Source organism: Halovenus halobia (assembly GCF_051414135.1).
Lineage (GTDB): Archaea > Halobacteriota > Halobacteria > Halobacteriales > Haloarculaceae > Halovenus > Halovenus halobia.
The window spans coordinates 1,217,159-1,271,403 of the sequence record NZ_JBLKOA010000001.1 but is presented as its reverse complement, the minus strand read 5'-3'; the positions used below and the strand labels follow the sequence as shown (position 1 = coordinate 1,271,403).

The 54,245-nt window shown below is 60.5% G+C and carries 62 protein-coding genes (2 of these 62 running past the window's edge); 37 read left to right on the top strand and 25 right to left on the bottom strand.

Going from position 1 to position 54,245, the window contains the following annotated elements; all coding sequences use genetic code 11:
* Positions 1–451, top strand: the 3' portion of a protein-coding gene (locus ACMGFM_RS06775; protein ID WP_436901682.1) for an AAA family ATPase. 500 nt of this gene lie to the left of the window's left edge; 451 of the gene's 951 nt are visible here — the last part of the coding sequence; its start codon lies beyond the left edge, outside the window; it ends in the stop codon at positions 449–451.
* On the opposite strand, the gene ACMGFM_RS06770 is transcribed toward ACMGFM_RS06775, so the two are convergent.
* The 3 genes from ACMGFM_RS06770 to ACMGFM_RS06760 are packed head-to-tail and all read right to left on the bottom strand — an operon-like array spanning position 452 to position 3,751.
* On the bottom strand, positions 452–967 hold the full coding sequence (locus ACMGFM_RS06770) for a DUF7519 family protein (RefSeq protein WP_436901681.1): 516 nt from the start codon (positions 965–967) through the stop codon (positions 452–454).
* On the bottom strand, positions 964–2,874 hold the full coding sequence (locus ACMGFM_RS06765) for a DUF7269 family protein (RefSeq protein ID WP_436901680.1): 1,911 nt from the start codon (positions 2,872–2,874) through the stop codon (positions 964–966). Before ACMGFM_RS06765 ends, ACMGFM_RS06770 begins: the two co-directional genes overlap by 4 nt.
* Entirely contained in the window at positions 2,867–3,751 is an 885-nt protein-coding gene (locus ACMGFM_RS06760) for a DUF4129 domain-containing protein (RefSeq protein WP_436901679.1), read from the bottom strand. The genes ACMGFM_RS06765 and ACMGFM_RS06760 overlap by 8 nt, the downstream gene beginning before the upstream one ends.
* 108 nt (positions 3,752–3,859) lie before the next feature.
* Between ACMGFM_RS06760 and ACMGFM_RS06755 the strand changes: the two genes are divergently transcribed.
* On the top strand, positions 3,860–5,758 hold the full coding sequence (locus ACMGFM_RS06755; protein WP_436901678.1) for a helicase HerA domain-containing protein: 1,899 nt from the start codon (positions 3,860–3,862) through the stop codon (positions 5,756–5,758).
* Between the two features lie 71 nt (positions 5,759–5,829).
* On the top strand, positions 5,830–7,662 hold the full coding sequence (locus ACMGFM_RS06750; protein ID WP_436901677.1) for an acyl-CoA dehydrogenase family protein: 1,833 nt from the start codon (positions 5,830–5,832) through the stop codon (positions 7,660–7,662).
* Between the two features lie 369 nt (positions 7,663–8,031).
* Here the strand turns inward: ACMGFM_RS06750 and lipP1 are convergent, their stop codons facing one another.
* Positions 8,032–8,970, bottom strand: coding sequence for a LipP1 family hormone-sensitive lipase (lipP1, locus tag ACMGFM_RS06745; RefSeq protein WP_436901676.1), 939 nt, complete (start codon positions 8,968–8,970; stop codon positions 8,032–8,034).
* Positions 8,971–9,123: 153 nt separating this feature from the next.
* On the bottom strand, positions 9,124–10,116 hold the full coding sequence (locus tag ACMGFM_RS06740) for a glutathione S-transferase family protein (protein ID WP_436901675.1): 993 nt from the start codon (positions 10,114–10,116) through the stop codon (positions 9,124–9,126).
* A 162-nt stretch (positions 10,117–10,278) separates the two neighbouring features.
* Here ACMGFM_RS06740 and ACMGFM_RS06735 point away from each other — a divergent pair, with 162 nt between their 5' ends.
* Positions 10,279–10,809, top strand: coding sequence for a 50S ribosomal protein L16 (locus tag ACMGFM_RS06735; RefSeq protein ID WP_436901674.1), 531 nt, complete (start codon positions 10,279–10,281; stop codon positions 10,807–10,809).
* A 76-nt stretch (positions 10,810–10,885) separates the two neighbouring features.
* Positions 10,886–11,659 (top strand): SDR family NAD(P)-dependent oxidoreductase, encoded by a 774-nt coding sequence (locus ACMGFM_RS06730; RefSeq protein ID WP_436901673.1) that lies wholly within the window; start codon positions 10,886–10,888, stop codon positions 11,657–11,659.
* Between the two features lie 20 nt (positions 11,660–11,679).
* On the opposite strand, the gene ACMGFM_RS06725 is transcribed toward ACMGFM_RS06730, so the two are convergent.
* From ACMGFM_RS06725 to ACMGFM_RS06700, 6 genes are all read right to left on the bottom strand, one after another.
* Positions 11,680–12,432, bottom strand: coding sequence for a proteasome assembly chaperone family protein (locus ACMGFM_RS06725; RefSeq protein WP_436901672.1), 753 nt, complete (start codon positions 12,430–12,432; stop codon positions 11,680–11,682).
* 4 nt (positions 12,433–12,436) lie between these two features.
* On the bottom strand, positions 12,437–12,619 hold the full coding sequence (locus ACMGFM_RS06720) for an RNA-protein complex protein Nop10 (protein WP_436901671.1): 183 nt from the start codon (positions 12,617–12,619) through the stop codon (positions 12,437–12,439).
* Positions 12,620–12,623: 4 nt separating this feature from the next.
* Positions 12,624–13,478, bottom strand: a complete 855-nt coding sequence (locus tag ACMGFM_RS06715; protein WP_436901670.1) for a translation initiation factor IF-2 subunit alpha — start codon at positions 13,476–13,478, stop codon at positions 12,624–12,626.
* Positions 13,475–13,648: a 30S ribosomal protein S27e gene (locus ACMGFM_RS06710; RefSeq protein ID WP_436901669.1), complete on the bottom strand. Its 174-nt coding sequence runs from the start codon at positions 13,646–13,648 to the stop codon at positions 13,475–13,477. The genes ACMGFM_RS06715 and ACMGFM_RS06710 overlap by 4 nt, the downstream gene beginning before the upstream one ends.
* 2 nt (positions 13,649–13,650) lie before the next feature.
* On the bottom strand, positions 13,651–13,932 hold the full coding sequence (locus tag ACMGFM_RS06705; protein ID WP_436901668.1) for a 50S ribosomal protein L44e: 282 nt from the start codon (positions 13,930–13,932) through the stop codon (positions 13,651–13,653).
* 62 nt (positions 13,933–13,994) lie between these two features.
* Entirely contained in the window at positions 13,995–14,420 is a 426-nt protein-coding gene (locus tag ACMGFM_RS06700) for a universal stress protein (RefSeq protein ID WP_436901667.1), read from the bottom strand.
* Positions 14,421–14,527: 107 nt separating this feature from the next.
* Here ACMGFM_RS06700 and ACMGFM_RS06695 point away from each other — a divergent pair, with 107 nt between their 5' ends.
* Complete coding sequence (locus ACMGFM_RS06695; RefSeq protein WP_436901666.1) at positions 14,528–15,772, top strand: hypothetical protein; 1,245 nt, start codon at positions 14,528–14,530, stop codon at positions 15,770–15,772.
* A gap of 17 nt (positions 15,773–15,789) precedes the next feature.
* Here ACMGFM_RS06695 and ACMGFM_RS06690 read toward each other — a convergent pair whose 3' ends face one another.
* Positions 15,790–17,571: a PKD domain-containing protein gene (locus ACMGFM_RS06690; RefSeq protein ID WP_436901665.1), complete on the bottom strand. Its 1,782-nt coding sequence runs from the start codon at positions 17,569–17,571 to the stop codon at positions 15,790–15,792.
* A 137-nt stretch (positions 17,572–17,708) separates the two neighbouring features.
* On the opposite strand from ACMGFM_RS06690, the gene ACMGFM_RS06685 reads away from it, so the two are divergent.
* Both ACMGFM_RS06685 and ACMGFM_RS06680 read left to right on the top strand, forming a co-directional pair.
* Positions 17,709–19,241 carry a TrkH family potassium uptake protein gene (locus ACMGFM_RS06685; RefSeq protein ID WP_436901664.1) on the top strand — a complete coding sequence of 511 codons (1,533 nt, stop codon included), beginning with the start codon at positions 17,709–17,711 and terminating at the stop codon, positions 19,239–19,241.
* Between the two features lie 46 nt (positions 19,242–19,287).
* Positions 19,288–20,922 carry a potassium channel family protein gene (locus ACMGFM_RS06680; protein ID WP_436901663.1) on the top strand — a complete coding sequence of 545 codons (1,635 nt, stop codon included), beginning with the start codon at positions 19,288–19,290 and terminating at the stop codon, positions 20,920–20,922.
* Here ACMGFM_RS06680 and ACMGFM_RS06675 read toward each other — a convergent pair whose 3' ends face one another.
* On the bottom strand, positions 20,923–22,437 hold the full coding sequence (locus tag ACMGFM_RS06675; RefSeq protein ID WP_436901662.1) for a TrkH family potassium uptake protein: 1,515 nt from the start codon (positions 22,435–22,437) through the stop codon (positions 20,923–20,925). It abuts the gene before it with no gap.
* 12 nt (positions 22,438–22,449) lie between these two features.
* On the bottom strand, positions 22,450–23,787 hold the full coding sequence (trkA, locus tag ACMGFM_RS06670; RefSeq protein WP_436901661.1) for a Trk system potassium transporter TrkA: 1,338 nt from the start codon (positions 23,785–23,787) through the stop codon (positions 22,450–22,452).
* Positions 23,788–24,033: 246 nt separating this feature from the next.
* On the opposite strand from trkA, the gene ACMGFM_RS06665 reads away from it, so the two are divergent.
* The 7 genes from ACMGFM_RS06665 (at position 24,034) to ACMGFM_RS06635 (ending at position 31,374) form a co-directional block, all read left to right on the top strand.
* Positions 24,034–24,909: a bacteriorhodopsin gene (locus ACMGFM_RS06665; RefSeq protein WP_436901660.1), complete on the top strand. Its 876-nt coding sequence runs from the start codon at positions 24,034–24,036 to the stop codon at positions 24,907–24,909.
* Between the two features lie 109 nt (positions 24,910–25,018).
* Positions 25,019–27,007 carry a bacterio-opsin activator domain-containing protein gene (locus ACMGFM_RS06660; protein ID WP_436901659.1) on the top strand — a complete coding sequence of 663 codons (1,989 nt, stop codon included), beginning with the start codon at positions 25,019–25,021 and terminating at the stop codon, positions 27,005–27,007.
* Positions 27,008–27,172: 165 nt separating this feature from the next.
* Positions 27,173–27,964 (top strand): lycopene cyclase domain-containing protein, encoded by a 792-nt coding sequence (locus ACMGFM_RS06655; RefSeq protein WP_436901658.1) that lies wholly within the window; start codon positions 27,173–27,175, stop codon positions 27,962–27,964.
* Positions 27,961–28,998: a Brp/Blh family beta-carotene 15,15'-dioxygenase gene (locus ACMGFM_RS06650; protein WP_436901657.1), complete on the top strand. Its 1,038-nt coding sequence runs from the start codon at positions 27,961–27,963 to the stop codon at positions 28,996–28,998. Before ACMGFM_RS06655 ends, ACMGFM_RS06650 begins: the two co-directional genes overlap by 4 nt.
* A gap of 415 nt (positions 28,999–29,413) precedes the next feature.
* On the top strand, positions 29,414–29,830 hold the full coding sequence (ribH, locus tag ACMGFM_RS06645; protein WP_436901656.1) for a 6,7-dimethyl-8-ribityllumazine synthase: 417 nt from the start codon (positions 29,414–29,416) through the stop codon (positions 29,828–29,830).
* The gene (locus ACMGFM_RS06640) at positions 29,823–30,980 is read left to right on the top strand and encodes a pyridoxal phosphate-dependent aminotransferase (protein WP_436901655.1); all 1,158 of its coding nucleotides are present in this window, start codon (positions 29,823–29,825) and stop codon (positions 30,978–30,980) included. The genes ribH and ACMGFM_RS06640 overlap by 8 nt, the downstream gene beginning before the upstream one ends.
* 43 nt (positions 30,981–31,023) lie before the next feature.
* Complete coding sequence (locus ACMGFM_RS06635; protein WP_436901654.1) at positions 31,024–31,374, top strand: DUF7113 family protein; 351 nt, start codon at positions 31,024–31,026, stop codon at positions 31,372–31,374.
* On the opposite strand, the gene ACMGFM_RS06630 is transcribed toward ACMGFM_RS06635, so the two are convergent.
* From ACMGFM_RS06630 to ACMGFM_RS06615, 4 genes are read right to left on the bottom strand one after another with little or no spacing between them, the layout of a single operon-like run.
* Positions 31,375–31,605: a hypothetical protein gene (locus tag ACMGFM_RS06630; protein WP_436901653.1), complete on the bottom strand. Its 231-nt coding sequence runs from the start codon at positions 31,603–31,605 to the stop codon at positions 31,375–31,377.
* Between the two features lie 40 nt (positions 31,606–31,645).
* Positions 31,646–32,161, bottom strand: a complete 516-nt coding sequence (locus ACMGFM_RS06625; protein ID WP_436901652.1) for a DUF1097 domain-containing protein — start codon at positions 32,159–32,161, stop codon at positions 31,646–31,648.
* 49 nt (positions 32,162–32,210) lie between these two features.
* Positions 32,211–33,470: a DNA double-strand break repair nuclease NurA gene (locus ACMGFM_RS06620; protein ID WP_436901651.1), complete on the bottom strand. Its 1,260-nt coding sequence runs from the start codon at positions 33,468–33,470 to the stop codon at positions 32,211–32,213.
* Positions 33,471–33,503: 33 nt separating this feature from the next.
* Complete coding sequence (locus ACMGFM_RS06615) at positions 33,504–34,121, bottom strand: DUF7547 family protein (protein ID WP_436901650.1); 618 nt, start codon at positions 34,119–34,121, stop codon at positions 33,504–33,506.
* A gap of 138 nt (positions 34,122–34,259) precedes the next feature.
* Between ACMGFM_RS06615 and ACMGFM_RS06610 the strand changes: the two genes are divergently transcribed.
* Positions 34,260–34,421, top strand: coding sequence for a hypothetical protein (locus ACMGFM_RS06610; RefSeq protein WP_436901649.1), 162 nt, complete (start codon positions 34,260–34,262; stop codon positions 34,419–34,421).
* Between the two features lie 103 nt (positions 34,422–34,524).
* Here ACMGFM_RS06610 and dpsA read toward each other — a convergent pair whose 3' ends face one another.
* Positions 34,525–35,073 carry a DNA starvation/stationary phase protection protein DpsA gene (dpsA, locus tag ACMGFM_RS06605; RefSeq protein ID WP_436901648.1) on the bottom strand — a complete coding sequence of 183 codons (549 nt, stop codon included), beginning with the start codon at positions 35,071–35,073 and terminating at the stop codon, positions 34,525–34,527.
* A gap of 406 nt (positions 35,074–35,479) precedes the next feature.
* Here dpsA and ACMGFM_RS06600 point away from each other — a divergent pair, with 406 nt between their 5' ends.
* From ACMGFM_RS06600 to ACMGFM_RS06590, 3 genes are all read left to right on the top strand, one after another.
* Entirely contained in the window at positions 35,480–35,737 is a 258-nt protein-coding gene (locus ACMGFM_RS06600) for a DUF8108 domain-containing protein (protein WP_436901647.1), read from the top strand.
* A gap of 59 nt (positions 35,738–35,796) precedes the next feature.
* Positions 35,797–36,237 carry a DUF8108 domain-containing protein gene (locus ACMGFM_RS06595; protein ID WP_436901646.1) on the top strand — a complete coding sequence of 147 codons (441 nt, stop codon included), beginning with the start codon at positions 35,797–35,799 and terminating at the stop codon, positions 36,235–36,237.
* A gap of 350 nt (positions 36,238–36,587) precedes the next feature.
* Positions 36,588–37,412 carry a hypothetical protein gene (locus ACMGFM_RS06590; RefSeq protein WP_436901645.1) on the top strand — a complete coding sequence of 275 codons (825 nt, stop codon included), beginning with the start codon at positions 36,588–36,590 and terminating at the stop codon, positions 37,410–37,412.
* A 102-nt stretch (positions 37,413–37,514) separates the two neighbouring features.
* On the opposite strand, the gene ACMGFM_RS06585 is transcribed toward ACMGFM_RS06590, so the two are convergent.
* Entirely contained in the window at positions 37,515–37,988 is a 474-nt protein-coding gene (locus ACMGFM_RS06585; protein WP_436901644.1) for a DUF8108 domain-containing protein, read from the bottom strand.
* A 237-nt stretch (positions 37,989–38,225) separates the two neighbouring features.
* Here ACMGFM_RS06585 and ACMGFM_RS06580 point away from each other — a divergent pair, with 237 nt between their 5' ends.
* The 3 genes from ACMGFM_RS06580 (at position 38,226) to ACMGFM_RS06570 (ending at position 40,811) form a co-directional block, all read left to right on the top strand.
* On the top strand, positions 38,226–38,549 hold the full coding sequence (locus ACMGFM_RS06580; RefSeq protein WP_436901643.1) for a thiamine-binding protein: 324 nt from the start codon (positions 38,226–38,228) through the stop codon (positions 38,547–38,549).
* 76 nt (positions 38,550–38,625) lie between these two features.
* The gene (locus tag ACMGFM_RS06575; RefSeq protein WP_436901743.1) at positions 38,626–39,516 is read left to right on the top strand and encodes a DMT family transporter; all 891 of its coding nucleotides are present in this window, start codon (positions 38,626–38,628) and stop codon (positions 39,514–39,516) included.
* A 53-nt stretch (positions 39,517–39,569) separates the two neighbouring features.
* Positions 39,570–40,811 (top strand): methyl-accepting chemotaxis protein, encoded by a 1,242-nt coding sequence (locus ACMGFM_RS06570; RefSeq protein WP_436901642.1) that lies wholly within the window; start codon positions 39,570–39,572, stop codon positions 40,809–40,811.
* On the opposite strand, the gene ACMGFM_RS06565 is transcribed toward ACMGFM_RS06570, so the two are convergent.
* Positions 40,808–41,050 (bottom strand): glutathione S-transferase N-terminal domain-containing protein, encoded by a 243-nt coding sequence (locus tag ACMGFM_RS06565; protein ID WP_436901641.1) that lies wholly within the window; start codon positions 41,048–41,050, stop codon positions 40,808–40,810. The two genes, ACMGFM_RS06570 and ACMGFM_RS06565, sit on opposite strands and share 4 nt — an antisense overlap.
* Positions 41,051–41,158: 108 nt before the next feature.
* On the opposite strand from ACMGFM_RS06565, the gene ACMGFM_RS06560 reads away from it, so the two are divergent.
* Together ACMGFM_RS06560 and ACMGFM_RS06555 are read left to right on the top strand one after the other, a co-directional pair.
* Positions 41,159–41,296: a hypothetical protein gene (locus tag ACMGFM_RS06560; RefSeq protein ID WP_436901640.1), complete on the top strand. Its 138-nt coding sequence runs from the start codon at positions 41,159–41,161 to the stop codon at positions 41,294–41,296.
* 38 nt (positions 41,297–41,334) lie between these two features.
* Positions 41,335–41,505, top strand: coding sequence for a hypothetical protein (locus ACMGFM_RS06555; protein ID WP_299274690.1), 171 nt, complete (start codon positions 41,335–41,337; stop codon positions 41,503–41,505).
* Here ACMGFM_RS06555 and ACMGFM_RS06550 read toward each other — a convergent pair whose 3' ends face one another.
* On the bottom strand, positions 41,506–41,787 hold the full coding sequence (locus tag ACMGFM_RS06550) for a DUF7111 family protein (protein WP_436901639.1): 282 nt from the start codon (positions 41,785–41,787) through the stop codon (positions 41,506–41,508).
* A 96-nt stretch (positions 41,788–41,883) separates the two neighbouring features.
* Between ACMGFM_RS06550 and ACMGFM_RS06545 the strand changes: the two genes are divergently transcribed.
* The 5 genes from ACMGFM_RS06545 to ACMGFM_RS06525 all read left to right on the top strand — a co-directional run bounded on the left by ACMGFM_RS06545 (position 41,884) and on the right by ACMGFM_RS06525 (position 44,755).
* Complete coding sequence (locus ACMGFM_RS06545) at positions 41,884–42,477, top strand: DUF8528 domain-containing protein (RefSeq protein ID WP_436901638.1); 594 nt, start codon at positions 41,884–41,886, stop codon at positions 42,475–42,477.
* Between the two features lies 1 nt (position 42,478).
* Positions 42,479–42,757 carry a PadR family transcriptional regulator gene (locus tag ACMGFM_RS06540; protein WP_436901637.1) on the top strand — a complete coding sequence of 93 codons (279 nt, stop codon included), beginning with the start codon at positions 42,479–42,481 and terminating at the stop codon, positions 42,755–42,757.
* A gap of 87 nt (positions 42,758–42,844) precedes the next feature.
* Positions 42,845–43,288 (top strand): DUF5793 family protein, encoded by a 444-nt coding sequence (locus ACMGFM_RS06535; RefSeq protein ID WP_436901636.1) that lies wholly within the window; start codon positions 42,845–42,847, stop codon positions 43,286–43,288.
* A gap of 53 nt (positions 43,289–43,341) precedes the next feature.
* A complete protein-coding gene (locus tag ACMGFM_RS06530; protein WP_436901635.1) occupies positions 43,342–43,950 on the top strand; it encodes an undecaprenyl diphosphate synthase family protein in 609 nt (202 codons plus the stop codon).
* 307 nt (positions 43,951–44,257) lie between these two features.
* Positions 44,258–44,755 (top strand): pyridoxamine 5'-phosphate oxidase family protein, encoded by a 498-nt coding sequence (locus tag ACMGFM_RS06525; RefSeq protein ID WP_436901634.1) that lies wholly within the window; start codon positions 44,258–44,260, stop codon positions 44,753–44,755.
* Here ACMGFM_RS06525 and uppS read toward each other — a convergent pair.
* Positions 44,752–45,654: a polyprenyl diphosphate synthase gene (gene uppS, locus ACMGFM_RS06520; protein ID WP_436901633.1), complete on the bottom strand. Its 903-nt coding sequence runs from the start codon at positions 45,652–45,654 to the stop codon at positions 44,752–44,754. The two genes, ACMGFM_RS06525 and uppS, sit on opposite strands and share 4 nt — an antisense overlap.
* A 94-nt stretch (positions 45,655–45,748) precedes the next feature.
* Here uppS and ACMGFM_RS06515 point away from each other — a divergent pair, with 94 nt between their 5' ends.
* From ACMGFM_RS06515 to ACMGFM_RS06485, 7 genes are all read left to right on the top strand, one after another.
* Positions 45,749–45,943: a cold-shock protein gene (locus ACMGFM_RS06515; RefSeq protein ID WP_299280441.1), complete on the top strand. Its 195-nt coding sequence runs from the start codon at positions 45,749–45,751 to the stop codon at positions 45,941–45,943.
* 137 nt (positions 45,944–46,080) lie between these two features.
* Entirely contained in the window at positions 46,081–46,518 is a 438-nt protein-coding gene (locus tag ACMGFM_RS06510) for a DUF5778 family protein (protein WP_436901632.1), read from the top strand.
* A 57-nt stretch (positions 46,519–46,575) separates the two neighbouring features.
* Positions 46,576–47,211, top strand: coding sequence for a precorrin-2 dehydrogenase/sirohydrochlorin ferrochelatase family protein (locus ACMGFM_RS06505; RefSeq protein WP_436901631.1), 636 nt, complete (start codon positions 46,576–46,578; stop codon positions 47,209–47,211).
* Positions 47,208–48,578, top strand: coding sequence for a glutamyl-tRNA reductase (gene hemA / locus ACMGFM_RS06500; protein WP_436901630.1), 1,371 nt, complete (start codon positions 47,208–47,210; stop codon positions 48,576–48,578). Before ACMGFM_RS06505 ends, hemA begins: the two co-directional genes overlap by 4 nt.
* Before the next feature lie 38 nt (positions 48,579–48,616).
* Positions 48,617–48,895, top strand: coding sequence for a 4a-hydroxytetrahydrobiopterin dehydratase (locus ACMGFM_RS06495; protein WP_436901629.1), 279 nt, complete (start codon positions 48,617–48,619; stop codon positions 48,893–48,895).
* A gap of 68 nt (positions 48,896–48,963) precedes the next feature.
* Positions 48,964–49,716 carry an ABC transporter ATP-binding protein gene (locus tag ACMGFM_RS06490; protein ID WP_436901628.1) on the top strand — a complete coding sequence of 251 codons (753 nt, stop codon included), beginning with the start codon at positions 48,964–48,966 and terminating at the stop codon, positions 49,714–49,716.
* Positions 49,717–52,089, top strand: coding sequence for a CPBP family intramembrane glutamic endopeptidase (locus tag ACMGFM_RS06485; protein ID WP_436901627.1), 2,373 nt, complete (start codon positions 49,717–49,719; stop codon positions 52,087–52,089).
* Positions 52,090–52,095: 6 nt separating this feature from the next.
* Here ACMGFM_RS06485 and ACMGFM_RS06480 read toward each other — a convergent pair whose 3' ends face one another.
* Positions 52,096–52,776 (bottom strand): glycerophosphodiester phosphodiesterase, encoded by a 681-nt coding sequence (locus tag ACMGFM_RS06480; protein WP_436901626.1) that lies wholly within the window; start codon positions 52,774–52,776, stop codon positions 52,096–52,098.
* Positions 52,777–52,912: 136 nt separating this feature from the next.
* Between ACMGFM_RS06480 and ACMGFM_RS06475 the strand changes: the two genes are divergently transcribed.
* The gene (locus ACMGFM_RS06475) at positions 52,913–53,641 is read left to right on the top strand and encodes a type 1 periplasmic-binding domain-containing protein (RefSeq protein ID WP_436901625.1); all 729 of its coding nucleotides are present in this window, start codon (positions 52,913–52,915) and stop codon (positions 53,639–53,641) included.
* Here the strand turns inward: ACMGFM_RS06475 and larC are convergent.
* Positions 53,638–54,245 carry the 3' end of a nickel pincer cofactor biosynthesis protein LarC gene (gene larC / locus ACMGFM_RS06470; RefSeq protein WP_436901624.1) on the bottom strand. 697 nt of this gene lie beyond the right edge of the window, so 608 of the gene's 1,305 nt are visible here — the last part of the coding sequence; its start codon lies beyond the right edge, outside the window; it ends in the stop codon at positions 53,638–53,640. The genes ACMGFM_RS06475 and larC overlap by 4 nt on opposite strands.

Below are 54,245 nucleotides of genomic sequence, written 5' to 3'. Positions count from 1 at the left end.
CTTCATGGTGAAGACGAGTCTGGGCTATCCGGAGTACGACGGCGAACTCGAACTGCTCAAGCGCCGCGACGGCCGAGACGCCCGGAGTCCAACTGTCGAGACAGTCCTCTCGGCAGACTCGGTGCTCGCCCTGCAGGCTGCGCCCGAAGAGATCCGCGTCGACGAAGACCTGATGCGATACATTCTCGACATCACGCGGGCGACACGCTCGGATTATCGCGTCTCGATTGGTGTCTCGCCGCGAGGGACACAACGACTGTTCGAGGCCGCCCGAGCGCGAGCGATTCTCGAGGGACGAGAATTCGTCACGCCAGATATGATCAAACGGATTGCTGAGCCAGTTCTGGCACACCGGCTGGTGTTGACCGCCGAGGCAGAGGTCGACAACACCAACAAGGGGACAATCGTCTCCGAGGTTCTCGAAAAAATTGCTGTGCCGACCGTCGACTAATCAGCGCTGGACGGGTTGTTCGCGCCGGAGTGCAACGAACAGCACGAAGACAGTAATCAACAACAGCACGACAGCCGAGAGTGGCTGGCCGCCTGCGCCGACGAGATAGACGAGATAACTGGCTGTCGCGGCACCGAAGCCAGCGAGCGAACTCGTCGCCAGCCGAAAGAATTCCAGACGCCGGGTGTCAGCCTCCCGACCGAGTTCTTCGCCAAGGTCAACGGCAGTTCCACCAAAGTCGTACGCCAACACGGCGGCCAGTACGGCACCGAGCAGAACGAGTGGGGGAGCACCACGCACGCCAGCCGCCACCGCAGCGACGAAGAGGCCGAGCGCGCCAACCGTGACGAGCGGGCGAATACCAGTGATTGCCGCCAAACCAAAGAAGAGGAGGCCACCAGCGGCAGCGACCAGCCCCAGCGAACTGTACAGTCCGCTCAAGAGGAGTCCGATAGCGCCGGCGGCGACTGCTGCGACGCTGCTCACAATCGTGGGTTTTCGGGTAATTCGGTTCATGGTCTTGCTCGGAGTTGTGCGTCGAGCGGTCGGTCGGGCTGCCAGTCGACGACCGGGATACCAGCCTCTCGGAGGTCAGTTAGACGCATTGTCCGCCGTAATCCGGCGAGTTTCTGGGCGGCGGTCGCTGTTCCTGTCGGGTCGGGGCTGATAACAGTAACTGGGAAGCCACGAGCGTCGAGGCGTCGCAACAGTCGGACAGTGTGGGCCTCGGCCAGCGGCGAGAACACAAGCAACTGCGTCCCGGGCGAGAGTCGCTGGCGAAGGGGACTGAGCCAGTCTGCGGGCACACTCGTCGACTCCGGTGGGACTGGCGACAGCGCGCCTGCGGTGCCGAACAGCCGCCGGCCACGTTCACGGTGTTCGGTGCCGGTGCCCGGCGCGAGCCAGCAGTCTGGGTCGCCCATCGCCGCAATCCCGACTTCGTTGCCGTCGTCGAGCAGTGCCTCGAAGAGTCGCCCGGCACCGCCAACCGACCGGTCGACCGCATGGGATGCGTCCGGTGTCGGTCCGACGTAGGCAGACTTGCGGGCGTCGACCAGCAGGAGGACTGACGCGGCCCGCTGCTGGCGGAAGTCGACCGTTGCCAGTTCGCCGGTGCGTGCCCGGTGGTTCCAGTCGATGCGACTCAGCGGGTCGCCGGCCTGATACTCTCTGATTGTCTGGAAGGTCAGCCCCGCGCCGCCGGTCTCAGTTTCGATCTGGCCGGGGAGCCCGGTCACGGCACCGCGAAGCGGCGCCGATTCCCGTGCCGACCCAGCAGCGGGTGTACAGTCGATAGTCGTCTCGTCAGTCAGATACACGTCCTGTTCGACAGAGCCGGGAAGATTGCGGACGAGCGCCAGCAGCGGCGCGAACTCGTGGTGACCTCGCGTCGCTGTCACCGTGTACTGCATTGTACTCGAATCACCGGGCCGCAACACAGTCCCCTGTCGCGGCGACCCATCAGCAACAGCCAGTGACGGAGGGACGCCATCGACCAATCGAAAGTCCATCAGTGCGCCCGACCCACTGTTCGTTACGCGGACGGTCACTGTCACCTCGTCGCCGGGTGCCGGCGTCTCGTCATCCACTGTCCGCTCGATAGCGAGCGCAATCCCGTCCGTGGCAGGGAGTCGAGCGTAGGCCACGTAGCCGATACCGATACCAGCACCGAGCAGGATGGCCGGCGAGCGCAGCAAGATACCGACACCAAGACAGACGACTGCGACGAGACCGATGCCAGTCCAGTGTTGGGTCAGCCGTCGCCGGCCGAGCGTGAGCCCGGTTTCTGGCTCGTATCCCTCCGGGTCAATAGTTGTCGAGTCGACGGTCGACCAGTCCGGCGAGTCTTCGTCTTCGAGAGAGTCGTGGTACCGAGAGATTCCAGCCGCGTCTTGGAGTTCGTCGACCGTCCGGTCGGTGAGTGATTCCCAGGACAGTCGCTCGACAACGTCGTCGAGTCGGCGTCGAAGTCGATTCGGTCTGCTCCGCTCGCCGGCCAGGTACTCGGCGACCTTCTGGTCGTCTGTCCAACTCCCGTCTTCGACTGCGGCTACAGCTTCGTCGTCCGAGTAGCTGCCGTATCGAGTCAGTACCGTCGCCGCAATGCGCTCGAAGCCGGACCGCAGCGCGGCCGGTGAGCGGCCGTACGCGGTGGCCTCGGGGAAGGTTTTGACGACATCGTCGATTCGTTCGCCGGGGACGACGGTTGGCCGTCTGAGTTCGACATCCGGCGTGGATGCACGCGTGACGAGTCGACCACGCTGGGACAGGAGAATTGACACCGCGTAGAGCAGGGCAATGACCCCGACGACGACAACGGTTGCGTCGCTGACGGGCAGGCCAAGCGTGTTCGGGGCGAACAGTTCGACCACCGCCGCACCGAACAGCACCAGTCCGACGACGTAGTACCAGCGGTTACTCATCTGTGTACCTCTGTTCGATTCGGCGGAGCGTGCGTTTGGCTTCGTCTTCTCGGTCGGCCGTCGCGTCCAAGCCGCCGTAACGGACTTCCTCGAAGAGGTCGGTCAATGCGGCGACATCGGTGGCCGCCATCCCACGGGCGGCGGCTGCGTTGGCGAACTCCCGAGGTGTCATCGAGTCGCCATGGTCGATATCGAGCTGGTCGGTCATCTCACGATAGGCTCGGTACACCTGGTTATCGATTGAGTCCGCCTCGGCTGTGGCCTCGATGCGGTCGGCGGCGCGGCCGGCAATTTCGCCGACCTGTGCGATTTCCTCGTCGCTATCTGGTTCCGTCGATGGCTCCTCGCTTGGGTTGGGTGTGTCCCGCGAGCGCAACAACAAAAAGCCACCGACGGCCAGCGCGCCGACCACGAACGCGAGTGCAAGTAACTGGGCTGGCTGGGTGGTGGTGTCCGAACTCGACCCGCCGTCGCCGAGGCCACCGAGACCGCCAGAGCCGAAGCCAAATCCGCCTGTGGAGCCGACGTTGCCGAGCAACTGAAGGACTATCCAGACGATGAGGATGACCAGCAGCCCAAGTGCAACGGCGACCGCGGTCCGTCGGCGGTAGAGGATCGCATAGATGAGCGCTCCGAGCACCGAGAGCAACAGTAGCGTCGCAAGAATCAGCGAAAACAGCGGTGCAGGGCCAGTCTCAGCCGGTTCCGGCGGGTCGAAGTCCACGTTCGGGAGTCCCGGTTGGGGACCGAATCCGCCACCGCCGCCCGAGCCGTCGCTCTGGGGCTGGGTTGTCGTCGACAGCGTCGCCGCCGCGACACCGAGGGCGAGAATCGCAACGACGGTGATCAGGAGGGCGTTGCGTGTCCCAGGGTCCATCACATGCTGCTCGGACCTCCCGGGATTTATCAGTTTATGCGCGTTTCTCGGGGCTGTCCGCCGTCTGTCTGACGGAGAGTTATGAATCGTCACCGCAGTATGCTCTGTATGAGCGAGACGGAACAGATCACAGTTGCCGAGCGAAGCCCTGGATTCGGCGGCGCGGGAGAGACGGGCACCGAGGTATCGTTACCCGTCGTCGAACTGCTGACCGGCCGCGGGTTCGTCACCGGCAAATCCGGCAGCGGCAAATCGAACTCCGCGAGCGTTGTCGCCGAGAAACTGCTCGACAACGGCTTCGGACTGTTGATTGTCGACATCGACGGCGAGTACTACGGCCTCAAAGAGGAGTACGAGATTCTCCACGCCGGGGCCGACGAAGAGTGCGACATCCAGATCAGCGCCGACCACGCCGAGAAGTTGGCGTCGCTGGCACTCGAACAGAACGTGCCCATTATTCTCGATATCTCCAGCTATCTCGACGAATCTGAGGCCGAGGCGGTGCTGACTGCCGTTGCCCGGAGCCTCTTCGCGAAGGCAAAAAAGCAGAAACAGCCGTTTCTCCTGCTGGTCGAAGAGGTTCACGAGTACATCCCCGAAAATGGCTCTGTCGGCGAATGTGGGCGGATGCTCATCAAAATCGGCAAGCGCGGGCGGAAACACGGTCTCGGAATCTGTGGCATCAGCCAGCGCCCGGCCGATGTCAAGAAAGACTTCATCACGCAGTGTGACTGGCTGCTGTGGCACCGGCTGACGTGGAACAACGACACCAAGGTCGTCGGGCGGATTCTCGACAACGATTACGCCGACGCAGTGGAGGACCTGGACGACGGCGAGGGCTTCCTGATGACCGACTGGGCGGAGACAATCCAGCGCGTCCAGTTTTTCCGCAAACAGACCTTCGACGCCGGCGCAACGCCGGGGCTGGAAGATTTCGAGCGCCCCGAACTGAAAAGTGTCAGCGACGACCTCGTCTCCGAACTGGAAGAGATCAGCGACGAGAAGCAGCAACGAGAGAACGAAATTCAGGAACTCCGCGAGGAACTGGACCGCAAGAACTCTCGCATCGCGGAACTCGAACGCGAACTGCAAGACGCCCGGGACCTGAGCCGGATGGCCGAGCAGTTCGTCGACTCGCTGGTCGAGGAAGTCAACGGCGCTCAGCCTGGCCGAACCGAGCGCGAGCGCCGGCGTGAAAACGGAAAGACAACTGCGCCTGACCTCGACAGCGGCCCAGAACTCAAGCCAGAGACAACCACGAACGGCGACGGAGCGTCAGCAGACGAGGGCGATGACGGTGGCTTCGGCGAGGCGTTCGCCGAGGGCAACGGTTTCGATGACGACGCCTTCGAGGGACTGGCCGAGTCTGCCGACGAGGACCCAATGGATGGCTTCGGCGAGAGCGACGACGAGGAGATGGAGCCAGAGGGCGAAAGCGAAGCGGACGATGGAACTGCCCGGGCCACTGACGGCGAGGTTGCCTCGGCAGACGGTGGTGCGGTCGCTGCCAACGGCGCAGCAAGTGAGTTCAGCGCTGACGCCGTGCTGGAGGCGCTCAACTCAGTCACGGAGATGGCCTCCGGACGCGACGGCGAGTCTCAGAATGCAGTCCGTCAGAGTACTGAATTCATCGACGCCGACGGGACAGAACAGACCACCGCGACGGAAAGTGAAGACGCAGAACTGGTCGTCCGCGAACTGAAAGCCGACATTGGTGGACTGGCGACGAAGACCCGGAAGATGCTCGAATTCTACCGCGAGACTGGCCCGGAAACGCCACTGAATGCCCACTTCTCGGCGGGCGGAGACGGGACCAGAACCGACGCCTACGCGCACAACCGCCGTCTTCGGACGAGAGGTCTGATCCAGCACGCGGGCCGTGGTCACTACGAGTATCGCGTCCCCGAACTACTCGAACAACGCCTCGCTGACCGTGGAATCGGTGTCGACGAGGACACGCTCGAAGAGTACGTCGCAGATATTGAAGACTCCGCCCTACAGGGCTGAGACAGGTTGTTTTTTACACTGCCGGACAGGGACGCGACAAAGTTTATCCGGGAGATGGGACAGTATATGATATGGGACACGGTCAGGATTACAGCCAGTACGAGGAGGGGAGACACCTGAACTACTGGGCGGTTGACGAGACAGCACAGCGAGAAATCGAACGAATCTACGACGACGAGGAGTTCGAGTGGGCCGAACCGAAACTCGACGAACTGGGGGAAGTCATCGGCCAAACCGTCGCCGACAACGCCGATTACATCGACAAGCACGGCCCGGAACTGCACACCTACGACAAACACGGCAACATCCAGAACTTCGTGCGATACCAGGCCGAACAGTTCGAGAACGAACGACTCGTCTACGAGTCGGGACTGATTGCCGACTGTTTCCAGGCACCACCGGACCGGGAAGAACCACTGCCGCTGACACACTTCCTCTCGATGTTTTACCTGCTCACCTACGCCGAGGGGACCGGTTTCGGCTGCCCGGTTGCAATGACAGCAGGGGCGGCACACGTTCTCGAACAGTTCGACGACGGGGACCTCTCAGAGTACTTCGAGGCGCTGACCAGCAGCGACCACGACGCCATGATCGAGGGGGCGATGTTTCTCACCGAGGAGCAGGGCGGCAGCGATGTCGGTGCCAACGAGACGACCGCCGAGTACGACGAGGAGGCGGGTTGCTGGCGGTTGACTGGCGAGAAGTGGTTCTGCTCGAACGTCGACGCCGAGGGAACGCTTGTCCTCGCCCGCACGCCTGACGCGCCCGACGGAACCGAGGGCCTGTCGATGTTTCTGGTGCCTCACGGGGACCCTGACGATGGTGTGATGACGAAGGGCAAGCGAGACTCCTTCGACGGACCGCCGCCTGCGGAAGCGGTCAACGACCAACTGTACCGACGGCTGAAGGACAAACTCGGGACGACTGCAGTCCCCACCGGAGAGGTCGAACTGGAGGGTGCGAAAGGCTTCCTCGTCGGCGAGGAGGAAAATGGCTTCAAGCAGATGACGGAGATGCTCAATCTCGAGCGCCTCTCGAACGCGACGGGTGCCTGTGGGATTATGGCCCGTGCACTGCTAGAGAGCAAGATTCACGCCGCCAACCGCGAAGCCTTCGGCGAGACGATCGACCAGTATCCGCTGATGCGCGCCGATTTGGTCGATATGACTGTCGACCACGAGGCTGCGACGGCGTTCACGTTCGAGGCGGCGCGGCTGTTCGGCGAGCGCGAGCAGGCACGGCGAGATGGCGAAGACGCTGAGGAGAGCTACCGGCTGATGCGGCTGTTGCTCCCGATTGCGAAGCTCCGAACCGCGCGAATGGCTATCGACACGGCCTCCTACGCGATGGAGGTTCAGGGCGGCAACGGCTACGTCGACGAGTTCGTGACCAACCGCCTGCTCCGTGACGCGCAGGTGTTGCCCATCTGGGAAGGCACCGAGAACATCCTCGCGCTGGACGTGTTGCGCGCGCTCGAACGCGAGAACGCACACGAACCGTTCATGCGGGTGATGCAGGAGCGCCTCGACGCAATCGAGCACCCGGCACTGACCGACCACGCCGAGATTGTCGAGTCGGAGTACCAGCAGTTGACACAGGCACTGGGCGAACTCGCGACGGCTGACGGCGACTACGCACAGTTGAGCGCCAAGCGGTTGTCGAACTACATCTTCGACGTGTTCACCGCGGCGCTGTTGCTCGAGGAAGCACAGGACGAGTTAGCGGACGGCAACGGACGGCTGGCGCTTGTTGCAGAACGCTTTATCGACCGTGAACTCGCAGACAAAGACGCGCGTGGTATCACGAGCGGGGACCGATTCCCGCTCGACGAATTCGAGTCGGTCGTGAACTTCGCGCCGGTCGACCCCGAATCGTTGCGACAGCAGGCAACAGCCGACGACTAACGCGGAATATACGGATTGAACCGCGCGAACATCGTCTCGAAGATATCGTGTCCTGACGGTTTAGCCGAGCTGCTGGTATCAGGAACCGTCGTTTGAAACTGCCGTCCCCCACAGTGCGGACACTCCGTCGCAAACGAGCCCAGTTGCTCGTCACAGTCGAGACAGGTGTACTGTCGGTCGCTGCCCCGGCTCAGCGGCGACCCCCCGGGGTTATCATTATTTGCCGCCTGATTCTCAACCTCACCCCTTCTGAGTGCATGCTCTGGTCGTGCGTTCATTGTATACTGTTACCTGCACGTGGCGTAGGACACACTTTAGTAAACGGACAATAATCGCGTTCCGACTGGTACTGCTGCTGGTAATCGGTGATTACTCGAAGGCCGCCGACAGTTGCTCGCCAATTCGGTCGATTGCTTCGACACCGTGGTCGAGATGTTCGTAGAGACTGACGAAGGCGTGAATCTGTGATTCGTAGTGCATATGCTCGACATCGACGCCATCCTCGGCGAGTCGGTCGGCGTATGCAATACCCTCGTCACGGATTGGGTCGAAGCCCGCGGTGATGACCGTCGCCGGCGGCAGACCGGAGAGGTCCCGCGCCCGCAACGGGAAGGCGTACTGGTTGCCGTGGTCGGCGTCGTCGACGTACTGGTCGAGATACCACGTCACGCTGTCGAGTTCGAGCAGATAGCCCGACTCGTTCTCGTCGTAGGAGTCGAACCACCGCACGAGCGGCGAGTTGACTGCCGGGTAGATCAACACCTGATGGTCCAGCTCGGGACCATCTCGGTCACGGGCAGCGAGCGTCACCGCAGCAGTCAGGTTCCCGCCCGCGCTGTCGCCGCCGACAGCAATTCGGTCCGGGTCGCCGCCGAGGTCCGCGGCGTACTCCGCGGCCCACTCTGTCGCGGCATAACAGTCCTCGAAGCCGGCCGGGAACGGGTCCTCCGGCGCGCGCCGATAATCGACCGAGACCACTACTGCGTCGGCACGGTTCGTGAGTCTCCGACAGAGGCCGTCGTAGCCCTCAAGTGAACCTCGGACCCAGCCCCCGCCGTGGAAGAAGACCAACACCGGATGTGGCCCCTGTGCCTCGGGTGCGTAGATCCGCAGTGGTATGGGACCGTCTGGCCCCTGAATCTCGGTGTCCATCACCTCGCCGACCGGTTCTGGGTCGGGGTCAACGAATAGCTCGTCAAGCATCTCCCTGCCTTCTGGGACCGACAGAGTGAATGTTGGTGGCGTGATTCCTGCTCCGAGTGTCTCCAGAAGCGCTTCGGTCTGTGGATTGAGTTCCTCCTCGCTCATACCTGTTGCCACGAAGGGCTGGCTCTTAATTCGGTCGGCGAAACTGCACCGGGAGCCAACTGGCTTGGCACGGACTCTACGGAGCGGTGCTGGGCGTTGTCTTCCCGTTCATCGAGCAAGACGCAAAACTGCGGGCGGCACTCGGCGAGTGACTCAGGCCAGGAGCGCTTCCGGCGGGTCGCCGGGCAGTTCGTCGCGGTTGTGCTCGGCCTCGAAATCGAGGTCGGGACCGGCAGCAATGATTCGCGTTGGCGTCACGTCGGGGTGGGTCGTGTAGTAATGTTCCTTGATATGGTCCATGTTGACCGTCTCAGCAACGCCATCAGCGTTGTACAGGTCACGCAGATACGGCCAGAGGTTGTCGTACTGCTGGATCTGCTTTTTGTTACACATGAAGTGCGTATGATAGACCTGGTCGAACCGAATCAGTGTCGTGAACATGCAGATGTCCGCTTCGGTGAGTCGGTCGCCGGCGAGATACCGCTGGTCAGCAAGCACCTCGTCCCAGTGGTCCAGTGCGTCGAACAGTTCCTCGACGGCCTCGTCGTAGGCCGACTGTGACGTGGCGAACCCTGTCCGATAGACACCGTTGTTGATTGGCTCGTAGATGTCCTCGATTATCTGGTCGACGTCTTCCTGATAGCCCTCGGGGTAGAGGTTGACATCCCGGGTTGCAACATCGTCGAACTCGGTGTCGAGCATCCGCAGGATCTCCTTCGATTCGTTGTTGACGATGGTCTCTTCCTGTTTGTCCCACAGCACCGGCACGGTGACGCGACCGGTCGTGTCGGGGTCCGCCGCCTGATAGACTTCTCGGAGGTAGTCGCTGCCGTTGATGGAGTCGGTCGTGCAGCCGTCCTTGTCGGGGGTGAACTGCCAGCCACCCTCGCCGCGGTAGGGGTCGACGTAGTCGATGCTGATGGCGTCTTCGAGACCTTTCAGTTTCCGAACGAGCATCGTCCGGTGGGCCCACGGACAGGCGTTGCAGACGTAGAGGTGATAGCGACCGGCCTCCGGCTGGAATCGGGCGTCTGGGTCGTCACGAACCCAGTCTCGAAACGAGGTCTCCGAACGCTCGAACTTCCCGTCATCGTTGGTCGATTCGTAGGCGTCTGTGCGCCACTCGCCGTCGACGAGCATATTCATACCAACAGATAGGGCCTCTCCGAACATAAGCAGGGTAGTGAGTGCACTGTCACCGATATGTTCAATTGTGGAACAGTTCGGGTGTGGGCCGCTGTGACCAGCGACAGGCCGACTCCGAAGGCTTTATCCTCGCTGTTGGCCACCTTCCCCTAAGAGCAAACTATGTCCGAGAAACCTGCCTCGATGTACCGGGACATCGACAAGCCCGCGTACACTCGACGGGAGTACATCACTGGTATTCCCGGCTCGAAGATTGCACAGCACCAGATGGGCGACCGAAACAAGGACCCCGACGATTACCCGGTCCAGATTTCGCTGGTCGTCGAGGAGACGGTCCAGATTCGCCACGGTTCGCTCGAAGCCTCACGGCTGTCGGCGAACCGCTACCTGATTCAGGAACTCGGCGAGCACAATTACAAGATGGTGCTCCGGAAGTTCCCACACCAGGTCCTCCGAGAGAACAAACAGGCGACCGGCGCGGGTGCGGACCGTGTCTCCGACGGAATGCGTCAGTCCTTCGGGAAAATCGTCAGCACGGCCGCCCGAATTCAGGCCGGCGAACGACTGTTCACCGCCTACTGCGATGTCGACCAAGCGGAGGTCGTCAAGGAAGCCTACCGACGTGCGTACAACAAGATCACGCCACCGTGTCGCATCAAGGTCGAGCGCGGCAAAGACCAGCTGATCGCGTAACGTCTCCGTTTTCTTCGGTTTTCCTTGCGTGAGTCCGTACGATAGTTATTAGTACTGTAGCTTGGTACGTCTACACATGTCACTCCTAGCTGGGAAGACAGCCGTCATTACGGGGGGCGCGAGTGGGAATGGACGCGCAATCGCGGAGTTGTTCGCCGAACACGGCGCGGCAGTCGTCGTCGCTGACATCCAATCCGAGCCACGGCAAGGGGGGACGCCGACCCACGAGATGATCACCGAGCAGGGTGGTGACGCCACCTTCGTGAACTGTGACGTGACCGAATACGACGACTGTGTCGCGGCAGTCGAGGCCGCTGAGGAGTTCGGTGGCATCGACGTGATGGTGAACAACGCCGGCATCGTTGGCCCGCAAGGCCCACTGGTCGAACTGGATTTCGAGGAGTACCAGCAGTTGATGGATATCAACCTCACAGGCGTCTTCCACGGGGCGAAGGCCGCCGCACTGAAGATGATCGAACACGGCAACGGCGGCAGTATCATCAATATGTCGAGTGTCGCCGGGATGAACGGCTACGGCGGGATCACGCCGTACTCGGCCGCAAAAGGTGGCACTCGGTTGTTCTCCTACGCACTGGCGAACGAACTCGGCCCCGATGGCATCAGAGTGAATGCGGTCCACCCCGGCGTCATCGAGACAGCGATGACTGTCGAGGACCAGCCAGTTGTCGGCACTGAAGAGGGCGAGCAACTGAAACAGATGATCCCGCTACGTCGGTTCGGCGACCCGGAAGATGTCGCTGGCGTCTGTGCCTTCCTCGCCAGTGACCTGTCGTCGTACGTCAGTGCCGAATCGATCGTCGTCGACGGCGGCAACCTGAATAGTTCCTGACTCTCTCGAAGACCTCTGTTTCAGCCGATGTACCGCAGGTCTTCGTCCGACGGCGTTGGCGTTCCCTGCTCCATCTCCTGAATCTTGCGTACGACTTCCTCCATCTCGTCGGCGCGGTCCTCCAGCGAACTGTAATCGATCTCGAAGCCAAGAATCTCCTGCAGAACTTCGAGCACTGCCTGTGCGCTTTTCGGGTCGACCAGATAACCGCTGGTCTCGCCCATCAGACAGGCCGCCGGGAGGCCCCGACGCTCGCCCAGACCCAACAGGAGGCCGCTGACGCCGACGATGCCGCCGGCGGGTTCGTCGCCGCGGAACTCCACGCCGACGTCTTCGAGTTCCTCGCGCTGGTCGTCGTCGTTGATCGCACCGATGACATCGTACTCCTCGATGAGTTCGCCTGTCGGCACACCACCAAGGGCGAACGCCCGCTGTGTGTCGAACTCGTCGGCAATGTCCAGCACTTCGTCTGTCAGACCGTAGTGGCCGACGGTGTCCTGTGCCTGGTGGTCACCGGTCAGCACCAGCAGGTCAACATCATCGACGGAGACGGCGTGAATCTCTGCGCTCGCTAACTGTGTGCGGCCCTCGTCGACACTCACCTGTGGCGGCAAGTGTGTGGAGTAGACCCGTCGAACCAACTCGCCGTCGAGTTCCTCGACAAGATGTTCGGCTGCCAGTTTCCCGACGTGGCCGACGCCGGGCAACCCTTCGACAAACACTGGCTCTGCTAAGTCCGGTTCCCCAACTACCTCGACCTCGAACTCGTCCATACAGTTATTCCCGGTTGCGCCGCTTAAGAGCGCGTCGGTACTTTCCGTACCGGTCGGTCGGCGAGAATGGGGCCGGCGCACTGTTGACTGCCTCGGCACCACAATCGGGGCACTCTGACCCGAGCGTGTAGACTGGTCGGTCGTGTGTCGAGCGCCAGTCAGAACAGACCTGAATGTCAGATTTCATCGGGTTACTCGTCGTCGGAGCGGCGTTCGCGGTGGAACTCGCCCGTCCCGCCCTGGGCCTCGATAGCTTCGGCAGCGCGGTCGGCGCTGGCTTCGAGTTGGTCCTCGGCGGTCTTGTAATCGGGCGCTTGCACCTCGATACGGTACTCCGGCGCACCGACGTAGGTGACCTTCAGTTCGACTTCGTCGGGAATACCGGAAGACCCGTCTTCCGACGTCCCGTTCGAGCCGTCGGCGCTCACGGGACTTTCACCGTTACCTTCGGCGGCCTGCAGCGCCCCCTGGACGCTATCGACGCCGTCACCCGTTGGGCAGGTGAGGTCGACGTAGCCGCTGACGGTGACGTACGGAACCGAAACCTGCTCGCGAGCAGTCTCGACGATGGCGTCGAGTTGGTCATCGTCGAGGTCGACGTCTTCGAGGGCCTCGTGACCGTGAATCGCGGCCTGCTCGAAGCCGTCGTACAGCGAGTCGAAGTTGGCGAGCAGCGTGTTCGCGATGGTCGCGTAATCGTCATCAGAAATGTCTTCGCCGAAGGCGATTTCCATCCAGTTGTCCGCCTTCTGCTCGTTTTTCCACTCCTGAATCTTGTTCTTGCGCTGGTGGTCGCTGACGTCTTTTATCGAGAGATCGATTTGCTGGGCACTCTGGTCGACATCGAGGACCTTCGCAACGACGCGCTGGTCAGTGTTGACGTGGTCGCGGACATTTTTGATCCAGCCGGAGGCGACCTCGCTGATGTGACAGAGACCGCGCTTGTCCTCGTATTCGAGCAAGTCGACGAACACGCCGAAATCCTCGATCTCGTCGACGCGGCCGACGACGAGTTCGCCGGATTCGGGCCAGCCGCTGAATTTCATCGGGCCTCGACAGTGTCGACCACGTCGCCTTCGATGACAGCCTCGCCACCGGTCGGGGTCGCAAGCGTGTGCCCACAGACCGCACAGGTGACGATTGACGACGCCTTGCCGAAGACGATTTGTTCGTTATCACAGTCCGGACAGGCGACTTGGTGGAAGCTTCCTGGCATTGTTATTCCTGGAATGTTAGTCGGCCGGCACGCCATCCTTCGCGCTGGTGAGCCTTGCCACACTCACCGCAGCGGTAGCTCAGCTGTGTCTTCTTGGTTGGTTTGTCTCCACCAGGAACCTTCGAGAACTTGCCGTCGTTACCGATGCCAGACTGGCGATCTCGCTGGCGGTCGTTGACCTTCTTCATTCCTGAAGAACGGCCTGAGCGGACCTTTTCGACCTCGTGTTCGTGGTGTTCGTTACAGTGCGGACAGTACGTATTCATCCGTCGTGGCATCTCCATAGATATCGACCTTACGGACGATTCGACACGAGTGCTTAAAATCCCCACGTTTCGGCCCGGCGTCACTCCTCGGGGTCGACGCGAGGGAGCGCGATGACTGGGCGGTCGGACTCGGTCACCAACTCCAGCCCAGTATCCCCGGAGAGGAACTTGACGAGGCGGCTCCCGCCCCGTGTCTGGTAGGCAATCGCCGAGGCGTCGATATCCTCGGCGGCCTCGAAAATCGCCTCGACGACATCGCGGCTGTAGGCCGTGTGTTCGTCGGCGTCTGGGAATACCGTCCTGACGGCTTCGTAGACATCTTCGGCGACAGCCTCGGACTGCTCGACTGGCGTCTTGTCTGGGACGCCCTCGCCTTTCTCGACGACGTGCAATGCGGTGACTCGCTCGGGCTGGTACGGTTCGAGCGCGCTCGCCGTCCGCACGGCATCTTCTTTGTTGGCCAGTGGCAGGAGGACGTGTTCGAGCAGGTCTTGGGAGTCGGTCATACGAGAAGGTGACGCGCCGCTGTGGTAAAACTATCCGGGTGCTGTCGGCGGCTCTGCGGGACTCAGAAATATTTTTAAGTGAAGTTTCATGATACTACAGTGACTCGATGAGTAAGGATAGCTCGGTTTCGAGGACCGTCTCGTTGGCTGACTCGCAATCTACGCACAGTAATTCTCCGCGAACAGATACTTCGGCCCGTGGCGAGCGCGCGAGTCTCACACTGTACGCGCTGGTCGCGGTCGGTCTGCTGGTCGTCGGCCTCGTCGCCGCGTTCGTTATCACTGGCGGCGTTCTCGACGGTGACAGCCCGGCAGGCGACGTGAACGATACCGAACCGGCCGGGGACACTGACCCTACGCCAGTCGAAGATGGGCCGGACGACAACGACAGTTCAGACACTGTGGAGACGCCGGATGGTGATGACGGTGACGAGAATACGACTGACGACTCGAATAGCGACGATTCCGACAGCGGCGGTGATGACGACGGCTCCGACAGCGATTCTTCGGATGACCAGACGGACAGTGATGAAAACGAAACGGAATCTGAGGAACCAGAGTACGCGAGCCTCGTTGGAAGCGTCGAAGTGATAGACCTCGGCGTGGCTGACGAGGGAGTAGTCGGTGTCTACAACAAAGAAACGAGCAGCCTTGTTGAATTGTACGACCTGAGTAACGCGACGAATTTCATCATCGATGAGCTGCCGCCGAACAAAACCTACACCGTCAAGGTGACACCCGACCAGGCTCCCCCGAAGGAGTTCACTATCACGCCAGAGCCGGGCGAGACGATTACGCGCCAGCTTGAGGTTGGGCATGAGTTCAGGGGGACAGATGCGTTTGTCCAGGAGTGGCGCGCAGAAATTCAGGATGGCCCGACATACACTGATGGGATTACCAAGATGGATACAGACGGAAATCTGTACAACGCATGGGATGACCCGCCATCACCGGAGCGATACAAGAACCTGTATGTTGCAGACACGGGCCAATCCCTCACGACCTTCGGGAAGGGAGAATGGCAACAGTCCAGTCAGGATTTCGGCCCTGAAAACTGGGGTGTGGCTGAGAAGCTGCCGCTGGAAGGTCTTGGCGGAGTAGAGGACAGAGTTTACCAGAAGGAGACTGAGCGAAGAAACGGGAATGGAACAGTGTACCAGTACTACCTGCCAGCAGACCGTGAGTCATTCAACAGCGATGATTGGGGAGTGTACGTCAATGTCGACCCAGAAACGGGGTACGTGACCTCATTCAGCTACCCCGAGACTGAGACATACGAGTCTTCTGTGACTATAGTGAAGAAGCACGGGAACGAGAGCATAGAGGCTCTGCCAGAACGGTTTCAAGAGTAAGTTGCGAACGATTTCTACTATCTGGGGCCTGGACCGTCGTCGTCACCAGATGGAATAATATCGAAATGAGCCGGACCCCAGCCCGAGATATTATCCCCGACGTCGAGGAACACTCTGCCACGCGCATCTGCGTCGGCGTCAAAACCCTCTAAGAACTGATTGCTATTCTTAACACTGCCTTTGCTACCACTGTAGCTGCCACTTACTTTTGAGGGTGAGACTTTGTACGGATGTTCGCTATCGGTCATCGATATCCACGTTGCTTGTTTGTGTGTGGTGTCGGCACCAATCTGAGCTTCCACATCGAAGTTTTCGTAGGTTCCTGCTTCGATTTCGGCGTTGTTCAAGTTGGTACCGACGTAGAGACAGTTGTCTGGTTGATCACAGCCACCACCACCGCCGCCACCGCCGCCACCGCCGCCGGTATCTGGAATCGGCGCTGAATCGCTGTCGTCGTTAGACCGAACCGTCAGCGTGTTGTCTTTGGTGGTGTCGAAGAGGGTCGTTTTCCACGTAAACGTCTGGGACTCACCAGGGTTGAGATTGAGGTCGTATTCGGCAGTCCCGCCGAAGCCGACGCGGCTAGGGCGGTCGGTCGTCCACTTGATATCCTGAGTGTCGGCTCTGCTACCAGTGTTCGTGACTTGTATCGTAGCCTTGTGCTGCGTCCCAAAGGGGGTGAGTTCGACTTGTTTGAGGTTGACGGAGAAACTGGCTGGGTCGTAGACATCGACGGTGAGCGTATCTTTGTCGGACTCACTTTCCACCTCAAGTGTTTGTGGGCCTGAGAGTGTGGAGGCTACGCTGAAGTCGAAGTAGTCGCCAAATTCGTAGCTACCACCACCTGTGCCCAGTTCTGGGAATTTCTTTGTCTCTCCTGGTGCAAGCGTGATACGTTGCGCCTTTAGCAAGCGACCAGTCGCTCCTGGGAACGTAACAGCAATCGTCTGCGTATCCGCTTTTGAGCCGGTATTTGTAACGGTGAAGGCTGGCTTAACTTCCTCGCCAGCAGGAACCGCTGTGCGGGTCGTCTTCGTCCCACTCCAATATCGACGCGAATAGGAGAGTTCCGCCGGCGCAGCGTAGATGTCGACTGCGAAGGTGGCCGAGTCACGAACCGTTACAGCTTGGCGCACTGTTCGTGCGGTACCGTTGTCGTCCCGAACGACTGTCATGATGACGTGGCGGCCCGTCGTGTTCGGCGCGAACGACAGCGAGCGCGTGATACTGTCGGTGTCGAGAAACTCACCGCGACGATACCCACCATTGACGTACCACTCGACAGATTGCAGTTGTCCGACAACTGCCCGCGCGTCGAGGTCGAACTGCGCTGTCTCGTTGATACCCATCTTGTCGGGACCGGCAAGCGTCGCGTTCGGCGGTGTTCCCGCCTGAACAGTGACGTACATCGTATCAGTGGCGGTGTGGCCTCCCTTGTCTTCGACTGTCAGATTGACCACGTACCCACCACTCTCTGTCGGGCGAAACTGTGTGCGCTCACACCGCGGGCAAGCTGGCGATATCGTCGTTCCGTTCGGGTGCTCGATACGCCACCGGTAGGCGGCGAGACTGCCCTCGGCCGCGCGTGAGCCGTAGGCGTCGAGATAGACGACAGCACCGACGGGAACAGTCTGGTCCAACCCCGCCTCGGCAAACGGCTGGGAGTCGTTCGTATCGACCACGGCGGTCCCAGAGGCGGTCGGAGTGCCGTCGGCCGAGGCGCCGACAGACCCGACCCCGACACAGAGAATTGCGAGCAGACAGCCAGCGAGGATGACGCTCACAGAGCGGCCAGTCATGTCAGGCAAAAATCCATCTCTGTTTGTATAAAAACGCTCGTATTCGGGTCAAGTAGCCGGAATAGGAGTCCGGCAAATATTTCCCTCCGCCTCACACACTCAGCATACAACTCGCCTGTGGTGTCGGACGAATTGATATGGTAACCTACGTCGACTGGCGACAGAGTGTCGCGCTGACCGGGACGGTCATCAAGTGGCTCGCAGTCGCGATGGTCGTGCCACTGGTGACGAGCCTCGTCTACGGCGAGGATACGATGGTCTTTCTCGCCTCGATGGCGATTGCCGTCGCCGTCGGATTCGGGCTGGAGCAACTCGGCGACGACCGAGACCTCAAACCGCCAGCGGCGATGTTGCTGGTTGCGCTGGCGTGGCTCGGAGCCGCACTCGTCGGTGCGGTGCCGTACATCATCGCCGGAACGGGCACAATTGCGAATCCAATCAACGCCGTCTTCGAGTCGATGAGCGGCTTCACGACGACCGGCGCAACGGTGCTGGGCGAAATCTCGACGGACCAGCACTCACACGCCATCATGATCTGGCGACAGCTCACCCAGTGGCTCGGCGGCATGGGAATCATCGTGTTGATGATCGCTATTCTCCCCGAAATCGCGGTCAACGGCTCACAGTTGATGCAGCGGGAGGCTCCCGGCCCCGAATTACAGAAACTTACCCCACGAATTGCCGAAACTGCACGCGTGCTCTGGCTCGTCTATCTCGCATTCACGCTGCTGTTTATGTTCCTGATGACGGCGCTGCACTACTCCGGGCTGGCCCCGGAGATGAACCTCTACAACGCCATTGCTCACGGCTTTTCGACGCTTCCGACCGGCGGGTTCTCGCCGAAAGGCAACAGTATCGCTGCCTTCCAGCCAATCGTTCAGTGGCTGTTCGTCCCGTTCATGGTCGTGGCAGGCACGAACTTCGCACTCTTCTGGTATCTGCGAAACGGGAAGCTCAGCATCGTCGCCGAAGACCCCGAATTCCGTGCGTATCTCGGCGCGCTCGTGACGATTACGGTCGTGCTCGCTGGCTTGCTGTATGCGGGCGCGGCACCGGCACTCGGCGAACTCGGCGGCCAGACCGCTGGCGAACTCGAGAATGCGGCGCGACAGGCGGCGTTCCAGATTGGCTCGCTGATGAACTCGACGGGCTACGCGACGAGTGACTTCGCGCAGTGGGATTCGAGCGTCCAGATTCTGTTGCTGTTTGCGATGTTCATCGGCGGTTCTGCGGGGTCGACCGGCGGGGGAATCAAGGTCGTCCGGTGGCTCATCGTCATCAAGACGGCGAAACGAGAGCTGAATACCACGGCGCGGCCGGACACGGTACAGCCAATCAGACTCGGGAGCCAGGTCGTCGACGAGGACGCTGTCCGGGGCGTCCTCGCCTTCACACTCTTGTACATCGTCCTGGTTGCCGTCGGGATGGTTATCTTCGCAATCGACGCGGGCCGGACCGCAGACCTCTCGCTGGCCCCAATCGACGCGCTGAGCGCCAGTCTCGCAACTGTCGGGAACATCGGGCCCGGATTCGGCCCAGTCGGTCCCTTCGGGAGTTACACCGCGTTCCCGAACAGCTCGAAGGTGCTCATGATTCTGTTCATGTGGCTGGGGCGGCTGGAAATTATCCCCGTGCTGGCGATGTTCACCGGCTCCTTCTGGGGGCGGTGACCGGAGCAGTCACGGAGTTTTAATACGAGCGTTGCGTCCAGCCGGTATGGATAGGTGGAAGCGCCGTGCGCTGGGGTATATTGGCTTCGTTTCGGTAGCCCTGGTGTTGACGGCGCTTGGCTATATGCGCGGGATGCGCGTCTACGAGGGCGAGCCACGGACGTTTCTGGAGGCGTTTCAGTTCGCCGTCGAGATGTTCACCACCACCGGCTTCGGCGGGTCGGCACCGTGGGACAGCCCACAGATGAACCTCTACATCGCGGTCACTGACCTGCTGGGGATGGCACTGCTGGTCGGGACATTGCCAGTGTTCGTCGGACCGGTACTCGAGCAAGCACTGTCGACATCTGCGCCGACAGAACTCGAAACCGACCTGAGCGACCACGTGGTCATCTGTTCGTACACCTCCCGCACGCAGGAACTCATTGCTGACCTCGACGCACAGAATGTGCCCTATGTCATCGTCGAACGCGACCGCGAACGCGCGGACGAACTCGTCGAGAACGGTCACCGGGCTATCAGGGCCGACCCGGAGTCGACGGCGGGGCTGACCGCTGCGGGGCTCTCGACGGCCCGGGCGCTGTTCGCAGACGTCTCCGACCAGGTCGACGCCAGCATCGTCCTGGCCGCCAAGGAAGTTGCCGAGGACGTGTCAGTGGTCAGCGTCGTCGAAGAGCCAGAACTGGCGAAATATCACCGGCTCGCGGGCGCTGACCACGTCCTCTCGCCGCGACAGCTTCTCGGCCAGAGTCTCGCCCAGAAAGTAACCACCGCACTGCAGTCGGAAGTCGACGAGGCCATCGAAATCAACGGTGACCTCGAACTTGTCGAGGTATCGATTCGCCACGGTAGCGACCTTGCTGGCACGACACTTGCCGACAGCACGGTCCGCGAGCAGTCAGGCGTCAACGTCGTCGGCGCGTGGATCCGCGGCGAGTTCGTCCCCTCACCCGAACCGAAGACTGAACTGCCACCCGGGACGGTATTACTCGTCTCTGGCCGACCAGACCAGCTCACGGCGCTGGTCGAGATGACCCAGTCCTCAGTTCGACGGTTCCAGGCCGGGCGGACAGTCGTCGTCGGCCACGGCGCAGTCGGTCGAACAGTCGCAAACGCCCTCAGTGAGGCCGGAATTACGCACACAGTCGTCGACATCGAGGAGAAACCAGCGGTCGATGTAGTTGGAGACGCAACCGAGCCAGAGATACTCGAACAGGCGGGCGTCGCAGACGCACAGACTGTCGTACTCGCGCTGCCGGGCGATACGATGACCGAGTTCGCGACGCTGATGGTTCGGGATCTAGCGCCGGACGTGGAAATAATCACCCGCGTCGACGACAACGCAAACAGCTCCAAAACCTACCGGGCGGGTGCTGACTACGTGCTTTCGCTCGCGACGGTCACCGGGCGGATGTCAACGTCATATCTGCTGGACGACCGGGACCGCCTGTCGGTCGACCAGCAGGTCGAGGTCCGCCGACTCAGGGCGCCAGAACTCGACGGACAAACAGTTGCCACCGCGAACATTCGTGACAGAACTGGCTGTACTGTAATCGCAATCGAGCGCGGTGACGAGACACAGACTGAGATCGGCCCTGACACGACAATCACCGCCAGTGACGAACTCATCGTCGTCGGGACCGACGACAACCTCCGAGAGTTCGAGGAACGGTTCACCTGATCACGAGGTCCAGAATGACTTCGTGAACAGGACGAGTACAGGAATTATCTCGATACGACCAATCCACATCAACACGATCAGGACGAGTTTCGTGCTTGTCGGGAAGATGTCGTAGGTTCCGAAGGGGCCGGCCGCGCCGAAGGCAGGACCGATGTTCAGGAACGTCGAGGCCGCCGCACCCATTGCGTCGAACTCCGAGACGGTCACCCCCGAGAGTCGCTGGGCGTCGACGACAATGACGATTGTGAGCAGGAAGAAGATAATCAGACTCAACAGCAGGTAGGCGTAGATATCCCGAATCGTCGACTCCTCAACCGACTCGTCCGAGATGCGGACCGGGCGAATCGCTTCGGGATGGATACTGGTGTACAGCGACCGTCGCAGCGATTTCAGCGCAACGAGCCACCGGAGCGATTTTATCGAGCAGGTCGTCGAACCGACCATCCCGCCGAGAAACATCGAGACGAAAATCATGTGCTGGCCAGTGGACGACCAGAGCGTGTAGTCAGTGCTCGCATAGCCCGTTGTCGTAATAATCGAGGTGATGTTGAACAGCGCGTGGCGGATCGTCCCCTCGGGCCCGAAATTGATTGTGGGGTCAATTACCAGCGCACTGATAACGATCGTCGTAAAAACGGCAACCGTCCCCAGATAGAAGTGAAATTCCTCGTTGCGAAGGAGACGCATCGGCTGGCCGTTGATAAACAGATACAGCAGGACGAAGTTTGTCGACCCCACGAGCATGAACGGAATCATCGCCCACTGTGCGGCGGGGGCAAACGCCGCGGCACTCTCCGGTTCGGGCGAGAATCCAGCCGTCGCGACCGACGTAAAGGCGTGGGCAACAGCGTTGTACAGCCCCATATTCGGGGCGAGGCCGGTAAGCCCAAGTCCGTAATAGACGAGGACAGCGAGGGCAGTAATGCCAATATACAGCCCCCAGATGAGTTGGGCTGTCTCCGAAATCTGCGGCGTGAGTTTGTCGACGTTGGTGGTCTGAGTCTCAGTCTCCATCAGTTGCGCCCCACCAACCCCCAGCGAAGACAACAGTGCGGTGGCGAGAATCAGAATTCCGAGCCCGCCGAGCCACTGGATGAGCTGTCGCCACATCAGAATCGACTTCCCGTGGACCGAGAAATCCTGAAAGACCGTCCCGCCGGTCGTCGTCAGCCCGCTCATCGCCTCGAACATAGCGTTAATCGGTCCCGCAATCGTGCCGTTCCCGGCGACGACAAACGGAATCGCACCGACTGCAGCAACGAGCAACCAGATCAGCGCAACGGCGAGAAAGGCCTCTCGTGGCCCAAGATTTGCCTCCCGGTCGCCCAGCAGACTCATCCCACCGCCGAGAACGAGTGTCGCTGCAATTCCCACAACGAAGGGCAACAGCGCCTCGCTGTAGTAGACAGCAATCCCGAGCGGGAAGACCATCGGTACGGCTAGATAGACCAGTACCGTACCAGTCAAGTCGAGGCTTGCACCCACGTTGACACGGATTCTGGGCAGAGAGGACATATGAGGACGTCGCTAGACCGCGGCCATCAGTTCGTCGGCAAAGCTGGTTTCGACGAAGACCACGATTTTGTCACCGGCCTGAAGTTCGGTGTTACCACGCGGTGTAATGAGCGCGCCCTCGCGTGTGATTGCGCCGATGACGAATCGGCCGTCGAGTTCTTCGTCGAGGGCCATGATTGTTTTGCCGACCATCATACTGTCTGCTTCGAGTTGTAGTTCCAGCACCTCGGCCTGGTCGTTTTCGAGGACGGCCAGATTCTCCGCGACGTTCTCGAAGCTGAACCGCGTGATATCCTCGGCAGTTACGTCTCGGGGGTTGATTGCCACGTCGATGCCAATCTCCTTGAACAAGGTGACGTACTCGGTGTTGTCGACCACTGCGATGACGCGGCTGACACCGAGTCGCTTAGCGAGGACTGCAATCAACAGGTTGCGCTCGTCGGAGTTCAGCGCCGCAATCAACACGTCCGACTCGTCGACGTGCTCGCGGGAGAGAAAGTCCGTATCGGTCGCGTCGTGTTGCATGACCACGGTGTTGGGCAGGTCCTCGGCGAGGGTACGGGCACGGGACTCGTTGGCTTCGATGAGTCGGGGCTTTGTCGACTGTTCTTCGAGCAGCCGAGCAGTGTGATACCCAATCTCCGTGCCGCCAGCAATCACGACATCGTCAGCGCGTTCGGCAGCGTCATCGGGCGCGATATCGGTGCCGAAAGCCCGGACGCTCTCTGGACTGCCAATGACGACGGCGCGGTTCCCTTCCTCGATGCGTGTCTCGCCGTCCGGAATGACCAGTTCGTCGCCACAGAAGAGGCCGGCGAAGGTGAGCGAGTCGAAGCGGTCGGCTTCGGCGACGGTCTGGCCAGCAACGGGACTACCTTCGACAATCTCGAACTCGGCCATGTGGACCGTCCCGCCCACGAACAGGTCGAGGTCGATTGCGGTTGGGAGCCCAATCACGCGGACGATATTCTCGGCAGTCAGCAGGTCAGAACAGACGACGTGGTCCGCGCCGAAGGCCCCGTGTTTGCGGTCCCACGTCCGGAGATACTCGATCGATTTAACCCGGGCAATCGTAAAGGGGTCACCCAGCGTCTTTGCCGTCCCGCAGGCGACGAGATTCGTTCGGTCGTTGTCGGTACAGGCGATGAACATGTCGGCCTCGCCGACGTTGGCTTCCTCTTGTACCGCCATCGAGGTGCCGTCGCCGGCTATCGCGAGCACGTCGAACTCGAATTTGAGTTGCTCGGCACGCTCTTCGTCGTTCTCGATCACGACCACGTCGTGGTCGCTGGAGAGGTTGCTGGCAATCGACGTTCCAACTTCACCTGCACCGATAATCACGACGCGCATACCGCTACAATTCCCGCGACTCACAAATGGCTTACTCCACGACGTGGGGACGCGAGCGCCGCCAGTCTGCGACCCCCAAAATTGGACATGCGGATTTTTTCACGGGATTATTGGAAAGGAAACACAATCTGAATAGCTCTCAAAAGTCTCGCACGATTCTTCCAGCAAATTCTGAACGATATCGAATTACGAGCCTGACTAGTATGCCCGCTGTTTCTTCCCTGTTTCACCCGAAGAGGTGGACGTATGACTGACACAGGAATACTCGCGGTTACACTGAGTACAGCAGAGGGACCGACACAGGCCGAACTGTTCGAGCACGTCCTCAACGACGCGTTGTTGGGGAGTTCGATCTACCTCAACATCGCGCTGGCAGGGCTGTCTTTGCTCCTGTTTGCGTACATGGCCCGCAACGTCACCGACCCGCGGGCGCAACTGATCGTGGTGTCGACGATGATTGTCTCCGCAGTCTCGCTTGTAAGTTACACTGGTCTGGCCTCCGGGCTGACGATCTCGATTATCGAGATGCCGGACGGCCACGCGCTGGCCGGGACGTCGACAACCCTCAGCGGCGGCGGAACCTACGACGGAACGATTAGCCTCTGGGGCCGGTATCTGACGTGGGCGTTCTCGACGCCGTTTATCCTGCTCGCGCTGGGCCTGCTCGCGGGCTCGAACCTGACCAAAATTGTGACGGCAATCGTCTTCGATATCGCCATCATGGTGACTGGACTGGGAGCCGCGCTGACGACGTCCTCGCACCTGCTGCGGTGGTTCTGGTACGCCGTCAGCGTCAGTTTCTTCCTCGTTGTCGTCTACATCCTGCTGGTCGAGTGGCCCGAGGACGCGAAGGCAGCGGGCACCGCCGAGATATTCAACACGCTGAAAATCCTGACCGTCGTGCTGTGGTTCGGCTACACGCTCTGGTGGGCCATGGGCAACGAGGGCCTCGCGCTGATTCGCAACGTTGGGCTTACCTCGTGGGGCTACAGCGCGTTCGATATCGTCGCCAAGTACGGCTTCTCGCTGCTGGTGATCAGATACGTCGTCAACAACGTCAGAACAGTCAGCGCCGGCAGCGAGTACGGGTCAACATCCGACGTGGCCCCGGCCGACGACTGACCGAGCAGCGGTAATTTCCGGCAACATTGAGGGCTTTTTTGTACTAACGAGCGGTGATTCGGGGGCAGATGCACAAAATTATTTATGCGCTCTCGCCCCGTTCGTTTCTGTGGTACGAACACGAGTCTTGCTCGTCGACGACGGCCCCGTCGGCGAGACCATTTCGGCACTCGAGGACCGGGAGTGCCGGGTTACGGTTGTGTCTTCTATCGCCGATGCGATACGCAAACTCAGAAACGGCCGACTGGACACCCTCGTGACGGAGTATCAGCTCCCCGACGGAACCGGTCTGGAACTGCTGGAGGAGGTCAGACAGAACTACGAAACCCTGCCTGTCATTCTTTACACTGCTCACGGAGACGAACACGTCGCGAGCAGGGCAATCGACGCTGGCGTCTCGTCGTACATCCCGAAAGATGGGCCGACGACCGCGGAGCGACTGGCCGAGACAGTCGTCGAGTTGACCATCGCGGACGTGACCGGCGTCGAGAGTGATGACCTGCCGACGCCGACGGCAGAGACGATTATCAGAGCGGTGGACGAAGCCCCGATTGGGATCACCATCTCGGACCCATCGCTGCCGGACAATCCGATGGTCTACATCAACGAGGCCTACGAGGAACTGACCGGTTACAGCGCCGACCTTGCACTGGGGCGGAACTGCCGGTTCCTGCAGGGGCCGGACACCGACGAGGCAGCCGTGACGGAAATGCGCGAGGCCATCGAGAACCGCGAACCGGTCGATGTGGAGGTTGTCAACTACCGCGAGGATGGGACGCCGTACTGGAATCACGTCACTATCGCACCGCTGTTCGACGAAGACGACAACCTGACACACTTCGTTGGCTTCCAGAACGACGTGACCGACCGGAAAGAGGCCGAAGCAGTCGCCAAACAGCGGGCCGACTCACTGCGCGAGGAACGTCAGGCTCTGGAGCGCGTGCTGGGCCGGATGAGCGGGCTTGTCAACGATATCAGCCACATCCTAGTGAACTCCGAAACCCGCGCCGAAATCGAACAGGAAGTCTGTGCAGAGATTGCGCAGGCTGACGGCTACAGTCACGCCTGGATTGGCGAGTCACAGACGCCCGGGGGCGGGATGACTGTCTCCGTCGGCGGTGCCGGCGGGGCCGCCGAACTCGAAACCATTACCGAGTGGGAAGGGACAATCTTCGAGCAGGCAATCGAGCAAGGAACCGTCCAGGTTGCCACCGGAGACGGCGGCCTCCCGGCGGCGGCAGCCCCCTCCACGCACGGCGCAAGTTCGATGGCAGTCGTGCCGCTGACCTACCGGCGGGCGACCTACGGCGTGCTCGCAGTCTACGCCGAGCGCTCTGACGTGCTCGACCGCCGAGAGTGCAAAATTTTCGAGGCGCTCGGGCAGATGATTGCAAGCGGTATCAACGCTGTCGAAACCAAGCAAGTCCTGACCGCCGACCGGGTGATGGAACTGGGCTTCGAGATTACCGACGAGTCGTTCCCGTTGATCGAACTCGCACAGGTCTCGGAGGGGTCAGTCAGCTACAACGGGTCGACCATCGAGGATGACGTGTTGCGGGTGTTCGTCACGATGTCTGGGTCCGAGGCAGACTTCGACGAGATTATCGGGCAGTGTGAGACCATAACCGACGGATTCGTCATCGCTCAGCAAGACGGCACGATTGCCGCCTCGGTCGAACTGCAGGAAGCAGATGTCTTCAGAGAACTCGCGGAGTACGGCGCGACACTGCGGGATTTGTCGGTCTCCGGAGACTCGAACACCGCACAACTGCATGTAGACCTCCCCGTCGAGGGTGATGTCCGGTCGGTGCTGTCTGAACTCGAGTCAGCGTATACCGGCGTGAATCTCGTCCGCCAGCGTGAGCGCGAACGCGACCCGCGACCGACCGCAGAGTTCGTCGCTGCCGTTGCTGACCGGCTGACCGACAGACAGTACACCGCCCTCGAAACGGCCTACCTCAGCGATTACTTCGAGTTCCCACGGCCGGTGTCCGGGGAAGAACTGGCTGCGTCGATGGATATCTCCCGGCAGACCTACCACCAGCACCTCCGGGCGGCCCAGCGAAAACTCCTGGAGGAGTTTTTCGAGACTGACTGACTGGGGGTTGGCAGTACCTGACACGTATGCGGGCAGCGTTTTTATGCCACCGTGTAAATTCTACAGTATGACTAGCCCGGACGAGACTGTCGCCAGAGGCCGGTTCTACCGAGCACAGCGCGGGAGTGAGTCGGACCGTCCGGGTGGACTGGGAGGTGGTCTCTGATGGCCCCGTTGACCTATCTCCAGTTTCACCTGATTTTCGTGTTGCCCCTGCTCTTCGTGCTCGCGGCCGCTGTCTACCTGCGGGCGGAGACGTGGTCGGGCCCGGAGCCGCTGAGTGGGCTTGCTATCTTGCTCTGTCTGGCGCTCGTGTACACGATTCCGTGGGACAACCTGCTGATCGCAGAGGGCGTCTGGTGGTACGGCGACGGGGCCACGGCCGGCACCATCTGGCAGGCCCCCATTGGCGAGTACCTCTTCTTTGTGTTCCAGCCAATCATCGTCTGCCTGTGGCTGTTTCAGTTCCCACGAATCGACGATGTCTCGCTGATTCGTATCCCGCTCGTGTATCGCGGACTCGGGGTCGCTGCCGGCGCAGCAGTCAGCCTCGTTGGCTACCTGATGCTTGGCGTTCAGTCGCTGTATTACCTCGGTGCGATTCTGTTTTGGTCCGGACCAATTCTCTCGATTCACTGGGGCTTTGGCTGGCCGTATCTCTGGCGACTCCGCAAGACGATGCTGCTCGGGATCAGTCTCCCAACGCTGTACCTCTGTACCATCGACCGGATTGCAATCGACATGGGCCTGTGGGTGCTCTCAGACGCCCACACGACTGGCATCACCGTCCTCGGCCTGCCAATCGAGGAGGGCGCGTTCTTTTTCATGACGAGCCTCTTTGCCGTCCAGACGCTGCTGATGTACATGTGGCTGCTCGACCGCGTCGAGCGTGGTGAACTGGACGAGTGGAAGCTTGCAGTCAGAGAGTTTCGACTCTTTCCTGAAATGGACCGATGACAGCGACACGAATCGCCGTGCCGAGTGCTCGCGCTCGCGAAATCGCAGCCACATACTCCATCAGGCCGGGCTGGGTCGTGCTGGCAGTTGTTGCCATCGTCGCCGTGCTCGTCGGCGAGGTACCACGGCGCTACCAGTACGCGCCGCTGGTGGTCAGCGTACTCGCAATCGGCCTGCCACACGGCGCGGTCGACCACCTCATCATTGCCCGCCAGCGCGGCGAGGGACTGACGGTTCGCTGGCTCGGTATCGTTTCTGGACTCTACCTCCTGTTCGGGGGTGCATACGGGCTGGTCTGGTTCGTGTTTCCAGTCGCCGCGTTCGTCTTTTTCATCCTGTTGACGTGGTTTCACTGGGGCCAGGGTGAGCTCTACCCGCTGCTGGATATCGTCGGCGCGGAGTATCTTCGCGCCCCCAGCCAGCAGGCACTGACCGTCCTCGTCCGCGGCGGCGCGCCGATGGCCGTGCCGCTGGTCGCGTTCCCCGGCCAGTACGAGTTCGTCGCCACGTCGCTGGTTGGACTGTTCGACCCGGCGGCCGCCGACGCACTCGGTCCGGCGTTCACCCCCCGGGCGCGAATCGCGGTTGGAGCCCTCTACGGCGCTGCGGTGCTCGCAACAATCGGACTCGGCTGGCTTCGGACCGAGGACCACGGCGCGTGGCGCGTCGACGCCGGCGAGGTTGTCGGGTTGACGGCTTTCTTCCTCGTCGTCCCGCCAATTCTCGCCGTCGGCGTCTACTTCTGTTTCTGGCACTCGTTGCGACACATCGTCAGGACGGTACTGGTCCACGACGAGTCTGCGGCGGCAGTCGACCGCGGAGAGATTCCGACCGTGGCCGGTCGGTTCGCGCTCGACGCCGCGCCGATGACCGCCGGCGCGCTCGCACTGCTCGGACTGTTGTATCTGCTCGTCCCGCGCGCGCCCGGCGAACTGTCCGGATTGGTGGCGCTGTATCTCGTGCTCATCGCCGTGTTGACGCTGCCACACGTGGTGATTGTTAGCTGGCTGGACCGCGAGCAGGCTGTGTTTTGAGGGATTGGGTTAGCAGGATTCGGTTCCGTTTTGATTTCGAATAGCCAGAAAGCCCCCGCCTGTTCGAGTCGGGGGGACTCGCTGCGCGCGCTCCTTCCAGTCGCGTGCTTACGTCACCGGGAGACTCCGTCTCCCGAGCCCGCGGCGAAGCCGCGGACGCCCGCCTTCCTCGAACAGGCGGCCCCTTTCAGTCCCGCCCTATGGCTTGTGACACGGGCCACCGTGGGTGGGACTGAAAGGGGCGACTCTCTCGGCGAACCCCGACGACGCAAGCACCTACGGCGCGCAGCGAGTCGCGGGAGTCGAGAGAGTCGGGGCTTTCTGGTTCATCGAATCCAAGTCCACACACCCAAACACAACCCCTCAAAGAGTCCGAAACGGTAGTTCTTTTAGGACACACGCCGGCGTGTGAACCATGGTACGCCTCGGGCTGGTGGTCGCGCAGTTCAACAAAGAGCGGCCGATTACGCACGAGATGGCCGACCGGGCCCGCGAGGCCGCGGCCGACCACGGTGCAGAAATCGTCGAGACACTGGAAGTGCCGGGGTCGTACGACACGCCGCTGGCGGCAGACCGGCTGGCGCGTCGCGACGATATCGACGCCGTTGCAGTGATTGGGACGATCATCACCGGCGATACGGACCACGACCAGGTAATCGCCGACGCCGCCGCGCAGGGACTGACGGATGTCAGTCTCGACCGCGATACCCCAGTTGCATTCGGCATTACCGGCCCGGGGATGAGCCAAGACGAGGCCGTTGCCCGTATCGACTACGGTGCAACGACCGTCGAGAGTGCAATCGAGCTTGCGTCTGAACTTGACAATGACTGAGTACGACATCACCGACCGCGTCGAACGTGTATCGCCGAGCGCCACGCTCGCTATCAGCAACAAAGCCGCCGAACTCGAAGCCGAGGGTGTCGATGTCGTCGACCTGAGCGTCGGCGAACCGGACTTCGACACGCCAGAGAACATCAAAGACGCCGCAAAGGAAGCCCTCGACGCTGGCAAAACGGGCTACACCAACTCGCAGGGCATCCCCGAACTCCGTGAGGCCATCACCGAGAAACTTCACGACGACGGCCTCGACCAGTACGGCCCAGAGAACATTATGGTCACGCCCGGCGGGAAACAGGCCCTGTTCGAGTTGTTCCAGACGCTGACACAGGAGGGCGACGAAGTCGTCCTGCTGGACCCGGCGTGGGTTTCCTACGAAGCGATGGCGAAAATCGCCGGCGCAGACCTGAAACGCGTCGACACCGCAGCGCACGATTTCCAGCTCGAACCCGCACTGGACGAACTCGCGGAGACAGTCTCCGAGGAGACTGACCTGCTCGTCGTCAACTCACCGGGCAACCCCCACGGAGCGATGTACTCGGACGCTGCCCTCGAAGGCGTCCGTGACCTGGCCGTCGAACACGACTTCCTCGTGATTTCTGACGAAATCTACGACGAAATTACCTACGACGGCGCCGAGCAGACGAGTCTCGGTTCGCTCGATGGGATGGACGACCGAACGCTGACGCTCAACGGCTTCTCCAAGGCCTACGCGATGACGGGCTGGCGGCTTGGCTACTTCGCCGCGCCGGAAGACATCGTCGACCAGGCTGGCAAGGTCCACGGCCACTCCGTCTCCTGTGCCACGAACTTCGTCCAGCACGCCGGTATCGAAGCGCTGCAAAACACCGACGAAGCCGTCGCAGAGATGCGCGACGCCTTCGAGAGTCGCCGGGACTTCCTCGTCGAGGAGTTCGAGTCCCGAGGTGTCGATATCTCCACGCCCCAAGGTGCGTTCTACATGATGCTCCCTGTTGCCGACGACGACCAGGCGTGGTGTGACGACGCTATCAGCAACGCTCACGTCGCGACGGTGCCGGGCAGTGCCTTCGGGACGCCGGGGTATGCTCGAATTTCCTACGCTAACAGCAAGGAGCGACTACAGGAAGCAATCGACCGACTCGAAGCCGAAGACCTGCTCTGACGGGAACGGACGACTTTTGAGCGGAGCCAGCGTAGACAGTGGTATGTTACTTGTCCGCGGGTGGGCCGGCGATAGCGCGCTGACGGGGACGATATTCGAGGAAGACGAATCACCCCCCGAGTACAGCGGCTCGCCAAACACAGACGCGCCATTCGTCTGGGTCTGTGACGAGTTCTACGAGGTCGAAAGCGGCGGCCAGACACAGACTATCGAGGGTCGCGAACTACAGGTCGCCTTCGAGTCACCAATGCCACGGGGTTTCGAGAGCCGCGAGGCGGCATTGACGGCCGCCAAAGAGCACCTCCGAACACAGTTTGTTCGTCTCGGCGTCGAGAGCGACACGGTCGAAATCGAACTCCTCGACGAGGACGAAAATACGGTCCAGCAGCCCTGACTACAGTTTCGTTGCACACTCACAGCAGTACTCGAAGGTCGGGTCGTTTGCCGTCTCACAGTTCGGGCAGACGTGTCTGGACGAGTCAAAGTCCGGTTTCGCTCCGGCCTCGGGGTGGGTCGGTTCGTGGGCCGCGGCGTCACGGACGATGTTGCGGAGGACGTACAGACCGATGGCAAGCCCGACGAGCAGTGGCCCAACCAGGGCGGCCAGCCACAGCAGTTCGAGCATACGAGAAGTTGGTGGGCGAGCGTGCTGATTCTTTCGGCGGTCAGGAGTCGGTGACTCGTCTGCTCAGTTCGTCTGTCGTCAGCCCGATGACTGCCCCCGCGAGCATCGAGACTACCGCCGCGAGTGTCTGCCCGGCGAGTCCGGAGACGCCGAAGGCAGTCGCGTCGGCGGCGTTGACACTGAACAGCGTCGCGTAACCGAAGAACGCGCCCGGGGTGAACGAGAGCAGCGGGACGAACTCGTGCAGACTGGCCAGCAGCATGAACCCGCCGACGACGAAACTGAGCGTGAGTGTCCCGCCGCCGACGGCACTGACGAGGGCGAGTGTCGCGGCCGCGTAGGCAATGCCGGCGAGGTTGCTTGCAGCGCCCCTGGCGAGACCATCGAACCCCTCACCCGCCGCGTAAAAGCTCGCAGAAGCGATAAACGAGGGCCACAGCGGGACGTTGCCAGAGACGAAGACGTACGTCCACGGCACTGAAACGAGACCGAACACGACTGCGAGCGCCCATGTGCGATTCAAGCCCCGGAGTCGTCGCCACTGAATCATCTTCATTTGCCGGGATTAGTCGCCTACACGGACGTATGCTGTGGATGGGAGTGGCTCAGTGGTCGACCCACTCAGCAGGCCCCCAGCGCTTGTCGTTGTAATCCGTTTGCTGGTCGCTCTCGAAGGCGTGTTCGATGCGTCGCCTGATTGTTTCCTTCCCCCGGCGGCCGATACGGGCCAGTTCGTCGGCCTTGCCAACGGCCAGCGGCGGGCCCCGCTCGCGGGCCACTGCTCCCAAAAACTGCGTGGTAAGTGCCTCGCGGCGCTGCTCGTCTCGGGTGAACACGTAGGGCGCTTCGACCCGGTAGAGCAGGTCGTCTCGGGGGTCGTAGATGACGAAGAAGGTCACTTCGTAGGCTTCGTCGTCGAGGTTTCGCTCTCTGTCGAGGTCGATTGTCCCATCCGCGAGGACGCCGTCAGTGCCCGCCCGGGAGCGGTACCAGCCTGTGAACGTCAGCGTGTCAGTCTGCAACTCGCCGTCGCCGTCGTGGCGTTCGAGTACACGCCGGAAGAAGTCGCTGTCGTCGACCCAGGGGACGCCACTGACGCGGCGCAGTTCGCGCGTAATTGCTTTCGAGGCGCTGTTTTTGACGAAACCCGTCAGCGGAACATCTCTGTCGACGAATCGCTCGACGAGTTCGATGTAGTTGCCGATGACGTCGGTGAACTCCTCGCGTTCGATGATGAGTCGTTCGAGTTCGGGGTCGCGTTCGACCCACTTCAACAGCCCCGTCGGGTAGATTGGTCCGTCGAGCACGAGCAAGTCACCGACGACTTCGTGCTGTTCGAGGGCGTGGTCACTCTCGGCGAGATAGAGGGCGAGGGCGTGGACGACGACCTGCTCGTGACGGTCGACTCGCGGGGCGCGCAGGATGCGCCGGCGGGCGTACCCGTCGTCGTCCATCCGCCAGTCAGTTTCCTCGAAGTTTGCCGCGGTATCGTTGGTGTGGACGGTCATCACGATTGTCCGGCCACGGTGGAGGTCGATATCTGACGGGACGCCAGCCATCGCCGCCTGCGAGACATCGACTACGAGCCCGTTTTTGAACGTCGTCGGGTTGATTGTGCCTGCGTCGAGGCCGTGATGCGTTGGGTATGGCGCGTCAGTGAGGGCGATGTCTGCTGTCGAAACCTTGTGTTTGCCGTGCTCTCCCAGTGGGTCGAGGGCGACGTTGCCGCTGCTGTCGTACAGCGGGTCGAGAAACTCGGCAAACGCCCGCTCGGCGAGTGCAGTCTGGTCTGTCTCGTCGACGGCCGCCCGGACTTCTGTCGCGAGGTCGGCGATGCCGTCCACGTGGACGGGGTCGAGTGTCATACCCGCCGTTGTGCGGCCACGGATAAAAGAGTATCAGCGACTCTCGCCATCTGCGTCGTCGTTGTCGTCGTTGTCGTCGCTGGCGTCGTCTTCCGGTTCATCGTCGAGATTTTCCTTCAGCGTCTGGAGTTCAGCGTCGACATCCACGGTGACAGCGTCCGAATCGGCCTCGTCCTCGGGGTCAAGGCTGCCGTCAAAGTCAGCGTTTGCTGGCTCGTCTGCCTGAAGCTGCTGACTTACGGTCTCCTGGAGTTGCCGTGCTTCATCCAGCAACTGCTGCACTTCGTCGTTCGCGCCGCCCTCTTCGAGCGAGGACTGCACCCGCGCAAGCGTATCGTCCAGACGGGAGAGCGCTTCCGCGCCGAGTTCGTCGGCCCGCCGGCGGACCTCGCCTCCGGAGTCTGACTGGCTGCGTGGGTCGCGCCCCTCGGCGAGTCGAATCGTCCGTCGGAGCAGTTTCAGCGCCCGGATGTTCGTCTCCAGCAGGAGAATCAATCCCGGAATCGCAACCTCGCTGGTGAACTGCGAAAGCTGCTGGCGTGTCGAGAGTTCTGCCGTCTCCTCTCGTTCGAGTTCTCGCTTGAGCACCTGCAGTTCCCGCGTGAGGTCACGCAGGAGTCGCGTGATGTCGACATCTCCCGAGTCACTCATTGGCGGCTATACGACTGTGAGCTACAAAAACACTCCCCGCTGTTTCCGAATTTGGTACGAAATACTGTCCGGGTACTGAGGGCCATCGTTTAGGCAAGCCAAAACCCTTTTAGTTTTAGGGGTGCCTAAGTCCTGGTAATGGAAGCTAACTACGAGAGAGACGCGGAGCAGTCCCCGGAGCTCTGTGCCGACTGCGACGTGACAGCACACACGAGTTGCCCGGACCGAGTCGTGTTCGTCGAAGCAGACAACACCGACGGCTGGATTGCGACCGACTATACTGTCGAACTCTCCCGATAACAGCAGTGCTGTCGGCTGTGTTCTGAGCGGTCTCTTTGCGGTTCGAGTAAGAATAAGAAGTTACGGCACTGTGCTTGCAGCCACGCGAGGTGGGTGCACCCGATTAGTTGTGCATCGTCGACTCGGTGACCAGCGTGTCGTCACCGAGGTAGTGTTCGAGGTGGTGGGCGTCTTCTTCGACTTCGACGAGGATCTGTCGGAGAATCTCCGCCGTCGCGTGGTCGCCGAGGTTGGTCGCGAGTTCGACGTGGTCACGGAGGGATTCGATGATGTCGCCGTAGATTTCGATGTCGTGTTCGAGGGAGGTGCGGATGTCGTAGATGTCGTCGTCCTCGGGTTCGACCGGGGAGTGCTCCTGAATCTGGCTGAGGCCGGCAACCGGCGTCCCACCGAGGGCCTGGGCGCGCTCGGCGATTTCGTCGGCTGTCTGTTCGGCGCGCTCGGCGGCCTCGCCGAGGAAGATGTGCAGGTCACGGAACTCCGCACCTTCGACGTTCCAGTGGTGTTTGCGGAGCTGGTGGTAGAGTGTGAACGTGGCCGCGAGGTCTGTGTTCAGCGCGTCGATGATCTGCTCGGATTTGTCTGTGTCGAGCCGCAGGTCGTTTTCTTCGACGGTACCGAACTCTCGCATCGCTTCTTTTTGGGTGCTCATACAGTTCATAATTCTCTCGCCAAGGGTATAAATCTACCCGTATAGAAAATATATTTTGGTTTCTGAAAACAGATTATTTGCTTCCTAAATTGCGTTTTTCGTTGTTCGATATTCGTTGCGGCCTCAAACATGTTCGAGGATAGACTCAGGACAGCATTCGGTGAGAAAAGATCGAACGCGAACACGAGAAATTGAGAAAATTCCTAGGCTACGTGATTGAGTTGATGCTTCTAAGAGAGTCAGCAACAATTGCAACAGAGACAGACAGATCCACCACAGTAGGCGTCAGTGCTGGACAGTGTGGCGGTCTCGAGTTGCATTCATTCTAGTTCATCTAAACGATTAAACCGGATAATATCGATCTTGCAACTAAACTTTTATAATAAGTCGCAGAATAATGCTGACTATGGCACGTATTAGACGTGTTGACGATCAGAAAGAAATGGAAAAAGTGATTGATGATTTCATTACCCAAGGGTACAAGGTGAAGTCTCGTGGTGAGCACAGCACAATGATGAAAGAGAAAAGCTATGGCAGCGGTGGTGCCCACCTAATTATTCTTGTTCTTTTCGGGTGGTGGACTCTTGGTATCGCTAACGCCTTGTATGCGGCTTACAAGTATTTCACCGGTGATGAAGTTCAGATCAAGGTCGAAGATACCTAAGCTGTTCCGCAGACTTAATTTAGCACACACGTATGTGGATGTAGCACATAGTTAGTTTTATGAACCGAGTCCGACGTGTTGAAAATCAGCAGGAATTAGAACGGCTGATTGATGATTTTATTACGCGCGGCTATGTCCTGAAGTCGCAGGGCGAAACTGGGGCTTGGGTAAAAGAAAAAGACTGGGGCGACTCGGGTATCCACCTATTTTTGCTAGCTTTGACAGCTTGGTGGACATTTGGGTTATCAAATGCATTGTACGCGATCTACAAACGTGCTACTGCTGAGGAAGTTCACATCCGGATTATAAATGAACCCAATGAAAGCACTGCTCCGTTTGATTCAGAGACCGCTGGCGGCTCTACTACTGGAACATCTGTAACGCATGGTCGTTCAAGTACGGATCGACAGGAGAGAACCTCTCATCACCCGTCAAAGAGTTCAGACCAAACGGGTTCTGATGAATCTGAGTGGTTGCCAGAGGGAGAAGCTAATGATTAGATCAAGAGCAAATGATTGAAACTTTGAAAAACTAATCGGACCCAGAAGATATCGATGAAAAATAGCACCTTTTTCAGAATCCATTATAAGGGAGAGAGGCGCTTGTTTAGACAGATGTCTCAAAGATAATGATCCAGTCTCGTTTCATTACAGCACTACTACAACTGTCTTCTCTGTTAGTTTCGATTTTTGTATTATGTAGTATTTTCGCGCTTCAAACTGGACTCATTGGATTGCAATTTATCGCCCCAGTACTACTCATGATCGCGTCGTGGGTCGTTTTTCGGTATATCATTGTCTCTCATTCAGTCACAGAGAGTGTGTATCGGCGTCTGTTTAGTGTTCTGTCTGTGGCTGTTGTGATTGGGATAACTGCGGTCACGGCGAAGAAGTTTGTGACCACTGTTTCTTTGGCGAAATTTCGAATACTCATATACGCTGAGAACCCACAAGATTTCCCCACTGAGTTTTTGCCGGAGTGGTGGAGTGGAATAATCTTGGCAGTTGCTGCTGTATTACTTCTGCTCGGAAGTATTCGTCCTCAATCCCTTCAGCCATATGATCGTCCGAGGGAAATTCGAACCGCCCCGTTATCACCACCATTTTTCGGATTTGGGTGTGCTTTTTTTGGGCTCTGGGCCGTCTTATTTGTTGGATTTTCAATTCAACGAGTAATTGTTATTGCTCCAATATTTGAAGAACTCTTGAAGTTCGGCATTGCACTGTTGGTTGGCAGCACGTTATTTGATCGCTCACTAACTGCGCGGATTGGCGTTGCAGTTGTTGTTGGTGCATTATTTGGCTTAATTGAGCACGCGACTACATACCCCACCGAACCCGATTCGCTCTATCTCTTCCGAACACTATTCCACGCAACGACAACTGTACTTTCTATCACAGTCTATACAGTCTGGGAGGCAGATGGCGAGACGACACTTCGCTGGATTGCGCCGATGTTCTCAATGTGGATTCACTTTTTTAACAATACCTTTGCTGTCCTTTCAGCGATCGTATTTGCATTTCTTTATCAACCCACAGCGTCCTCTGTTGCTCTGGTTTACAGCTTTCTTACTGTCATTGTGACGACGGGGCTAATAATCCTCACACTCTTCCGTCACCGGATTATGAAGTTTCTGACGAGGATGTTTGCAAGAGCGTTTCTCCCCACTGTGTGACCCTCTTGCTGTGGCCCCGCTCTATTACGAGAATGAGTGAATAGAGTGTCTGTTACTATACCGTTCAGCCAGAGATAACGCAAATTAGTGCTAATTTGGTCATCACTCTTTGCTTGAGGTCTGTTTGGCCCCTTCTCGGTGCGACTGTTGTCCGACATCATTGCTGGAAACGTTCTGCTGACTTGCTTGATGATGGGTCTCCTCTGACTGGTTTGTGGACTGTTGCGATTGAGTCTGCTTCCTATTTGTCCCCGGATTTTGGCCCGAGGATTGTTTTTCTACTTTTATGATAACTTCTTCTGCGCTTGACCAGGAATATGTAGCATAAATTAGATTGGCTATAATGGCAATAACAAATGCTGAGCCGCTTGGAGCATTCGCTTCACCGAGGAGAATTGCAGACCCAATTAACGCGAATAAGAACAGGAACCCATGTACTGGAGCCTCCCCCAAATCTTTTTCCTTAAGACGGGTAGACCGCCGCCCTTGTTGTTTGATTTTGTATCCTCGTGTGACAAATTCATCTACCTTCTTTTCCATGTCTTTTTCAGATGGAACATATTGTGTCCGAGACATAACCCACGATTTTTGTCCAAACATAATAATGTTGGGTGTTACTCCCACTCGAAGATTGGATATTTTACTGTCACAGATCACAGAGACGCGTGAGAGATTGCACAGATTATCAGAGAGCGACAGAACGCCTCGAAGATGAACTGAATCGACGCGTTAGCTGTTTTATACGACCCCACTGTTGGACCGGCGCCAGCGCACTCGCAGGGGATTTAGTGGGGGCCGGGCGTACGTGAGAGTATGACAGCAACCGCATTCCTGAGTGTCTCACCGAAAGTTGAAGGAAGCATGGCGCCAGAAATAGCGAAGGCGGTCGACGCGCTGGACGCGTTCGAGGTTGAATACGAGACGACGCCGATGGGGACGATTCTCGAGGCCCAGAATGTCGAAGAATTGTTCGCGGCCGCGGCCGCCGCACACGACGCCGTCGACGCCGAGCGAGTCGGGACGTTTCTGAAAATCGACGACAAGCGCACGGTCGAGCAGGCTGCGAGTGAGAAAGTCGAGAAGGTCGAACAGCATCTCGGCCGCGAGGCGCGCTCTGGTGGGGAGCGCAACCGATAATACGTTCCCTCGCCAGCGTCTGACCGTGCTGGGTCTGCTCTCGACCACCCTGTCGCCCCGTGAGGTTGCCGCCAGCGTGCGGGCTGGTAAGGGTCTCGCGCCGTATCTGGCACTGGCGGTCGCAATTCCGGCAATCAGCACCGGCGCGATACTGGTTCGGCTGAGTTCTGCGCCCTCCTCGGTTGCAGCCGCCTACCGCGTGCTGTTCACCACGCTGCCACTGTTGCCGATTGCAGTCCTGCGGTACCGCGAGCAGTTCCGGGCAATAGGTCGACGAGACGTACTCTTTGCGTGTTGTTCCGGGCTTGCGCTTGCAGTGCATTTCGCCGCGTGGTTCGAGAGTTTGTCCTGGACAAGCGTGGCCGCGAGCGTGACACTCGTCCAGTCCCAGCCCATCTTCGTCGCAATCGGGGCGTGGGCGGTGCTCTCCGAGCGAGTGACGCGACGGACTGCGGTTGGGATTCTCGTTGCCGTCGCTGGGATTGTCACGATGTCAGTTGGCGACCTCTTCAGTGGAGCGGTCGGTTCAGACCCGCTGCTGGGCAACAGCCTCGCAGTGACCGGGGCAATCATGGCTGCTGTGTACGTCCTCGCTGGGCGCTCGCTCAGGCAACGGCTGGCGCTGATTCCCTACGTCGTAATCGTCTACAGTGTCTGTACGGTCGGCCTGCTGGCGCTTGTGGTCGCACAGGGCCACGCGCTGACAGGCTACGGCGAACAGGAGTGGCTTGTGTTTCTCGGCCTCGCGGTCGGTCCCGGACTGCTCGGCCACACAGTCATCAACTGGGCACTCGGCCACCTCGAATCGAGCGTCGTCTCCGTCTCGCTGTTGGGCGAGCCTGTCGGCTCGACGGTGCTCGCGGCACTGATACTCGCCGAGACGCCGACACTCGTCACCGTCGCCGGTGGGGCTGTCGTCCTCGCAGGGATTGTGACCACAGCCACGGAACAGGAGCCAGCGCAGTAGCGGGTCGGCGATGACGCGAATCGTTATTTGTCGTCCACGTAAACTAGTAACCAATGAGTGCGCCCGGCAACGAAATCGACCCGGAAGAAGTCAGTGAGTTCGAAACCGAACAAGACCGACTCAGATTGGTGGCTGAGACGTTGCTGCCGGCCTCTCGGACCGATACCGAGGCCCTCGTCGCCGACAAGCTGAGCAGCCAGTCTGACGGACTCAAGACCTGCACCACCGAGTATTTCACGAACACACTGCCGAACGGCGAGGCAGCCTACGACAAGCTCACTGCGCTCGTCCGTGACAGAGATGTGGCAACGACGGACCTGTTTACCGCTATCTCGACAGTGCAGGCCGCGCTGCTGTCCGGCCAGCACACGCTCGCACAGGAACCGCCAGCGGGTGCCAAGGCCGCACTGGCCCGCGTCGTCTCGACAGACACGGCCGCGCTCGCTCCACGACTCGACGGCGGCGTGACGGTGGCTGACGCCCGCACATCGGTCGAGCAGTTGATTGACCGCGCGACCGACATCGAAGAGAGTTCCTTCGAGATAGAGACGCTGGTCGAACAGCAGGCCGAAAACACCGACAACATCGCGAGCGAGATTAGCGATATTAACGCCGCCACAGAGGAAATCGCAGCCACCACACAGGAGGTCAACGAGCAGAGCGACCGCGCGCAGGAACTGACCCAGGAGGGCTACGAGCGCGCCGAGGAGATGACCGACCGGATGGAGCGCATCAACGACAACGCCGCGCAGGTGCGTGAACAGGTCGGGACGCTGCAGGACCGGACCGACGAAATCGACGAAATTGTCGATGTGATCAACGAGATTGCCGACCAGACGAATATGCTTGCGCTGAATGCCTCCATTGAGGCTGCCCGTGCCGGTGGCGACAGTGAAGGCTTTGCTGTCGTCGCCGACGAGGTGAAAAATCTCGCCGAAGAAAGCAAGACACAGGCTGGCGAAATCGAGGAACTGGTCGACAGTATTCAGGCTGGGACCGAGCAGGCCGCGGCAGAACTCGACGAACTCGAAGACGAGACCAGCGAGGGCTTCGCAGCGAGTAAGGAAGCCCTCGAGACGTTCAGCGATATCGAGGAACTCGTCACCAGCGTCTCGACGGCACTGGACGAGGTCGAGACCGCGACCGAAGAGCAGTCCGAGAGCGCCGAAGAACTGGCGATGATGATAGACGAAGCCTCTCGGAAGGCCAGCCGTATCTCCGAGGAACTCTCACAGATCGCACAGGCCAACGAAACCCAGCGCTCGGAACTCAAGACCTTCGCGCAGTCGCTCTAGCTGTACTGGCGGTCGAGATACGCGACAATCTCGGTACTGTCGGCGATGAATTCCTCGGCCATGTTATCGTCGAACAGGACTGGGACTCCCGTCTGGCCGGTCCGGTCTTGGACGTTCGTCCGGTCGCTGTGGGCGTCTGGAACGACCGTCTCGTCGTACTCGAGCTCAAGCTCAGCGAGTTTGTCGCGCACTTTCTGCGAGTATGGACACTGTTCTCTGTCGTAGAGTTCGATTGCCATACCCGACTGTTCACGGCTGCATGGATTAACGGTTGGTCGATTGTGTCGAACTGCACACAACCGCGGTGAGTTCCACAGAATTAAGTAATGGCCTGACTGAAAGCAGGTATGGAACTTCCGGACGAACTCACACACCCCGCCTTCTTTACCGGCGTCGGCGCGATTATCGGCTACGGCCTCATTCTGGCGTTCATGACGGTGGTCATCTTCGGCATCCCGTACCTGATTTTTAGCCTGCTTGGGTAGCCCGCCGGTCTTTTATTCGCGGCCCACCTTGCTCTCGTATGGCTGAGCAGCGATACGTCTACACGACGCACGCGACAGAGGCGCGAGGCCGAAAGATGGGGAACATCGAGTCAGTAATCAACGAATACGCCAGCGAGGGCTGGCGTCTCAGCGAGACACTCCAGCGCGACGGCACGACAATCGGGATGGTTTTCGAGCGCGAAGTCTGATCACATGCCCATGTCGGCCGCCGCCTCGGGAACCGGCAGGTCGTGGCTCGCAACGCCGAGCAGTTCGCCAGCGTGGTCGAGTGCCATATCGAAGCCGTAGTACCGTTCGAGTTCGTCGCCGTCCGCTCCATCACGAACTTTCAGCATGGCGTATCCCTCGATATTCTGTGCGATTGCCGCTTCCGAGCCATCGCGGCGGAACACGAGTAGCCGTTCTGTGTCTGTCTCGCGGTACGTAGCGGTCACCGAGTCGGACTCGGCTGTGGTCGCATCCTCACTCATACCCACGGGTTGGGTTGCTCGCACCTTTGCGTGTCGGTTCTGGCCGCGGGTCGCGGTCCGACATGTTTTTTGCGAGATGGGGCGGTAGTCACCTCCATGCGAGCACTCCAGCGCTGTGACTTCTGTGACGAGGAGGCGGCCGGAACGTTCGAGATTATGCCCGAGGAACTCAATCCGACTGAGGCCGAGCGCCGCCGGACGGTTCTCTGTGCGTCCTGTAAAACACAACTCGAAACGCTGATCGACCCGCTTATCGAACGAGTGGGCGGCAATCCCACACAGACAACCAACGAACAGAGCGCCGAGACAGCAAGCGCGGCCGAGACAGAGTCAACGGCCGATAGTGAGTCGGACGGGCTGATTGGCGCGTCGGACGACGGCTCGTTACTCGGCGACTCCGAGTCCGGTGACGAATCCGAGAAACAGGGAACGGACAGTGGACAGGAACCAACAGCCGAGTCAACTGACGCCACACAGGCGACACAAGCGGAGAGTGATGACCCGCCGGAGAACTACGGGAAGGTGCTCAGACTGCTCCGAAACCGGGAGTTCCCGATGACTCGTGAGGAAATCGTGACGATCGCGACCAGTGCGTACGAACTCAAAGCGCGCAACGTTCAGCAGATTATCGACGAGTCGGTCGACCGCGGGGAGTTCGTCGAGACCGACGGCCAACTCGAACGGGCCTGAGATGGCGCAGTATCTCCAGAGCGGCCGGCGGCGGGACATCTGTGCGCTGCTGGCCGACGAGTCGATGCAGGCTCAGGCGCTGAAATCACGGTTGGAGTCGACCTACGACACACGAATCGACCCACAGTCGTTTTACGCAGCGCTGGATGCGCTGGAAGACCAGGGATTCGTCCAGACACGCACCGAAGGAATTCACGACGTCTACGAACTGACCGACGCGGGGAGACAGCGACTCGACGCCCACGTCGAGTGGCTACTGGCACAAGTTGACGCGAACTGATGTGTGAGTGATAGTCACACCTATGTCTTTCGGCACCGGTAGGGTCGTTACGTTCATTGTACAGGGAGTCGTAGAGTCAACTACCGGATGAGGCGAGATCACTTCACAGTCGCGGCCGAGAGTTTGGACCCAGCAGAGGCCGATAGCCCGACGCTCGACATCGAGTACGACGGCCCCGAGGAGACACTCACAGCCCAGTTGACAGACGACAGCGACCAGATACCGGCGTCGGATATCGACGCCGCCTTTCGGTTTCAGGACGACCACGAGTCGGCCGACGCGAAAGGTGTCTGTAGTCTAACCCACCGCGTCACTGGGGAGTATCTGCTCGAATTCAATGCTGACAGCGCGGACATTCTCGACCTTGTCGCGGCGGCCAGAGAAGAAACCGACGAGGGCAACTATCAGATTCGGATTAACCGCCGCGACGGCGAGCCAATCGTGTACGAACTCGACGCCTTACTCGTCTACGACAACAACGGTAATCTCCTCCGCCAGCACAGTTTGATTCCAAGCGGCGTCGAACTGTAGCGCGACGAAGTGGAGTCGCTGACGTTTATTTCCCCCCGGTCGAATGGGGTTCTGTGGGACTGTACGACCGCTATCTCGCGGCCCGTATTCACCTTGCTGAGCAGTCGCTACCGGAGACGGTTGCGCTGGTCATCACCGAGAAAGACCTGCTGGAGGACGGTGCCTACGACACTATCGAGCAGTTTCTCGACTGGGCGTTCGGGTTCGGCGCCGAGCGAGTCGTCATCTACGTCAGCGTCAGCAACGAGGACGTCATCGAGACGCTGGCACGGGAGTTCGAGCGCCTCGACTCACCGCGTCCGGTTGCCCTCCGGTCGCCTGCGGATGAAACCCGTGCGACGACGCCAGTGCAGGTGAGCATCGGCCTCGGCGGGAAACACGAGTTCGCCTCCGCGGTCCAGGGAATCGCAACAGCAGTCGAAAACGGGAGCCTCGATGTTGCTGAGATCGACGGAGAAGAAATCGAGCGTCGGCTAGTGTTTCCGTCGGACCCGGACCTCATCGTCAAGACTGGTGCCGAGCGCCTCTCTGATTTCATGATCTGGCAGTCTGTCTACTCCGAACTGTACTTTACCGACGTGAACTGGCGGAATTTCCGGCGGCGGGATTACCTGCGCGCGCTGCGAGACTTCCAGCGCCGACAGCGGCGGTTTGGACGGTAGGAGTCGGTTGGGACATGGGGACAGTGTCATAGAACCAGAAAGCGCCGGCGTCATCGGGCGCTTCGCGCCCGGTTGCTCGCGAGAGGGTCGCTCTCGCCCTGGCTACGCTCCCGCGACTCGCTGTCGTTCGAGAGAGCAAAGCTCTCTCGTCATCCTGAAAATCTCCGATTTTCTGAGACAACGAGTCCCCCAACTTGAACAGGCGGCCCCTTTCTGGTTGTTTGCGGTCGAAACTCCAACTGCTGCAACGACTCCAGCCCAGGAGAGCACCCAAACCGATATATCACGAGCGAGTAAATCGAAACCAATGCCGCCAGTCAAGGGACCGTGGTCCCGCGAACAGCTTGCGCAGTTTCTCGACGAGGCGCTGATGCCGCTCCGCCTTGGCTGTCGCCGTCCAGACGGTAGCCTGTGGATGCTCTCGCTGTGGTACGAGTACGTCGACGGCGAGTTTCGCTGTGCGACCGGCAGCAACTCCGATATCGCTCGCTTTCTCCGAACAGACGACGCGGTCTGTTTCGAACTTTCGACCAATCGACCGCCGTATATGGGTGTGCGCGGCAACGGCACTGCAACGCTCGACGCCGACGAGGACAAGACCCTGCTTCGCGGGCTGCTGGAGCGATATCTCGGCGGAACTGAGTCCGAACTCGCCGAACTGTTGCTCGACGATGACCGTGAGGAAGTGATGATTCGCGTCGAACCCGACCGACTGTACACCTGGGATTTCACCGACCGAATGGGTGCTGCACAGACTGACACACCTGCGGGCCGGAATCCCGAGCCGGACTCACCGCGATATTAGCTCGGCGATTCGACCGTATTCTCCGCTGAATCGCCGTCTTGGAGTTCGTCGTCGGCACTGACCTGTCCGGCAGCGCCGGTGAGCGTCTCACCAAGAACACCAATCAGCGCGCGAGCGCGGCGAATCCGACTCTGGTGCCAGCTCTCGTCGCGGTAGTTGTAGGTCCTGAGCGCGCGGAGGAAGTCGATGCGGCGAAACTCCGGCCAGTACGGTGCGGTGAAGTAGACAGCAGCCTCGTTGCCGTTGGCCTGCCACGGGAGGAAATTCGAGGTGCGCTCGTCGCCGCCGCTACGGATAATCAGGTCGACGTTGCTCGTCGGACCGTCGGGCAACGCCTTGTCGACCGTACTGGCGTCGACGTCTGCCGGGTCGAGGTCACCTGATTCGACCTGTTCGGCGATGGTCCGGGTTGCGCCGAGCAGTTCCGCCCGACCGCCGTAAGCGAGTGCGATGTTGAGGTTGAGCCGGTCGTACTGTTCGGTCCGAGACTCCGCGTAGGAAACGGCGTCGCGGACGCGCTCGGGGAGTGTGTCGATTTCACCGATTGCGCGGATACGGACCTCCTGCTCGTGGACGTCGTCGGCGTCAGCAAAGTCACGAAGTTTCTCAGTGACGAGGTCGAACAGCGCTTTGCGCTCGTCTTCTGGCCGCTCGAAGTTCTCGGTCGAAAACGTATAGAGCGTGACTTCCTCGATATCTAGCTCCGCACACCATTTGAGCAGTGCCTCGGTCGTCTCGGCACCCTGTCGGTGGCCTGCGGTCTTCTCGACTCCCTCCTTGGCGGCGTAGCGACGGTTCCCGTCCTGGATGACAGCGATGTGTGACGGTGTCGCTTCCAGTTCGGATTCGAGAACGCGCGCATACAACCGCTCGACAGGAGCACGGAGCCGGCTTGCCATACTACTATTTCGCCACACAGCGGTGTTGAATCTTGCGGGCGCGGTTGGACTGACCACAGCTTATTAATATAATGCCAACGTTCGTTCACATGCAATGGCGAAAGGTACGGTTGATTTCTTCAACGACACAGGCGGTTACGGTTTCATCGAGACTGAGGACGCAGACGAAGACGTATTCTTCCACATGGAAGACGTCGGCGGGCCGGATCTCGAAGAGGGACAGGAAGTCGAATTTGAAATCGTCGAGGCCGATAAAGGGCCACGAGCCAAGAACCTCGAGCGGCTGTAACAGGCCTCGAAGTGACTGGCCGGGGCAGTGCTGTAGCTGCAGCACTGGGCTGTAACAGCACATCCACTCGATCATTTCTGTCGGACCAACAGTAAGCGAACCGTGAGTGGTAACTACGCCCCGCGGAAACGCTCAGTATGGCTGAAATACTCGACGAAGAACTCCGACGGCGGACCTGGAAGTTGTTGCAGCCGGGTGAGATCGAACTCGACGGCCTCGTGCTCCAGACCAAATTCGACGGGAGCCAGGAGCCAGAGATGCATCAGGCAACCGTCGAAGTCGGCGAACTCATCGCTGAGTACGCCGGCCACGAGCCCACGGACACCTTCGTGTACTCAGGTACCGACGACTCTGACTTTTCCTCGAATCAGCATCAGGGACTCACGCTCGACGACGAGTCGTTCGTCTGGGAGTGCCAGCAACTGCTTCGCAACGGCAGTTTCGATGTGGTCTTCTATTTCGAGGCAACTGCCGATACCGAGGGGCTTCTCGGTGCAGTTCGGGAAGCGGGCTACGACGCGACGGCGATTCGCGGAGACGTCGCCGACCCAGACGACGCGGTAGTTGATGCATAGGCTGGGAACAGGCGAGTCATTTAAACAGGCCGGTTCCCGAGAGTCACCAGAACGCGGATGATTCCACTGATGCACGATTTCGCGGGTGAGCGCGTGCTTGTCGTCGGCGGCGGTCCCGTCGGCGCACGGAAGGCCCGGAAATTCGCCCGCGAGGCCGAGGTTGTTGTCCTCAGCCCGACGTTCGAGGCTGACTCCTACGGCCAGAGCCAGCAGCTCCGGGCTGCCCCGGAGCCAGCAGACGCAGGCGACTGGCTCGACCGCGTCGACCCGGGTCTCGTTGTTGCCGCGACGGATTCGAGTGAACTCAATGCAGCGTTCGAGCAGGCGGCCGACGAGCGCGGACTGCTCTCGAACCGCGCCGACTACGCCGGCCCCCGGTCACCCGGCCACGTCGTCGTCCCCGCAACAGTCAGGGACGACCCCGTGGTCGCCGCCGTCTCGACCGGGAGCCCGGCACTGAGTCGCCACTTGCGGCAGGAACTCGAATCGACGATTAGTGGTGCTGGCGGAATGGCCGAACTGACCGGCTCGCTCCGGACGGAGCTCGACCACCTCGACGCGGAGACGCGCCGGAGTGCGTTGCGGGCCGTTGTCGGCAGCGACGCCGTATGGAAGGCTTTAGATACCGAGAGTTCAAACCCCCGCCAGGTAGCCACAGACGTGATTGCAGACGTAACCGGTGATTCACTATGACATCTAATTCCGGTCTCATCTCTGGTATTAGCATCTCCCATCAGCGCGCATCTCTGAAACAACTCGAAGCGGCGACTGCCGACAGTCAGAAAGAGTTGGTCGCCGACCTTCGCTCAGAATCGGGCGTCGAAGAGGCCTACGTTCTCCAGACCTGCAACCGAGTCGAAGCCTACGTCGTCACAGACGACGAGGCCGTCGGCAGGCAACTGCTCGCCGAGACGTTCGCCGACGTCCCCGCGGATATCGTCCGGAAACTCGACCACGAGGAGAGTCTCGAACACCTCCTGCGTGTCAGTGCCGGCCTGGAATCGCTCGTACTGGGCGAAGACCAGATCCTTGGGCAGATCAGAGACGCCTACCAGGATGCACAGACGATGGATGGTATCGGTCCCGTGCTCGAAGACGGCGTGACCAAGGCGATTCACGTCGGCGAACGGGCACGCACGGAGACAACAATCAACGAGGGCGTGGTCTCACTTGCCAGTGCCGCCGTCCGTCTCGCCGCGGAGAGACACGGCCTCGATGGCGCGAATGCCGCGGTTATCGGCGCGGGCGAAATGGGCCAGTTGGCCGCCAAGCGCCTCGCGCCGCGGGTCGGCAAACTCGTCGTTGCCAACCGAACGATTGCGCGAGCAAATTCCGTGGCAAAGAGTATCGACGAACCCGTCGCGATGGAGACGCGTGGACTGGACCAGCTCGCCGAGACGATCGACGACGCCGATATTCTGATTGCCGCGACGGCGAGTTCGGAGTGGATTGTCGACCCAGAAACACTGGCGGACACCAGCGAAACCTTCGTTATCGACATCACTCGGCCACGCGATATTCCGCCAGCGGCCGACGCCTTCGACCATCTGACGGTCTACGACCTCGACCGACTCGAAGCCGTGACGGAGAAGACGCGGCAGATGCGCCGAGAGGCCGCACAGGAGGTCGAGACGATTGTCGACGAGGAGTTCGAGTTGCTGCTCGACCAGTACAAGCGCAAGCAGGCCGACCAGGTCATCTCCGCGATGTACGAGAGCGCAGAGCGGGTCAAAGCCCGCGAACTGGAGGAAACCTTCGAGAAACTGGACCTCGACGAGGAGAGCGAGGCCGTCGTCGAGTCGATGGCAGATACGCTGGTCTCGCAGTTGCTCGCACCGCCGACGAACAGCCTGCGTGACGCCGCTGCCGCCGACGACTGGACAACGATTCACACGGCGCTTCGGCTGTTCAACCCGAACATCAACGAGGCCGACGCGGGGCTTGCCGAGATGGCACCCGGTGGAATGCCAGACTCGGTGGACGCCTCCGACGTTGACGCGATTCCGGAACACGTCCGCGAGCAGTTGCCAGCCGGGCTGTTAGAGGAGTTCGAGGAGTAGGCCGAACTGTTTTGTCCGTTGCAATCGATGCATCGGCTATGACGGAGCTACTCTCTGACGAAGAAATCGACGCACAGCTACCAGATGGTTGGGAGCGCGCCGGCGATGAAATCGTTCGCGTCTACGAGTTCGATTCCTATCTCGACGGTATCGGCTTCGCCTCGGGCGCTGGCGGCGTCGCCGAGGAAGCCTGGCACCACCCCGAGATGACGATCACCTGGGGCGAAGTCGAGATTCGGCTGACGACTCACGACGCCGGCGGGCTGACAGAGAAAGATATGAACCTCGCGGAGCGGTTCAACGAACTGTACGACTAACCGAACTGTTTCTCGGCGAGAAACGTGACCGAAGCGTCTTTGGCGTAACTGGGGCTACAGTGCAGACAATGGCAGAGCCCGGACCGGTCGCAATCGAAGCGACGGAGTTGACCAAGCGTTTTGGGACAACGCTGGCCGTCGACGGCGTCGACCTGGCGGTACCCACCGAGAGCGTCTACGGCTTTCTCGGCCCGAACGGTGCCGGCAAGACGACAACCATCGAGATGCTGACGACGCTGACGCCGCCCTCCTCGGGGACGGCCCACGTCGCCGGCGTCTCGATAGACAACCGTGACGAACTCAAACAGCACATTGGCTATCTGCCTCACGACCCGCCGGTCTACGAGTCCTTTACCGCCCGCGAACAGTTGGCCTACGCCGCCGACATCCGCGAGATGGACCGCGAACGTGCTGACGAGCGCATCGAGACGATGCTCGACCGGGTTGACCTGCTCGGTGACGCCAACGACCGCGTCGGCACCTACTCACAGGGGATGCGCCGGAAGGTCGGTCTCGTGCAGGCGCTGCTGCACGACCCGTCTGTCGTCTTTCTCGACGAACCGACGAGCGGCCTCGACCCCCGTTCCTCACGGACGGTCATCGAACTCATCACCGAACAGGTCGACACTGGAACGACGGTCTTTCTCTCCTCGCACATTCTCCCGGTTGTCGAGGAACTCGCCGACACCGTTGGCGTCCTCTACAAGGGTCGGCTCGTCGCCGAGGACAGCCCCGAGCGGTTGGTCGAGCGCACCGAGGAAGGCACGGGGACGCTCGAAGAAGCCTTTCTGGATATCACGACCGAAGGAGGGCCGGTGTGAATGTCCTCGCTGTGGCGTGACCTGCGGGTTGGCCTCCGGATTGGTCGAGCGAGCGTCCGCGACCGGTTTCGCCGGAACACGAGTACGCGCCGGGAGAAAGCGGCCTTCGCGTTGCTTGCGCTGTTTGTCCTCCCGGGCATAATTCTGTTCACCCAGCAAGCGTACAGCGCCGGAGTTGCAAGCCGTGGCGGCGTTGATGGGCCTGTCATCGCAGTTGTACGGAACGCACTCCTGCCCGCGATGGGCGTGTTCACCGTCGTCGCAGGGCTGGAGGCGGTCCAGCGCCTGGGCAGTGACTCTGTCCGGACGCTGCTTTTGACCAGCGCGTCGACGCGAGCCATCGTCGTCGGAAAGGTGCTCTCGCTGCTGGTTTCGTGGCTCGTCTTGCTGGCGCTTGGGTTCACCCTGCTGGTCGCGTACGCAGTCGGTGCCCGCGCGGTGCTGTTCCCCGTCGCTGTCGCTGTCGCGATAGTTCCGGTGTTCGTGCTGGTGTTGTGCACCGGCCTCGCCGTTGGGTATCTGCTGTGGCTCGGGGTCGACAAACTCGGGCTCTCGGAGGGGTCGCGACAACTCGTCACCGCCGGACTGTATATGATTGTGATTCTCGGGATGTTCGCCGGTGGCTCACTGGTCGGCGGCGCAACCGCCGAGGGTGGGTTGACGGGACTGATTCCGACCGGTCCGCCGACGACGCCGGTCGGCTGGTACGCTGACCTCTTTTTCATCGGCTCGCCGATGACACCGACTCTCGGCCTCCAGACGGTGCTGGCCGCAGGACTCGTACTCGGTGCAATTCCACTCGCCTTTGGTCTCGTCATCCGCCTCGCGCCGCTGTACTGGTACTCGACACCGAGCGAGCGTTCAGATGACGAGTCAGAGCAGACGACAGCGCCGACAAAATCGCCGAGCGAGTTGATTGGGTGGACGCCGGGCACGCTGACCGGACGCTCGCCAACAGTTCGCGTGCTGCTGGCACTCGTCCGCAACGCCGTCAGGCAGCCGAGCCAGTACGTCTACCTCTTCTACTACATTTTCCCGATTGCACCAATTCTGGTCCAGCAGGCACTCTCTGCGCCCGGCGCGATTCCGCTGACTGGTGGAGCCGCGTTACTCGTGTTGGGTGTCTGGCTGGCTGGCGGGCTCTTCTGTCTCAACCCGCTTGGCTCCGAGGGCGCGATGCTCTCGCAGTTGGTGCTGGCCGAGCGCCGCGCCGAGACGTTCGTTCACGCGCGGTTACTCGCCGGCAGCGCGCTCGGCGTCGTGCTGACAACAGCAGGACTCCTAGCGCTGACCGTCAGTGCTGATTTTGTGACGCTGCGATTCGCGGCAGCCGGCGTTGGCTTTGCTGGAGCAGCAACGGTCACGAGCGCTGGGATGGCACTCGGCCTTGGCTCCGTGCTGCCGAAGTTCGAGGCCGTCGAGATATTCGAGAGCGTCGAGACTGTCGCGCCGTCGATTATCGCCGCGCTCGTCCACGCGGTGCTGTCGCTACTGCTCTTGCTCGCTGGTCTCGGGGTCGCGGCCGCGGTTGCTCTCCCAGAGAGTCCGCTCTCAGTGGGCCAGCAGGTTGGTGCCGTCGGACTCTACGCTGGCACACTTCTTCTCATCGGAGACGGGTCGCGGCGGTACGCAATCGCCCGGTTCCGCGACTACGGTCGCGAGGTTGCCCGGACAGACCGCCCGTTCGCGGTCTACGCAGCGCTTGGCCTCTCAATACTCGCCTTCCTCCTCGGACAGGCAGTCTCGACAGCCGTCGTGCTTGTGCTCAATCTCGACCCACAGTCGCTCGTGCTGTTCCCGACACTCTTTGTCGTCCAGTATGCCGGATTCGCACTCGTGGCCGTTGGCTTTCTGTACGCGACTCATCGCGGGCTTGCGTACATTGACCTCTCGAAGCCGTCGGTCAGACAAACTGCGTTCGCTGGCGGTGGACTCGTCGCGACGTTCGCCGTCTGGGGCGTTGTCTCCCTCGTCGTTGCTGGGCTGGGACTCCCGGCGACCGACCACGCGCTGTTCGACCCGAGCGAGGACGGAAATCCACAGCTGCTCCTCGTTTTGATTCCGCTGGTGTTGTTCGTCAACGGCCCCGTCGAGGAACTGCTGTACCGCAACGTCATCCAGAAATATCTCACCGAGCGGTTCTCGGTACCAGTCGCAATCGCAGCGGCGAGTGCCATCTTCTCGCTGGCACACGTGCCCGCCTACATCTCTTCGGGGCTGACCGCGCTGTCGGTCACGCTGACGCTGCTCTTTGCGATTGCGTGCCTGTGGGGCTGGGTCTACCACCGGACTGAGAGTCTCCTCGTCGTCTCGGCAATCCACGGGCTCTACAACGCGGTGCTGATTGGCGCACTGTACGTGCAGGTCGCCTGAGGCGTGTCAGTCGACCTGTGCGTGCTGTTCGAGCGGCGAAACGATTTCCCACGAGTCGACGATGACACCGTCGACGCCCGCCGCACGGAGGTCTCGGACTTTTGGCTCCGACGGGACCGTCCAGGCGTTGACCGCGAAGCCGTGGTCGTGAGCGCGGGTAATCGCCGCCTCGTCGACGAATCTGTGGTGTGGGTGGAGGTACTCACAGCCGAGTTCCACAGCGCGGTCGAGTGCACTCCTGAAGGGGTAGGTGAACAGGTACGCGGTCTGAATCGGCTCGTTGCGAAAGGCGCTGAGTGCACCGGCGTCGAACGACGAGACGATAACAGGCTCGTCGTAGTCGGACAGTTGCGGGATGAGGTCGGGAGCCATCCCGGCGTGTTTGAGTTCGACATTGACACCTGTCCCCGGCGGGAGCGCGTCGAGGACGTCGGTCAATCGCGGAATGGGTTCCGCAGAGGTGCCGACAGTGAGCGACGACAGGTCGTCGTACGTGTACTCGCTCACTGGGCCGCTGGCGTCCGTAAGCCGACCGAGGCGTTCGTCGTGAAAGACCACAATCTCACCGGATTTACACCGCTGAACGTCGATTTCGACCATGTCGACGTAGGGGGCTGCGGTCCGAACCGCTGCGACCGTGTTCTCGGGTCCGTGGTCAGGACAGCCGCGATGGGCGATTCGTCGCATTAGTGGCGAAAGCGGCGTCGCGGTATTAAATCCGACTAATCGGCGTATAGAGGGGTCTCAGGCGACAATAGCGCTATATAGCCACGCGTCAACGGGTCTGCGCAGCGTCTAAGTACACGAGCAGCCAACTACGGCTGTGATCGTCCTCGCGACGAGTGACTTCGAGCTCTATCACGACGCTGTCTCCGAGTTACAGGACCGCGGGATTGCCTTCACCACGGCCGAACCGGGGACCGAGTTCCCAGATGAGACTGCGGTAGTGCTCACTGGCACGGATGACGAGATTAGCGTCAGCCCAGAGGTAGCCCTCGTGCGAGCAGCGGGTGAGGAGGCCCGCAGTGGCGTCGAACAAGCACTTGCGGCCCTGCGCGGCGAGGACGGCCGGACAGTAATCGGAATCGACCCCGGCGAACAGCCCGGTATCGCCGTGCTCTCCGGCGGGATGATTGTCGCGACGTTTCAGGTGCCGCCCGACCGAGTTGCCGAGATTGTCCACGACGAAGCCGAGGGCGCGACCAGCCCGCTCGTGAGAATCGGCGACGGCGCGCGGTTGATCGGCGCACAGATCGTCGACGATATCGAGGGACTGCCAGTCGAACTCGTCGACGAGACTGGGACGACGCCACATCTGGGGGCTGGCACGCGAGGTGTCGCAGACGTGCTCGCCGCGGCGAACATTGCCCGAATGGAGGGCGAGCCAATCGAGAAACGCGATGTCGAACCGACGGGCGGCGAACTCAAGCGAATTCAGGAGCGCTCACGGAAACTGAGCGAGGAGAACAGGACCATCGACGCCGACCTCGCCCGGGCGGTCGCAACAGGCGAACTGACAATTCGTGAGGCGCTGGAAACGCACCGCTCCTAACGCGTCTCGCGTGCGGCCTGCTCCGCGCGGCGCATCAGTTCGCGCACCGGTTCGTCGGTAGCGGCGGCCGCCGCGTCGTCGAACTCCGCGCTCACGTCGAACACTTCGTCGCCAATGCTGGCGATTTTGACACCAATCTCCGCGGGGCCTGACTCTGTCTCGACTGTCACCGTCTGGTACTCGCGGTCAGCGATGAGGCGGTGGCCGCGGCCGTGCTCTCGCACGCCGAGCGTGCCGGTCTCGACGGCAAGGCGGCGCGCCACTCGGTCGGCGTCTTCGGGCTTGACGATGACTTTCACGAGGTGACCCGGCCGGGATTTCTTCATCGTCGCCGGGAGAATCGAGACATCCAGCGCGCCAGCCTCGCTGAGCGTCGCCTGCAAGCCGCCGAGTTCCTCGGGCGTCGCGTCGTCGAGATTCGTTTCCAGCACCGTCACCGGGTCGCGCGTGAGTCCGTCTGTAGACTGGCCGCGGATTGCTCGCAGGACATTTGGATGGTCCTCGAAGCTGTACCCACCCACGCCGTAGCCTGACGTTTCGACGGTGAGTGTCGGGAGACGTTCGACGCCGTCAGCGTAGACAGCCAGAATCGCCGCGCCGGTCG

Bases quoted from the DNA above. Each gene is read 5' to 3' on its own strand.
- ACMGFM_RS06770 (WP_436901681.1), bottom strand. From the start codon at position 967: ATGAACCGAATTACCCGAAAACCCACGATTGTGAGCAGCGTCGCAGCA.
- ACMGFM_RS06765 (WP_436901680.1), bottom strand. From the start codon at position 2,874: ATGAGTAACCGCTGGTACTACGTCGTCGGACTGGTGCTGTTCGGTGCG.
- ACMGFM_RS06760 (WP_436901679.1), bottom strand. From the start codon at position 3,751: ATGGACCCTGGGACACGCAACGCCCTCCTGATCACCGTCGTTGCGATT.
- ACMGFM_RS06755 (WP_436901678.1), top strand. From the start codon at position 3,860: ATGAGCGAGACGGAACAGATCACAGTTGCCGAGCGAAGCCCTGGATTC.
- ACMGFM_RS06750 (WP_436901677.1), top strand. From the start codon at position 5,830: ATGGGACACGGTCAGGATTACAGCCAGTACGAGGAGGGGAGACACCTG.
- lipP1 (WP_436901676.1), bottom strand. From the start codon at position 8,970: ATGAGCGAGGAGGAACTCAATCCACAGACCGAAGCGCTTCTGGAGACA.
- ACMGFM_RS06740 (WP_436901675.1), bottom strand. From the start codon at position 10,116: ATGAATATGCTCGTCGACGGCGAGTGGCGCACAGACGCCTACGAATCG.
- ACMGFM_RS06735 (WP_436901674.1), top strand. From the start codon at position 10,279: ATGTCCGAGAAACCTGCCTCGATGTACCGGGACATCGACAAGCCCGCG.
- ACMGFM_RS06730 (WP_436901673.1), top strand. From the start codon at position 10,886: ATGTCACTCCTAGCTGGGAAGACAGCCGTCATTACGGGGGGCGCGAGT.
- ACMGFM_RS06725 (WP_436901672.1), bottom strand. From the start codon at position 12,432: ATGGACGAGTTCGAGGTCGAGGTAGTTGGGGAACCGGACTTAGCAGAG.
- ACMGFM_RS06720 (WP_436901671.1), bottom strand. From the start codon at position 12,619: ATGAAATCTGACATTCAGGTCTGTTCTGACTGGCGCTCGACACACGAC.
- ACMGFM_RS06715 (WP_436901670.1), bottom strand. From the start codon at position 13,478: ATGAAATTCAGCGGCTGGCCCGAATCCGGCGAACTCGTCGTCGGCCGC.
- ACMGFM_RS06710 (WP_436901669.1), bottom strand. From the start codon at position 13,648: ATGCCAGGAAGCTTCCACCAAGTCGCCTGTCCGGACTGTGATAACGAA.
- ACMGFM_RS06705 (WP_436901668.1), bottom strand. From the start codon at position 13,932: ATGGAGATGCCACGACGGATGAATACGTACTGTCCGCACTGTAACGAA.
- ACMGFM_RS06700 (WP_436901667.1), bottom strand. From the start codon at position 14,420: ATGACCGACTCCCAAGACCTGCTCGAACACGTCCTCCTGCCACTGGCC.
- ACMGFM_RS06695 (WP_436901666.1), top strand. From the start codon at position 14,528: ATGAGTAAGGATAGCTCGGTTTCGAGGACCGTCTCGTTGGCTGACTCG.
- ACMGFM_RS06690 (WP_436901665.1), bottom strand. From the start codon at position 17,571: ATGACTGGCCGCTCTGTGAGCGTCATCCTCGCTGGCTGTCTGCTCGCA.
- ACMGFM_RS06685 (WP_436901664.1), top strand. From the start codon at position 17,709: ATGGTAACCTACGTCGACTGGCGACAGAGTGTCGCGCTGACCGGGACG.
- ACMGFM_RS06680 (WP_436901663.1), top strand. From the start codon at position 19,288: ATGGATAGGTGGAAGCGCCGTGCGCTGGGGTATATTGGCTTCGTTTCG.
- ACMGFM_RS06675 (WP_436901662.1), bottom strand. From the start codon at position 22,437: ATGTCCTCTCTGCCCAGAATCCGTGTCAACGTGGGTGCAAGCCTCGAC.
- trkA (WP_436901661.1), bottom strand. From the start codon at position 23,787: ATGCGCGTCGTGATTATCGGTGCAGGTGAAGTTGGAACGTCGATTGCC.
- ACMGFM_RS06665 (WP_436901660.1), top strand. From the start codon at position 24,034: ATGACTGACACAGGAATACTCGCGGTTACACTGAGTACAGCAGAGGGA.
- ACMGFM_RS06655 (WP_436901658.1), top strand. From the start codon at position 27,173: ATGGCCCCGTTGACCTATCTCCAGTTTCACCTGATTTTCGTGTTGCCC.
- ACMGFM_RS06650 (WP_436901657.1), top strand. From the start codon at position 27,961: ATGACAGCGACACGAATCGCCGTGCCGAGTGCTCGCGCTCGCGAAATC.
- ribH (WP_436901656.1), top strand. From the start codon at position 29,414: ATGGTACGCCTCGGGCTGGTGGTCGCGCAGTTCAACAAAGAGCGGCCG.
- ACMGFM_RS06640 (WP_436901655.1), top strand. From the start codon at position 29,823: ATGACTGAGTACGACATCACCGACCGCGTCGAACGTGTATCGCCGAGC.
- ACMGFM_RS06635 (WP_436901654.1), top strand. From the start codon at position 31,024: ATGTTACTTGTCCGCGGGTGGGCCGGCGATAGCGCGCTGACGGGGACG.
- ACMGFM_RS06630 (WP_436901653.1), bottom strand. From the start codon at position 31,605: ATGCTCGAACTGCTGTGGCTGGCCGCCCTGGTTGGGCCACTGCTCGTC.
- ACMGFM_RS06625 (WP_436901652.1), bottom strand. From the start codon at position 32,161: ATGAAGATGATTCAGTGGCGACGACTCCGGGGCTTGAATCGCACATGG.
- ACMGFM_RS06620 (WP_436901651.1), bottom strand. From the start codon at position 33,470: ATGACACTCGACCCCGTCCACGTGGACGGCATCGCCGACCTCGCGACA.
- ACMGFM_RS06615 (WP_436901650.1), bottom strand. From the start codon at position 34,121: ATGAGTGACTCGGGAGATGTCGACATCACGCGACTCCTGCGTGACCTC.
- ACMGFM_RS06610 (WP_436901649.1), top strand. From the start codon at position 34,260: ATGGAAGCTAACTACGAGAGAGACGCGGAGCAGTCCCCGGAGCTCTGT.
- dpsA (WP_436901648.1), bottom strand. From the start codon at position 35,073: ATGAGCACCCAAAAAGAAGCGATGCGAGAGTTCGGTACCGTCGAAGAA.
- ACMGFM_RS06600 (WP_436901647.1), top strand. From the start codon at position 35,480: ATGGCACGTATTAGACGTGTTGACGATCAGAAAGAAATGGAAAAAGTG.
- ACMGFM_RS06595 (WP_436901646.1), top strand. From the start codon at position 35,797: ATGAACCGAGTCCGACGTGTTGAAAATCAGCAGGAATTAGAACGGCTG.
- ACMGFM_RS06585 (WP_436901644.1), bottom strand. From the start codon at position 37,988: ATGTCTCGGACACAATATGTTCCATCTGAAAAAGACATGGAAAAGAAG.
- ACMGFM_RS06580 (WP_436901643.1), top strand. From the start codon at position 38,226: ATGACAGCAACCGCATTCCTGAGTGTCTCACCGAAAGTTGAAGGAAGC.
- ACMGFM_RS06570 (WP_436901642.1), top strand. From the start codon at position 39,570: ATGAGTGCGCCCGGCAACGAAATCGACCCGGAAGAAGTCAGTGAGTTC.
- ACMGFM_RS06565 (WP_436901641.1), bottom strand. From the start codon at position 41,050: ATGGCAATCGAACTCTACGACAGAGAACAGTGTCCATACTCGCAGAAA.
- ACMGFM_RS06560 (WP_436901640.1), top strand. From the start codon at position 41,159: ATGGAACTTCCGGACGAACTCACACACCCCGCCTTCTTTACCGGCGTC.
- ACMGFM_RS06555 (WP_299274690.1), top strand. From the start codon at position 41,335: ATGGCTGAGCAGCGATACGTCTACACGACGCACGCGACAGAGGCGCGA.
- ACMGFM_RS06550 (WP_436901639.1), bottom strand. From the start codon at position 41,787: ATGAGTGAGGATGCGACCACAGCCGAGTCCGACTCGGTGACCGCTACG.
- ACMGFM_RS06545 (WP_436901638.1), top strand. From the start codon at position 41,884: ATGCGAGCACTCCAGCGCTGTGACTTCTGTGACGAGGAGGCGGCCGGA.
- ACMGFM_RS06540 (WP_436901637.1), top strand. From the start codon at position 42,479: ATGGCGCAGTATCTCCAGAGCGGCCGGCGGCGGGACATCTGTGCGCTG.
- ACMGFM_RS06535 (WP_436901636.1), top strand. From the start codon at position 42,845: ATGAGGCGAGATCACTTCACAGTCGCGGCCGAGAGTTTGGACCCAGCA.
- ACMGFM_RS06525 (WP_436901634.1), top strand. From the start codon at position 44,258: ATGCCGCCAGTCAAGGGACCGTGGTCCCGCGAACAGCTTGCGCAGTTT.
- uppS (WP_436901633.1), bottom strand. From the start codon at position 45,654: ATGGCAAGCCGGCTCCGTGCTCCTGTCGAGCGGTTGTATGCGCGCGTT.
- ACMGFM_RS06515 (WP_299280441.1), top strand. From the start codon at position 45,749: ATGGCGAAAGGTACGGTTGATTTCTTCAACGACACAGGCGGTTACGGT.
- ACMGFM_RS06510 (WP_436901632.1), top strand. From the start codon at position 46,081: ATGGCTGAAATACTCGACGAAGAACTCCGACGGCGGACCTGGAAGTTG.
- ACMGFM_RS06505 (WP_436901631.1), top strand. From the start codon at position 46,576: ATGATTCCACTGATGCACGATTTCGCGGGTGAGCGCGTGCTTGTCGTC.
- hemA (WP_436901630.1), top strand. From the start codon at position 47,208: ATGACATCTAATTCCGGTCTCATCTCTGGTATTAGCATCTCCCATCAG.
- ACMGFM_RS06495 (WP_436901629.1), top strand. From the start codon at position 48,617: ATGACGGAGCTACTCTCTGACGAAGAAATCGACGCACAGCTACCAGAT.
- ACMGFM_RS06490 (WP_436901628.1), top strand. From the start codon at position 48,964: ATGGCAGAGCCCGGACCGGTCGCAATCGAAGCGACGGAGTTGACCAAG.
- ACMGFM_RS06485 (WP_436901627.1), top strand. From the start codon at position 49,717: ATGTCCTCGCTGTGGCGTGACCTGCGGGTTGGCCTCCGGATTGGTCGA.
- ACMGFM_RS06480 (WP_436901626.1), bottom strand. From the start codon at position 52,776: ATGCGACGAATCGCCCATCGCGGCTGTCCTGACCACGGACCCGAGAAC.